Here is a 43,503-nt window from a genome sequence, read left to right on the forward strand (position 1 = left end):
CGCTCGCCCGAAGCCGTGGTGTCCATCCTTGCCGTGCTCAAAACCGGGGCGGCCTATGTGCCGATCGACCCCGCGCATCCGGATGCCCGGATCAAGTTCGTGCTCGCCGACGCCGCACCGGTGGCCGTCCTGACTACTCGCGCGCTGCGCTCACGACTGCCCGACCACGAGGGATTAGTGGTCGTCGATACTGACGATCCGGCCATCGATACCCAGGCGAGCACCGGATTCGCGCTGCCGTCCGTCGACGATATCGCGTATCTGATCTACACCTCGGGAACCACGGGAACACCGAAGGGTGTAGCCGTTGCACACCGCAACGTGGTTCAGCTGCTGGAGGCGCTGGAGGCCGATGTGCCAGCGGCTGGGGTGTGGACGCAGTGTCACTCGTTGGCCTTCGACTTCTCGGTATGGGAGATCTTTGGGGCCCTCCTGAGCGGGGGCCGTTTGGTGGTGGTGCCCGACGCTGTGGTGCGCTCGCCCGAAGAATTGCACGCGCTGCTGGTATCTGAGCAGGTCGGCGTGTTGAGTCAGACGCCGTCCGCGTTTTATGCCCTGCAAGCCGCGGACGGGCTGGCCCCGGAGTTGGGTGATCAGCTCAAACTCGAGACGGTGATCTTCGGTGGGGAGGCACTCGAGCCCGCCCGCCTCGGAGGCTGGCTGGGGCGTCATCCGGGATTGCCGCGATTGCTGAACATGTACGGCATCACCGAGACCACGGTGCATGCGTCGGTACGCCAGATCTCCGCCGCAGATGTTGAGAAGGTGGAATCCCCGATCGGGGTGCCGTTGGCGCATTTGAGCCTCTTCGTGCTCGATGGTTGGTTGCGTCCTGTTGCCCCCGGTGTGGTCGGAGAGCTGTATGTCGCCGGCGCCGGCGTAGCCGAGGGCTATGTCGGCCGGTCGGGGTTGACGTCGTCGCGGTTTGTCGCGTGCCCCTTCGGCGGACCCGGGCACCGGATGTATCGCACCGGGGATTTGGTGTGGTGGGGCCCGGATGGACATTTGCGGTACGTGGGTCGCGCCGATGAGCAGGTCAAGATCCGCGGCTACCGCATCGAGCTCGGTGAGGTCCAGGCGGCGTTGGCTTCACTCGAGGGGGTCGATCAAGCCGCGGTGATCGTCCGCGAGGACCGCCCCGGTGACAAACGGCTGGTGGGTTACGTCACCGGGACCGCTGATCCGGGCGGGATCCGCGCTGCACTCGGTGAGCGGTTGCCGGGGTACATGGTGCCGTCGGCGGTGGTCGCGCTGCAGGCGTTGCCGTTGACAGTCAACGGCAAGCTCGACAAGCGGGGATTGCCGGCCCCGGAGTACACCGATTCCGACCAATACCGGGCCCCAGCCAGTGCCGTCGAGGAGACTTTGGCCGGCATATTCGCGCAGGTGCTCGGGGTGGAGCGGGTCGGCGTCGACGACTCCTTCTTCGAGCTGGGCGGTGACAGCATCTTGTCGATGCAGGTGGTAGCCCGCGCACGGGCGGCCGGTGTGTTGTGTCGGCCGCGCGACATCTTCGTCGAGCAGACCGTGGCCCGGCTGGCACGGGTAGCCACCCTCTCGGACGGTGAGAACGACGTCGTCGATGACGGGACGGGGCCGGTAACGGCAACACCCATCATCAGCTGGTTGGCAAGCGTGGACGGCCCGACCGAACAGTTCAATCAGACGGTGTTGCTCCAGGCTCCGGCGGGGGTGAGCGAGGCTGACGTCCTGGCGCTGTTGCAGGCCCTGGTCGATCAGCACGGCATGTTGCGGCTGAGTGTTGACGACGCCGGTGACGGGTGGTCATTGCACGTGTCGGAACCCGGGACGGTTGGCGTTGGTGAGTATCTGCATACCGCCGATGCGCTGACGGACGAGGCGCTCATCACCGTGCGTTCGAGGTTGAATCCTGCGGTTGGGGCAATGCTGGGCGCGCTTTGGGTGGCAGCGACTGGGCAGCTCGCCTTGGTCATCCATCACTTGGCCGTAGACGGCGTCTCCTGGCGGATCCTGTTGGAGGATCTCAACATCGCCTGGCGGCAACGTCGCACCGGGCAGTCGATCGCTTTGCCGGCCGGGGGAACGTCGTTTGCCCGGTGGGCGTCACTGCTGGCGGAGCATGCGCAGGACCCAGATGTTGTCGCCAAGACCGACGCATGGCGACAGGTAACGGAGGTCCCCTCAGGCTTGCCGGCGGTGCAGACGACGGTAGACACTTTCGCTTCGGCCGGGCGATTGTCGGCGGAGCTGGACGTCGAGACGACCCGGATGCTGCTGGGGGAGGTCCCGACGGCATTCCACGCCGGGGTCCATGAAGTCTTACTGATCGGTTTCGGGTTGGCGGTCGCGGAGTTCTTGGGTACTGGCCACGAGCCGGTCGCCATTGATGTGGAAGGCCACGGCCGCGATGGGGATCTGGCCGACACTGTGGACTTGTCGCGCACGGTGGGCTGGTTCACCACCAAGTACCCGGTGGCCTTCAACGTCGGGCGACTGGACTGGTCGCAGGTGAGAGCTGGAGGGACCGCGCTGGGAACGCTGATCAAGGATGCCAAGGAGCAGCTCCGCGCCCTGCCGGATGGTCTGTCCTATGGTTTGCTGCGCTACTTGAACTCAGATGTCGACTTGACGGGTTCCGAACCGGCGATCGGCTTCAACTACCTCGGGCGCTTCGGTGCTGCGTCAGCCGGAAAGTCCAGTGACACTTGGCGAATCCGCGAGGATGGAATGTCGCTGACCGGTGCTGCTGCGGATATCCCCATGCCATTGATTCACACGGTGGAACTCAATGCGGCCACCGTCGATACCGACTCTGGCCCGCAGCTGCACGCCAACTGGACGTGGGCGCCCTCAGCGCTCACTGACGCGCAGGTCAATCGGTTGAGCCGCTTGTGGTTTGAGGCTCTCGACGGAATCTGCAAGCATGTACGGGGTGGTGGAGGCGGTTTGACCCCGTCTGATATCGCAGTCAATCTCAGCCAACAGCAAATTGAGGAGCTTCAGCGGCAATATGCAAATCGCTGACATTCTGCCGCTGACTCCCCTTCAACACGGCTTGCTCTTCCATGCTGGTACCGCGACGGATTCGAGCTCCGACGTATATGCGGTGCAATTCGATGTCACCATCACCGGCGTCCTCGACGAGCACCGACTCCGCGACGCGGCGAACAGGGTGGCGGCCCGGCACCCAAACGTGTTGGCCCGCTTCTCTGATCAGTTCGGTCAGCCGGTGCAGATCATCCCCGCCGACCCGGTGGTGCCGTGGCGCTCCGTCGACCTGTCCGCCAGCGACATAGAGCTGGACGAGGAAGTTCAGGCGATTTGCGCTGACGAACGCGCAGCAGTGTGCCAACTCGGCGACGAGCCGGTCTTTCGAGTCGCATTGATTCGAACCGCACCGGATCGCCACCGCTTCGTGCTCACCAACCACCACATCGTGCTCGACGGCTGGTCGATGCCGATTCTGTTGCAGGAGATATTCGCCAGCTATTACGGGCGGCGCCTCCCACCGGCTACGCCCTATCGCAGGTTCGTCAGCTGGCTGGCAGATCGGGATCGCGAGGCCGCCCAGGCCGCCTGGCGCGAGGTGATGGCCGGCTTTGCGAGCCCGACCTTGTTGGGCCCGCCGGACCGGTTGGAACTCGGGCGCCGAGGTGTTGCCGAACGCCGGTTGCCCCGGCCCCTCACCCAGGCCGTGAATGACTTGGCGCGCTCGCGCCACACGACTGTCAACGTGGTGCTCCAGGCCGCCTGGGCGTTGCTGTTGAGTTCGCTGGCTGGTCAGCGTGACGTTGCCTTCGGTACTGCCGTCTCCGGCCGCCCCGCCGAAGTGCTCGGCGCTGAATCGATGGTCGGGCTGCTGATCAACACGGTGCCGGTGCGGGCGAACATCACGTCGACAACCACCACGGCAGATCTGCTTGACCAGCTGCAGGACGCGTACAGCCGCACACTGGATCATCAGCACCTGGCGCTCAGCGAGATACATCGTGTGTCGGGTCACGACAAACTCTTCGACACCCTTTTCGTCTACGAGAACTACCCGATCGACCCGGCCGCGTTAGCCGGCGACCACGACCTCGCCATCACCGAGTTCAGCGCGCGCGAATACAACCACTACTCGCTTACTCTGCAGGCGGTTCCCGGCGAGGAACTCAATCTTCGGGCCGAATACGCGTCCGACGTGTTCGACGATGAAAGCATCGAAACCCTGATCGGTCGTTTCGAGAGGGTGTTGGGGGCAATGACCGCCGACCCCGGTCAGCGGTTGTCGACGATCGATCTGCTCGAGGTCGAAGAGCAGAGTCGTTTGGACGATCTCGGTCGCCGCGTGGTGCTGAACCAGGCCGCGACCCCACTGTCGATTCCGGCGTTGTTCTCCGCGCAGGTGGCTCGCACCCCCGAGGCGGTGGCACTGACGTACCAAGGCCGTTCGCTGTCTTACCGGCAGCTGGACGAGGCAGCGAACCGGCTGTCGCACCTGCTGGCCGCTAACGGCGCAGGACCGGGACAGAGCGTGGCGCTGCTGTTCAACCGGTCGGCTGAGGCGATCGTGGCCATTCTGGCTGTGCTGAAGGCAGGGGCGGCCTACCTGCCGATCGATCCAAAGCTGCCGGCGGCCCGTATCGGATTCATGATCCAGGACGCGGCGCCCATCGTCGGCGTCACAATCGGCGGTTTGGCCGACCTGCTGACCGCGCACGGTCTGCCCGTCGTCGATGTTGACGACCCCCGCATAGGCGACCACTCCAGCACCGCATTGCCGGCGCCGGCTGCCGACGATCTGGCCCACATCATCTACACCTCGGGCACCACGGGTCTCCCGAAGGGTGTGGCCGTCACCCATTCCAACGTCACCCGCCTGTTCGATGGGATGGATGTCGGGATCGATCTGTCGCCCAAGCAGGTGTGGACGCAGACGTCGTCGTTGGTCTTCGACTTTTCGGTGTGGGAGATCTGGGGCGCGCTGCTGCACGGTGGGCGACTGGTCGTGGTGCCCGAGGACGTCGCCCGATCACCCGAAGACCTCCATGCCTTGCTGATCACGGAGCGCGTCAGCGTACTGAGCCAAACCCCGTCCGCGGTGGCGGCGCTGTCACCTCAGGGTCTGGAGTCGGTGTCGTTGATGGCCGCCGGTGAGGCCTGTCCGGTTGGCGTCGTGGATCAATGGGCGCCCGGGCGGGTCATGATCAACGGCTACGGCCCGACCGAAACCACGGTGTACGCGACGATCAGTGCCCCGCTGACCGCCGGATCGGGTGTCGTGCCGATCGGGGCCCCGGTTCCGGGGGCGGCGTTGTTCGTCCTCGACAGCTGGCTTCGTCCGGTTCCGCCAGGTGTGGTGGGCGAGCTGTACGTGGCCGGTCACGGAGTGGCCTGTGGGTATGTTCGCCGGGTCGGGCTGACCGCATCGCGCTTCGTGGCCTGCCCATTCGGGTTGCCGGGGCAGCGAATGTATCGCACCGGAGACTTGGTGCGCTGGGGTGCTGACGGGCAGCTGCAGTACTTCGGCCGCGTCGACGAGCAGGTCAAGATCCGCGGATATCGCATCGAACTCGGTGAGATACAAGCTGCATTGGCTGGGCTCGACGGCGTGGGGCAGGCGGCGGTGATCGTCCGAGAAGATCGCCCGGGCGATAAGCGGTTGGTCGGCTATATGACCGGAACCACCGATCCGAACGCAGTGCGCGAAGCCCTGGCCCAGCGACTGCCGGCCTACATGGTCCCGACGGCGGTGGTGCCGCTGGAGGCACTGCCCCTGACCGTCAACGGCAAACTCGACAAACGCGCATTGCCGCCACCGGGATATCAAGCTGTCGAAACCTACCGTGCGCCCACCGACGCGGTAGAAGAGGTGTTGGCTGACATCTACGCCGAAGTCCTCGGTCTTGAGCGGGTCGGGATCGACGAGTCCTTCTTCGAACTGGGCGGAGACAGCATCTTGTCGATGCAGGTGGCCGCTCGCGCGCGCGCCGCCGGGTTGAAGTGTCGGCCGCGTGACATATTCGTTGAACAGACCGTGGCGCGACTGGCCCGAGTCGCCGGGACCACCGCCGGTGAGGCTGAAATCCTCGACGAGGGCTTGGGAACGGTGACGCCGACGCCCATCATTCGGTGGCTCGAAGATGTTGACGGCCCTGTTGACCAGTTCAATCAAGCGGTATTGCTCCAGGCGCCCTCAGGGGTGACCGAGGCCGACGTGGTGGCCTTGATCCAGGCGCTGCTTGATCGGCACGCCACCTTGCGACTTCGCGTCGACGACAATGGCGCCGGAGGCTGGTCGCTGACTGTGCCCGACGTCGGGGCTGTCGATGCGGCTGCGTGTGTACACACCGTCGACGTGCTGTCCGACGAGGCCCTGATCGGGGCCCGGTCTCGACTGAATCCGGCCCTCGGCGACATGCTCAGCGCGTTGTGGGTGCGCTCCACCGGTCAGCTGGTCATGATCATCCACCACCTGGCCGTCGACGGGGTGTCCTGGCGCATCCTGCTGGAGGACCTCAACACAGCGTGGGCGCAGCTCGATAGCCACCAGCCCGCGGAGTTGCCGCTCGGTGGAACGTCGTTCGCCCGCTGGGCATCGCTGCTCGCCGAGCATGCATGGGACCCCGCCGTGGTGCAGCATGCGCAGACATGGCGGCAAGTTGCTGCGGTGTCGGCATTGCTGCCCGCCGTACAACCGACCGCGGATACGTTCGCCACGGCCGGGCACTCGTCGTTCGCTCTGAACGTGCCGACCACCCGGATGTTGTTGGGGGAGGTCCCGTCGGCCTTCCATGCCGGCGTGAACGACATTCTGTTGGTCGCCTTCGCTTTGGCGCTGGCAGAGTTTTTGAAGACGGACGGTGGACCGATCACTATCGATGTGGAGGGCCACGGGCGCCACGAGGAATTGGCGGCCGACGTGGATCTGTCTCGCACGGTCGGATGGTTCACTACCAAATATCCGGTCGCATTGACCGTCGGAGCGCTGGACTGGTCGCACGTGCTCGCCGGTGGGGCTGCCCTCGGAACGGCGATCAAGGAAGCCAAAGAGCAGTTGCGTGCGCTCCCGGACGGGCTGACCTATGGCCTGCTGCGGTATCTGAACGCCGACGTCGAGCTGACCGAGCCCGACCCCACCATCGGCTTCAACTACCTGGGTCGTCTGGGCGGATCAGCGGGCGAGACGGCCGGCGAACTGTGGCGGATGAGCCAAGAAAGCTTGTCGTCGATCGCCGCAACCGCAGCCATCCCGATGCCGTTGATGCACAGCCTGGAGCTGAACGCCGCCACCGTCGATTCCGAGGCGGGTCCGCAACTGCAGGCGAACTGGACCTGGGCGCGCTCGGCGCTCGACGAGGAGCAAGTCAACCGACTGAGCCGGTTGTGGTTCGAAGCTTTGTCGGGAATCTGCAAGCACGTCAGCGCCGGTGGGGGCGGACTGACGCCCTCCGATATCGCGCCGGCCCGCCTGACTCAGCAACAGCTTGACGAACTCCAAAAGCAGTACTCGATCGCCGATGTCCTACCGCTGAGTCCCCTGCAGCACGGGCTCTTGTTCCACACGGACAGCGCGCAGATAACTGACGATGTCTATGCGGTGCAACTGGAGATCACCGTGAATGGGCCTCTCGATCCCCACCGACTGCACGAGGCCGTGCAAACGGCGGCCAACCGGCATCCGAACCTGGCAGCCAGGTTCTGTGCGCAGTTCGAAGAGCCGGTGCAGATCATTCCGGTCGATCCCGACGTGCCCTGGCGGTATCTCGATCTCGTTCCGGGCGACGTGGACATCGACGAGCAGCTGGAGACGCTGTGCGCTGCCGAACGCGCCGCCGTCTGCGATCTTGCCCACCAGTCGGCCTTCCAAGGGGCCCTGATTCGCACCGCCGAAGACCGTCACCGATTCGTACTCACCTTCCACCACATCGTCGTGGATGGCTGGTCGCTTCCCATCCTCCTGCAGGAAATCTTCGCCATCTATTACGGTCAGCCGTTACCTGCGGCGGCCCCGTATCGCAACTTCATCAACTGGCTTGTCAGTCGAGACCGCGAGGCCGCCAGGGTGGCCTGGGGCGAGGTAATGGCCGGTTTCGAGAACCCGACCATGGTGGGTCCACCTGATCGGTTGGGACGTGGCAAGAGAGAGGTCGCCTCGTATCGGGTGCCAGATCAGACCACCCGGGCCGTCGGCGACTTGGCGCGCGCTCACCACACCACCGTCAGCACGGTGCTGCAAGGCGCGTTCGCGCAGTTGTTGAGCTCGTTGACCGGTCAGCACGATGTCGCCTTCGGTACAGCCGTTTCGGGGCGCCCAGACGAAGTGGTCGGAGCGGACTCGATGGTGGGTCTGTTGATCAACACGGTGCCGGTGCGGGCGAACATGACGCCGGCAACCAACACCGCGGACCTGCTCGAACAGTTGCAGACCGCTCACAACCGCACCCTGGAACACGAGCACCTCGCGCTCAACGAGATACATCGGCTCACCGGGCATGACCAGTTGTTCGACACCCTGTTCGTCTACGAGAACTACCCGGTGGACACCGCCGCTTTGGAAGCGGACCACGAGCTGGCCATCCTCGAATTCGTGGGCCGCGAATACAACCACTATCCACTCACGGTTCAGGCCATCCCGGGTGACGAGTTGGGCCTTCGCGTCGAATACGACACCGATGTGTTCGACGCCCAAGACATCCAGATACTCGTCGACCGGCTAAAGCGGCTCTTGGTGACGATGGCGGCCGATCCACAACGGCCGCTCTCGTCGGTGGATTTCCTCGCGTCCGGTGAGCACGCCCGCCTCGATGAGATCGGTAACCGGGCGGTGTTGACGCAACCCGCAGTTCGGGGGTCGTCCATCCTCGACGTGTTTGCGGCGCGCGCGACGGAGACACCGAACGCGGTGGCGTTGGTATGTGGCGACCAATCATGGACCTACCGAGAACTCGAGCTGGCGGCTAACCGCCTGGCGCACCTGCTCGCCGGCCGGGGGGCGGGTCCGGGACAGTCCGTCGCGCTGTTTTTCAACCGGTCCGCTGAAGCGGTCGTGGCGATTCTCGCGGTGCTCAAGACGGGCGCGGCCTATCTGCCGATCGATCCGGCACTGCCGTCGGCTCGCGTCGAATTCATAGTCGGGGACGCAGCTCCGTTGGCCGTCGTTACCACCGCCGACTTGGCCGCTCGGCTAGCAGAGCACGACTTGCTGGTGGTGGACGTCAACGATCCCGCCGTCGCCGACCAGCCCAGCACTGCGCCATCTGCGCCGGAGCCTGACGATGTCGCGTACGTGATCTACACATCGGGCACCACCGGCAATCCCAAGGGCGTGGCGGTCACCCATCGCAACGTCACACAATTGCTGGCGTCTCCGAATGTGGATCTACCGCCCGCGGGGGTCTGGGCGCAATGCCACACCCTGGCCTTCGACGTCTCGGTGTGGGAGATCTTCGGTGCTCTCCTGCGCGGCGGGCGCGTGGTCGTGCTGCCCGAAGAGGTGACCCGCGCTCCGGAAAGCTTCCAAGGCGTGTTGACGAGCGAGAAAGTCGACGTGCTCACGGAGACTCCGTCCGCTGTCAGCGTGCTCTCGCCGGAGACTCTGGGATCAGTCGCGTTGGTGGCTGTCGGCGAAGCCTGCCCACCCGAGGTCGTGGATCGGTGGGCTGGTGACCGGCTGATGATCAACGCATACGGCCCGACCGAGAGCACGATGTGTGTGGCGATCAGTGCGCCTCTGACGCCAGGGACGGAAGCGGTGCCGATCGGCTCGCCGGTGGCCGGGGCAGCACTGTTCGTATTGGACAACTGGATGCGTCCGGTGCCGCAGGGTGTGGTCGGCGAGTTGTATGTGGCCGGCGGCGGTGTGGCTTGCGGCTATGTGCGACGCCTGGGTTTGACGGCATCGCGGTTTGTGGCGTGCCCATTTGGAGCGCCCGGGACGCGGATGTACCGGACCGGGGATTTGGTGTACTGGCGTGCGGATGGGCAACTGGTCTATCTGGGACGCGCGGACGAACAGGTCAAGATCCGCGGTTATCGCATCGAACTCGGTGAGGTGCAGGCGGCATTAGCCGCGCTCGAGGGCGTCGAGCAGGCTGCGGTGATCGCCCGCAAGGACCGCCCGGGCGACAAGCGCCTTGTGGGTTATGTGACCGGTACCGCCGACCCGGTCGCCATCCGCGCAGCGCTGACTGAGCGGTTGCCGGCCTATATGGTGCCCACCGCCGTGGTCGTGCTCGAGGCGCTGCCGCTGACGGTCAACGGCAAACTGGACACGCGCGCCTTACCGGCGCCGGAGTACAGCGACACCAACCGTTACCGCGCCCCAGCCACCCTCACCGAAGAGATCCTGACCGGCATCTATGCCCAAGTCCTCGGTGTCGAGCATCTGGGAGTCGACGACTCGTTTTTCGATCTCGGCGGCGATTCGCTGTCGGCGATGCGCTTGATCGGTGCTGTCAACGCCAGCCTGGGTGCCAGCCTATCGGTCCGCACGTTGTTCGAGGCTCCCACGATTGCTCAACTGGCGCCACGCATCGGCGTCGATGGAACAGGGCTCGAGCCGTTGGCGCCGGTGAAACGGCCTGCGGTCGTGCCGTTGTCTTTTGCCCAGAATCGGCTGTGGTTTCTCGATCAGTTGCAGGGTCCGTCACCGGTCTACAACATGGCGCGCGCATTGCGGTTACGCGGCAAGCTCGACGCTGAGGCATTGCGCTCGGCGCTGGCCGACGTAGTGGCTCGCCATGAAAGCCTGCGCACGATTTTCCCGGCGTCTGACGGAATTCCCGAGCAGCTGGTGGTGCCCGCCGAGGACGTCGACTTCGGCTGGCGAATCGTTGATGCGACCGGATGGTCGGCGGAGGAGCTGACCGAGGCCATCGGTGAAGCAGCGAACTACACGTTCGATCTGGCAACTGAGATTCCCTTACAGGCACGGCTTTTCCGCGTCAGCGAGGAAGAACACGTGCTCGTGGCTGCGGTGCACCACATTGCTGCCGACGGGGTATCCATCGGTCCGCTGGCGCGGGATTTCGAGATGGCCTACACGAGCAGGTGTGACGGAGTGGCCCCCGGCTGGCAGCCCTTGGTGGCACAGTACGCCGATTTCACGCTGTGGCAGCGCGCGCAATTAGGTGACATAAATGATCCGCAAAGCCGCATCGCGGCGCAGGTGGCGTATTGGGAGCATGTTCTCGCTGGTATGCCCGAACGGTTGACACTTCCCACCGACAGGCCCTATCCGCCGGTTGCTGATTACCGCGGGTCTCGAGTGCTGGTGGACTGGTCGGCCGAGCTGCAACAAGCCGTGGCAAGACTCGCCAGCAAGCACAACGCGACCAGCTTCATGGTGATCGAGGCTGCCCTGGTGGCGTTGCTATCGAAGGTCAGCGCCAGTTCTGATGTGGCGGTAGGGTTTTCGATCGCCGGCCGACGCGACCCTGCGCTCGATGAACTGGTTGGGTTCTTCGTGAACACCTTGGTGTTGAGGATCGATCTGAGTGGCGATCCCAGTATCACTGAGCTACTTACCCAGGTGCGAGAACGCAGCCTTGCCGCATACGAGCATCAAGACGTACCTTTTGAGCTCTTGGTCGACCGGCTGAAGCCCACTCGTAGCTTGGCTCATCACCCGCTGGTGCAGGTACTGTTCGCATGGCAGACCTTGACCGGGCAGCAAAACGGCGCCTTTGGGCTCGCACTTGGTGACCTGGAGGCCGCACCGCTGTCTCTGGACACTCATACCGCACGTACGGACCTGGCAGTTCACCTCGGAGAACGTTGGACCGAGACGGGTGAACCCGCCGGCATCGGCGGGGATGTGGAATTCCGCACTGACGTTTTCGACGCAGCAACCATTCAGACGCTCATCGACCGGTTCGAGCGGATGTTGGTAGCGATGACATCCGACCCGACAGGGCGGCTCTCATCGGTGGACCTGCTGGATGAGCCTGAGCACGCGCGCCTGGATGCGTGGGGCAACCGGGCAATGCTCACACAGCCTGCGATTGCGACGGGGTCGATTCCGGAGCTGTTTGCGGCGCAGGTGGCCCGTACACCGGACGCACTAGCGATCACCTGCGACGGCCGTTCGTTGACGTATTCGGAGGTTGAGAAGGCGTCGAATAGGTTGGCGCACTTGTTGACCGGGGTGGGGGCGGGACCCGGGCAACGGGTTGCGCTGATGTTGCCGCGCTCTGTCGAGGCGATCGTTGCGATCTTGGCGGTGCTCAAGACAAGGGCGGCATACGTGCCGGTCGATCCCGCGCATCCCGACGCGCGGATCGGCTTCGTGCTTGCTGACGCGGCACCCACCGCAGCGATCACCACGGCGGATCTGCGCCCGCGTCTCGACGGGCGCGACCTGTTGGTGATCGATGTCGATGACCCGGCCGTGAACGGCCAACCCGATACCGCATTGCCGACGCCGGCCACGGATGACATCGCTTACCTCATCTACACCTCGGGTACCACGGGAACCCCTAAGGGGGCGGCGGTCCCTCACGGGAATGTGACCCGCCTGCTGAAGTCGTTGGAAGCCGATATGCCCCCGTCGGGGGTGTGGTCGCAATGTCACTCCTTGGCGTTCGACTTCTCCGTGTGGGAGATGTTCGGTGCGCTGCTCAGCGGTGGCCGCATCGTAGTGGTGCCGGACGCGGTGGTTCGCTCACCAGAAGAGTTGTATGCGTTGCTCGTGGCGGAGCGGGTCAGCGTGTTGAGTCAGACACCCTCGGCGTTCTATGCATTGCAGACCGCTGATGCACAGCATGCGTGGCAATCCAGTGCCACCGCGTGGGAACGTCAGGTGACGAACTGGCTGGGCTTGGGCGCATCACAGCCGAGCGAGTCGAAAGACGAACTCGAACTCGAGGCCGTGGTCTTCGGCGGAGAGGCATTAGAGCCTCAGCGCCTCGAGACGTGGCTGGACAATCACCCCGGATCGCCGCGACTGATCAATATGTACGGCATCACCGAGACCACGGTGCACGCCTCGTTCCGGAGGATTGTCGCCAAGGATCTGAGGAGCGCGGTCAGCCCGATCGGGGTGCCACTGGCGCATCTCGCCTTTTTTGTGCTCGATGGTTGGTTGAAGCCCGTGCCTGTCGGGGTTGTCGGCGAGTTGTACGTGGCCGGCGCGGGTGTGGCCTATGGGTATGTGGGCCGACCGGCATTGACCGCGTCGCGATTTGTGGCTTGCCCATTCGGGGCACCCGGGGAGCGCCTATATCGCACCGGGGATCTGGTCGCCTGGAGTGCGACCGGGGAGCTCCAATACATAGGCCGCGCTGACGAGCAGGTCAAGATCCGCGGATATCGCATCGAACTCGGTGAAGTGCAGGCCGCCCTGGCCTCTTGCGATGCTGTAGACCAAGCTGCCGTGATCGCCCGCGAGGATCGCCCCGGCGACAAGCGACTGGTGGGCTATATCACCGGCTCAGCAAATCCAGACGAGGTACGCACCGCGCTGGGCGGACAACTGCCGTCCTACATGGTTCCGTCCGCAGTGGTAGTACTCGATGCGTTGCCGCTGACCGCGAATGGAAAACTCGACAAAAAGGCCCTCCCGGCACCGGAGTATCAGAAAACTGGTCATTTCCGCGCCCCAGCAAATCTCACTCAAGAGCTCTTGGCCGGAATTTTCGCGCAGGTGCTCGGGCTGGAGCGAGTCGGGATCGACGAGTCGTTCTTCGAGCTGGGCGGGGATTCGCTCTCGGCCATGCGCGTAATCGCCGCGGTCAACAAATCACTGGATGCCAGCGTTGCGGTCCGCGCCCTATTCGAAGCACCCACCGTTGAGCAGCTGGCTTCGTATGTAGCGTCAGGCTCGGATGTGCTTGAGCCCGTGGTGGCTGTAGAGCGGCCGGCGGTCATCCCGTTGTCGTTTGCGCAGAACCGGCTGTGGTTCATCGATCAGCTGCAGGGCCCATCACCCGTCTACAACATGGTGGTGGCCTTGCACCTGCAAGGCACCCTCGACCCAGAGGTGCTGCGAGCGGCGCTAAGCGATGTGGTGGGCCGCCACGAGTCGTTGCGTACGCTGTTTCCGGCTGTCGATGGGGTCCCAAGACAGTTGGTTGTACCGGCCCATCAAGCGACCATGGGCTGGCAGGTTTTCGAGGCAGCCGGATGGACTCCGGACCGTTTGACTGCGGCCGTCGAGGAGTCTGCTCGCTACACCTTCGACCTGTCCACCGAAATTCCGTTGCGCGCCACGCTTTTCCGGCTCGACGACGATGATCATGTGTTCGTGGGCGTGGTGCACCATATCGCCGCCGACGGCTCTTCCATCGGCCCACTGGTCGCTGATCTCGGTACGGCATATGCCGCCCGCTGCGCGGGGAAAGCGCCCAGCTGGACGGACTTACCGATTCAGTACGTCGACTACACGTTGTGGCAGCGCGCGCAGTTCGGAGATCTCGATTCCAGCGACAGCCCCATCGCCGCACAGCTCGCGTACTGGCAGGACACGTTGGCTGGAATGCCCGAGCGGTTGACGCTTCCCACTGATCGGCCGTATCCGCAGGTGGCTTCCAATCGTGGAGCGAGTGTGGTCGTCGGGTGGCCGGGAGAGCTCCACCAACGGGTCATTCAGCTGGCTAGCGAGCACAACGCGACCACCTTCATGGTGGTTCAAGCCGCCCTCTCCACACTGCTGTCGAAGGTCAGTTCGAGCGCCGATGTGGCCATCGGGTTCCCCATTGCCGGGCGGCGAGACCCGGCATTGGATGAGTTGATCGGATTTTTCGTCAACACCTTGGTGTTGCGGGTCGACTTGACAGCCGATCCCACAGTCGAAGACTTGTTGGCTCAGGTGAGAAGTCGAAGCCTGGAAGCCTTTGAACATCAAGACGTACCCTTTGAGGTGCTGGTCGAGCGTCTCAATCCGGCCCGGTCCCGAGCTCATGAGCCGTTGATACAGGTGTTGTTGGCCTGGCAGAACTTCGCCCGGCCGAATCACGACGATGGTGCGGGCCTCGCTCTGGGTGATCTGCAGGTCACGCAGTTGCCGGCCGATACTCACACCGCTCGAATGGACTTGACGTTCTCGCTGTTCGAACGTTGGACCGCCAACGGTGAGCCCGCCGGAATCGAAGGGGCGGTGGAGTTTCGCACCGACGTGTTCGACACGGCCAGCATCGAAACGCTGCTCGCGCGATTCGAGCGGGTCTTGGTGGCTATGACCGACGGGCCGACCCGTCGGTTGTCATCTGTCGATGTGCTTGATGCGGCTGAGCACGCTCATCTGGATGTGATCGGTCATCGGGCGGTGTTGACCGAGCCGGCGCCGCCGACAGCGTCGATCCCGGTGTTGTTCGGCGAGCAAGTGGCGCGTTGCCCGGAGGCGGTGGCGCTGACTTTCGAGGGCCGCTCCTGGACGTATCGGGAGCTCGATGAGGCCGCCAACCGGGTGGCAAATGCGTTGGCGGCCAATGGGGCCGGACCCGGTGAGCGGGTGGCGCTGTTGCTGAACCGGTCGGCTGAAGCGGTTGTGGCGGTACTGGCGGTGCTCAAGACGGGGGCGGCCTACGTGCCGATCGACCCGGCGCATCCGGATGCGCGCATCGCAGTCGTCCTCGCCGACGCAGCGCCGGTCACGGTTGTCACTATGACCAACCTGCGCGCGCGACTGGACGTGGGCGGTGTGCCCGTCGTAGAGATCGATGACCCTCGCATCGCCAGCTATCCCAGCACCGGCCTTCCGGCACCGGCCGTGGACGACTTCGCCTACATCATCTACACCTCGGGAACCACCGGCGTTCCCAAGGGCGTGGCGGTCACTCACCGCACCGTGACCCAGCTGTTCCAGTCGCTGGACATCGAATTGAAGCTGCCGGGTCAGGTGTGGTCGCAGTGGCACTCGTTGGCGTTCGATGTCTCTGTGTGGGAAATGTTCGGTGCCCTGCTGCATGGTGGACGCCTGGTGGTGGTGCCCGAGGAGGTAGCAGGCTCTCCGGATGAGTTCCGCGCCTTGCTGATTGCCGAACATGTCAGTGTCTTGAATCAGACTCCGTCGGCGGTGGCGACGCTGTCGCCCGACGGTCTGGAGTCGGTGGCTTTGGTGGTGGCCGGTGAGGCGTGTCCTCCCGAGGTGGTGGATCGCTGGGCGCCCGGTCGGTTGATGATCAACGGCTACGGGCCGACCGAGACGTGGTACACGTCTTTCAGCGCACCGTTACACGCCGGTTCGGGGGTTGTGCCTATTGGCATCCCAGTGCCCGGCGCTGCTTTCTTCGTCCTCGACGCGTGGTTGCGCCCAGTCCCGGTGGGTGTGGTCGGCGAGTTGTATGTGGCCGGTCGCGGTCTGGCGTGCGGCTACGTCGGCCGGGGCTCGTTGACGGGATCGCGGTTTGTCGCGTGTCCGTTCGCCGGCTCCGGGGAGCGGATGTATCGCACCGGAGATCTGGTGTCGTGGGCCCCGGATGGGCAGCTGCGGTATGTCGGCCGCGCCGACGAGCAGGTCAAGATTCGCGGCTATCGTATTGAGCTCGGCGACATTCAGGCTGCATTGGCCGGCTGCGATGGGGTCGATCAGGCGGCGGTCATCACCCGCGAGGACCGCCCTGGTGACAAACGGCTGGTTGGCTATGTCACGGGAACCGCCGACCCGACCCGGATACGCTCGGTGCTTGCCGAGCGTTTGCCGGACTATATGGTGCCTGCGGCGGTGGTGGTGCTTGATGCGCTGCCATTGACGGTCAACGGCAAACTCGACCGACGTGCCCTGCCGGCCCCTGATTACACCAACGTCGATCGGTATCGCGCCCCGGCCACGCCCACAGAGGAGATCCTGGCCGGCATCTACGCCCAAATTCTGGGGTTGGAGCGGGTCGGCGTCGATGATTCGTTCTTCGAGTTGGGCGGCGATTCGTTGTCGGCGATGCGAGTGATCGCCGCGGTCAACAAGGCTCTGCATGCGGGCCTTCCGGTACGTGCCTTGTTTGAAGCGCCCACTGTGGCCGGGTTGGCACCGCGCATCGGTGAGGGGGACGCGTTGGCGCCGTTGGTGCCGGTGGAGCGTCCTGCGGTGGTGCCGTTGTCGTTTGCGCAGAACCGGTTGTGGTTCTTGGATCAGTTGCAGGGCCCGTCTGCGGTCTACAACTTGGCGGTCGCGTTGCGGTTGGACGGGCGCTTGAACGCCGAAGCGTTGGGTGCCGCTCTGGTTGATGTGGTGGAGCGCCATGAGAGTTTGCGCACGCTGTTTCCCGCCCCGGGAGGCATTCCGCAACAGCTGGTACTGCCGGTAGAGCGCGCCGAAGTCGGCTGGGAAATCGTTGATGCCACCGGGTGGCCGGCGAGCCGGCTCGGGGAGGCCGTCGAGGCGGCGGCACGTCGCCCGTTCGATCTGGCCACTGAGATCCCGCTGCGGGCAACTCTTTTCAGGCTTGGCGAGGATGCGCACGTGTTGGTTCCGGTGGTGCATCACATCGCTGCTGATGGCTGGTCGATCGCTCCGTTGGTGGGCGATTTGAGTGCGGCTTACGCCGCCCGGCGCGCGGGTCAGGCCCCGGACTGGGTCGATTTGCCGGTCCAGTACGTCGATTACTCCTTATGGCAGCGCGCCCAACTCGGCGAGTTGACCGATCCTGACAGTCCGATCGGCACGCAGTTGGCGTATTGGCAGGACGCGTTGGCCGATATGCCCGAGCGGGTGCAGTTGCCTACTGATCGGCCGTATCCGCCGGTGGCCGATTATCGCGGGGCCAAGGTGGCGGTGCAGTGGCCGGCGCATGTGCAGCAGGGCGTTTCTCGGCTCGCTGGTGAGCACGGTGCGACCGGTTTCATGGTGATGCAGGCGGCTTTGGCGGTGTTGTTGGCCAAGTTGAGTGCGAGTTCTGATGTGGCGGTGGGGTTCCCGATCGCGGGGCGGCGTGACCGGGCGCTCGATGAGTTGGTGGGTTTTTTCGTCAATACGTTGGTGTTGCGGGTCGACCTGGCCGGCGATCCGACGGTAGGCGAGTTGCTGGGGCAGGTGCGTGCGCGCAGTCTGGCCGCCTTTGAGCATCAGGATGTGCCGTTCGAGGTGTTGGTGGAGCGGCTCAACCCCGTTCGTTCGCTCAACCATCACCCATTGGTGCAGGTGTCGTTGGCGTGGCAGAACAATGCCGAAGGTGATTTGAGGCTTGGTGATGTGCAGGTCACCCCGATGCCGGCGGACACCCACACCGCCCGCATGGATCTGACGTTCTCCTTGGGTGAGCAGTGGAGCGATGGCGGTGAGCCCGGTGGTATCAGCGGGCACGTCGAGTTCCGCACCGATGTGTTCGACGCTCCCACCATCGAAGCATTCGTTGAACGGTTGCAACGGATCCTGGTGGCCATGGCGGCCGACCCGGCGCAGCGGTTCTCGTCGATCGATGTGCTCGATGTGAATGAACATGCCCGGCTGCAGGTTTGGGGTAATCGGGAGGCGCTGACGGCGGCGGGACCGCCGGCGGTGTCGATTCCGGAGTTGTTCGCTGCTCAGGTCGCCCGTACGCCGGAGGCGGTCGCATTGACCTCTCAGGGTCGTTCATGGACGTATCGCGAACTAGATGAGGCATCGAATCGCTGGGCGCACCTGCTGAGCAGTCGCGGGCTGAGGCCGGGGCAGCGGGTGGCTTTGTTGGTGGAGCGCTCAGCTGAGGCGGCCGTGGCGATGCTGGGGATGCTCAAGTGTGGGGCGGCGTATGTGCCTATCGACCCCGCGCATCCGGACGCGCGAATCGAGTTCGTGCTCGACGACGCCGCCCCGTCCGCCGCCCTGACCACCGCCGGGCAGGCCCACCGATTGGCCGGCCATGAGCTGGTGGTGATCGACATCGACGACCCCGCCGTCGACACCCAGCCCAGTGCAATGACAGCGATGGGGCCGGCCCCGGATGATGTCGCGTATCTGATTTACACCTCGGGTACCACCGGTGTCCCGAAGGGTGTGGTCACCACGCACCACAACGTCACCCAGCTGCTGCAGCAACTGGGCCACTACTTGCCGGTGACCGGGGTGTGGACGCAGTGTCACTCCTATGGTTTCGACACGTCGGTGTGGGAGACCTGGGGTCCGCTGCTGAATGGCGGCAAGGTGGTGGTGGTGCCCGACACGGTGACCCGTTCGGCGGAGGACTTGCACTCAGTGCTGGTTGCCGAGCAGGTCAATGTGCTGACCCAGACCCCCTCAGCGGCCGGGATGCTCGCAGTTGAGGGGCTGGATTCCACGGCGTTGGTGGTCGCCGGTGAGGCGTGTCCGCCGGAGCTGGTGGATCGGTGGGCGCCAGGGCGGGTGATGATCAACGCATTCGGGCCGACCGAGACGACGATGGTCGTGATGCTCAGCGCGCCGTTGAAGGCCGGGTCCGGGTGGCCGCCGATCGGTGCGCCGGTACCGGGGGCGGCGCTGTTCGTACTCGATGGCTGGTTGCGGGAAGTGCCTGTCGGGGTCGTCGGTGAGTTGTATGTGGCCGGTGAGGGTCTGGCGAGTGGCTACCTGGGCCGGGCTGCGTTGACCGCATCGCGGTTCGTGGCCTGCCCGTACGGGAATCCGGGTGCACGGATGTATCGCACCGGGGACCTGGTGTCGTGGGGTCAAGATGGCCAGTTGCACTATGTGGGCCGTGCCGACGAGCAGGTCAAGATCCGCGGGTATCGCATCGAGCTCGGCGAAGTCCAAGCGGTGTTGGCCGGCTGTGCCGGAGTGGATCAGGCGGTGGTGATCGCCCGCGAGGATCGTCCCGGCGACAAGCGTCTGGTGGGCTACGTGACCGAGTCGACGGCCGGCGCCGTCGATTCGAATGGTGTCCGCGCGGCACTGGCTGAACAGTTGCCGCGTTACATGGTTCCTGCCGCCGTTGTCGTTCTCGATGCGTTGCCGTTGACGGTCAACGGCAAGCTCGACACCCGCGCGCTGCCAGCGCCCGAATACACCGACGCCGACCGGTACCGCGCGCCGGAGAGCGGTGTCGAAGAGGTCCTGGCCGACATCTACGCCCAGGTGTTGGGTTTGGAACGAGTCGGGGTCGATGACTCGTTCTTCGAGTTGGGCGGGGACAGCATCTTATCGATGCAGGTCGTGGCTCGGGCTCGGGCGTCGGGTCTGCTGTGTCGACCCCGGGATGTGTTCGCTGAACAGACGGTGGCCCGCCTGGCACGGGCGACCCGGGTCATCGAAGGTGAGACGGCAGGGGCCCTCGATGCGGGTGTCGGACCCGTGGTGGCGACCCCGATCATGCACTGGCTGCAGGGCATCGAAGGTCCGACTGACGAGTTCAACCAGACCGTGGTGGTGCAAGCCCCTGCTGGAGTCAGCGAGGCCGACGTGGCGGTGGTCCTGCAGGCGCTTCTTGATCGACACGCGATGTTGCGGCTGCGGGTCGACGACGACGGCGCCGGTGGTTGGGCGCTCACGGCTCCTGAGCCTGGGGCGTTGGATGCGCGGAACTGCCTGAGAACCGCGGACGGATTGTCCGAGGCGGCGTTGATCGAGGCACGGTCGCGGTTGAACCCGGCGGCCGGGCTGATGCTCAGTGCGCTGTGGGTTGCCCGTACTGGTCAGTTGGTGTTGATCATCCACCACCTGGCAGTTGATGGGGTGTCGTGGCGAATCCTGTTGGAAGACCTCAACATTGCTTGGGCCCAGCGCCGTGCGTGCCAACCGATCGAGCTCCCAGAGGGAGGGACATCGTTTGCTCGATGGTCGGCACTGCTGGCCGAGCTTGCCCGTGCTCCGGAGGTGGTGGCTCAAACCGACGCGTGGCGGCAGGTGACCACGACCCCGGCCGCACTTCCGACGGTGCAACCGGCGCTGGATACCTACGCCACCGCCGGACGTTTGTCGGCGTCGCTCGATGCCGAGACCACTCGGATGCTCCTGGGGGAGGTCCCGGCCGCGTTCAATGCCGGAATCCAGGACATTCTGCTGATCGCGTTCGGGTTGGCGATTGCGGAGTTCACCAATGACAGCGGTGCGCCGGTCATCATCGATGTTGAGGGTCACGGCCGTGCTGAGGAGCTCTCATCCGATGTCGACCTCTCGCGCACCGTGGGCTGGTTCACGGCCCTCTACCCCGTCGCGTTGGCGGTTGACGGCTTGGACTGGGACGACGTCATTGCTGGCGAGGCGGCGCTGGGTGCCCTGGTCAAAAACGCCAAAGAGCAGTTGCGTGCTCTACCAGACGGTGTGACCTACGGTCTACTCCGCTATTTGAACCCGGATGTGAACTTGGCCGGATCCCATCCGGTGCTCGGGTTCAATTATTTGGGCCGGTTGGGCGCGTCCGCGGGCGAGACCTCGGACGATGTGTGGCGGATCGATTCCGAGGCATTAGCGTTGACCGGCGCGGTTGGGGCGTTGCCAATGCCCTTGGCGCACACCGTGGAACTCAACGCCGCCACCGCCGACACCGACACCGGACCGCAGCTGCACGCGGACTGGACGTGGGCTCCCTCGGCGCTGGATGCCACGCAGGTCGGCAGATTGAGCCGGTTGTGGTTCGAGGCGCTGGCGGGTATTTGCGCGCATGTGCGCGCAGGTGGCGGCGGATTGACGCCGTCCGACATCGCGCCCGCTCGGCTGAACCAGTCCGAACTCGACGAGCTCTGCCAGCGATATGCGGTCGCTGACGTGTTGCCGCTGACCCCACTACAGCAGGGGCTGCTCTTCCACGCCAACGCTGCGCAGCGTGACGGCGACGATGTGTACGCGGTGCAATTGGACATCACCATCACCGGCCCGCTGGAGCCGCTGCGGCTGCGTGAGGCCGTGCAGACCGTGGCCGCCCGCCACCCGAACGTGGTAGCCCACTTCTGGTCCCGGCCCGACGCGCCGGTCCAGATCATCCCCGCCGACCCGGCGGTGCCGTGGCGCTACGTGGACCTGAACGGGAGTGCGGTTGAAATCGATGAGCAGATCGAGCGCCTGTGCGCTGCCGACCGCGCCGCCGTCTGCGACCTGGCGGACCAGCCGCCCTTCCGGGCGGCATTGATTCGCGTCGCCGCACAGAGCCATCGGCTGGTGCTGACCAATCACCACATAGTGCTCGACGGTTGGTCGATGCCAATCCTGCTGCAAGAGATCATTGCCCACTATTACGAGCAGCGGCTGACCGAGCCCACGCCGTATCGCAGGTTCATCACCTGGCTGGCAGAGCGAGACGTGCAGGAAGCTCGTGCGGCCTGGAGCGAGGAGTTGGCCGGTTTCGAGACCCCAACACTCGTGGCTCCGCCGGACCGGTTGGGGTTGGGGCCGCGCACAATCGCAGAGTTCCGGGTGCCGGAACAAACTACGCAAGCCCTCGGCGAGCTGGCCCGCTCACACCACACCACCCTCAGTACTGTGCTGCAGGCTGCCTGGGGACTGCTGTTGAGCTCCGTGACGGGTAACCAGGATGTTGCGTTGGGTGCCGTGGTTTCCGGGCGGCCCGCCGATTTGGCGGGCGCGGAGACGATGGCCGGACTTTTGATCAACACCGTGCCGGTGCGCGTGCGTCTCACGCAGGCAACCACTACCAGCGAACTGCTCGGGCAGCTGCAAAGGGCGCAAAGCAGAACCTTTGAGCACCAGCATCTCGGGCTGGCGGAAATCCATCGCCTCACAGGCCACGAGAAGTTGTTCGACACGGTCTTCGTGTACGAGAACTACCCCATGGACACCGCGGCGTTGTCGAGCGGCCATGACTTCGACATCACTGAGTTCAGGGCCCGCGACTACTACCACTACCCGGTCGCGGTGCAGGCACAACCAGGGCGAGAATTGGGGCTTCGCGTCCAATTCCGCACTGATATTTTCGACGTAGCCAGTATCGAGGGGCTTATCGAGCGGCTGCAGGGGATACTGCTGGCGATGATCGCCGATCCCGCACGGCGCCTCTCGTCGATTGACCTGTTCCGTACGGATGAGCGCCATCGCCATGGCCCCGTTCAGTCGATGTCTACCGGAAGGTCGACATCGGAATATTCCGACGTCCTAACAAACGATTCGGTGCCGACCGACCCGGTCGAGCGGCTTCTGGCCGATGCTTTCGCGGAGGTGCTGGGCGTGGAAAGTGTGGGCGTCGACGAGTCATTCTTCGACATGGGCGGAGATTCGCTTTCCGCGATGCGTCTGATCGCCGGAATCAATGCGGCCCTTGACATTCAATTGTCCGTTACCAACCTATTCAACGCTCCATCGGTCAGGAGCTTGGGCAAACAGCTTGCCGAGATGCCCGACACATCGAATTGAATAGTCAACGTGGGGCGCGGTGCACCTTTGCCGCACAGGTGTCCAATGCCATACAGAGCCACTCGATCCCCCGCACCGGCTGTTCAAATCACGCCCTCCCGCACGGTTGGGGCGTTCTCTAGTTTCTGATGCTGTGCAACAGGGCGGCCACTTCCCGCCCAGCCCCCATCACGGTGGGGGGGAAGAACCGCTGCACGCGAGACAGACGGCGTGCATCCGCCAGGACTGTCCGCATGTCGTTTTCGCACGCCTGATACGCCTCGAACACCCCGTCCATGGCGGTTTGGTTGACGGGCTCGTCGTGGGCGGCCGAGCACAACACCTCGTAGACGATGTGAATCCAGTCGGTGCCGAACACCCGCCACACCTCCTCACCGCCAGCCTGTCGAGGGCTAAGGAACTCATCCACCGAACTGTTGGTGTCCAGGTCGATCCCCAACTGGTGGGAAATACGCTTCACCTCGTGCTGCCAATCGTTTAGCAGGTTGCGGTAGTCCACGAACACCCTCGGTAGGCCGCGTGTGTTCCGCTCCGCCAACAGCATGTTCTTCAGCCACAGCGCCCCCGCCAACTCCGCGGACGGCTTGTTGTCCATCTTCTGAATCGACGCGATAACCGGCTGCGGGTGACGCACCGGAATAACCACAGACGGTTTGTCCCCAGCTTTTCTGGCCGCCTCCACCCACACTCGGGTCAGGGTGATGATCTGCGGATCTTTGATCACCACAACGGTTCTTGTCGGCAGCGACTTCAGATAGCGGTAAACAGTATTGACTGCCCAGCGGTGGGCCGGCATCTCTTTGGGGGCGGGATCGAGGAACGTGGTGTGATACCGGTGGAGGATGCGTTCGTTGATGTTCAGGACACGCCGCGATTCCCAGTATCCGGTCGGGTTGTGCTTGTCGGGGGCAACCAAACCTGGCGGCAATTCAGCCCCGCACAGCGACAACACCCTCGTCAACGCCGACGTACCTGACCGGGCCATACCCAACACGAAAATTAGATCACGCATGTCTTTGCCCACGCAAAGACACAGTAGCCGACTCACTGCCCGTCGTCCCGCCTGGAGGTACCGTCGGAATCCGAGCAGCTTGATGAAGCGGAAGGCCTTGTCGGCGAGGACGAACGATCAAGATGGGTGTAGATGAACAGCGGCTGGCGCTCATGGTGTCGGCTCGGCGTGTTCGGTTAGATCAATTAGGTGTCGGTCTGAGCAGCGCACCGTCGGAGACGATTGAGCCGAACGTCGAAAACTGCAAGCGGCGACAAGGTGATCGATCTGATCGTCGCGCCGCCGAGGACGCGGGCGCTGCTGATCACCTCAACCTATGCCGCTGGGGAGTCCAAGCGTGCGACCTGACTGGCGCCTCTCGAGTGCGTAACCGCGATTCATTCACACTGTGGGCGCCGTGGCGTCACCAGACACACGGCACCAGGCGATAGCGGACCCTTTGTGTGTAGTCGCTGTATCCGTCTAGCTCCTGCTGCAGCAGTTTCTCCTCGTCTCGGATCCGCAAAGCGAGGGATATTCCCGCTAGTACGACGGTAAGGAGTCCCCAATAAGAACCGAGTGCAAGGGGGATGCCAACCAACATGATCATGCTGCCGGTGTACATCGGGTGTCGCACAATCCCGTAGAGACCGGTGGAGACGATCTGTTGATCTCCCTCCACTTGTACGTTTGCTGCCGCATAGCTGTTTTGGATCGCGACTACGGTTACCAAAATCAGCCCGGCGGCTACGAGAACGTTGCCAACCAAACAGGTCGCGGTTGGTACATGCGACCAACCAAGGCGATGGTCAAAGCCGCTGACCAGCAACGCTGTTGGCACCGACAAGAGCCAGCCGACGATGAGGACTTTCTGCACTACTCGGGTCTCTGCGGTCGCCCCGCGCATACGACGCTCGAACGCATCGGGATTCGTCCGCAACAAGTAGATGCTCGGAATCCATCCCGATAGGTTGAATACCGCCAAGAAGACCCACGCTTGCCAGTAGTCGAACGTGCCCGCTGCCAGAAAAGGGAGCAGCCCGAGCGCGACGGATTCAGCAAACTTTACCGTCAACCTTTTGGAAGTGAGTTTCACGGGCCCTCCTCGACGTGGGCAGGATACCGTACGCTACAGGAACTCTCGAAGCCGACCGAGCAGCTACTTTCAAGTGTTGTCGGCGTGCCGGACCTGTTCTGCAGCTGACCGCTGCCCGGTCCTCGTAGGGATGTGTGAGTTACCATTGCCACTGCGGAGGCGCACCTTGTCGATCTGGTGACTGAACTTCATGGGGAGCCGTAGCGGCAACCTTGGCCCGGACCTCGGAGCGACCCTTGTCGGCCTTAGTATGCTTTTGGAAACGTTCCACTCATTATTTACTAGACAATATGGAGAACTTGTGAGCGTCAATCCCTTCGACGACGAGAACGGCACCTTCTTCGTCCTGGTCAACGACGAGGAGCAACACAGTCTTTGGCCGACTTTCGCCGACGTTCCGCAGGGTTGGCGTGTGGTTTTCGGCGAAGCGGACCGGGCCGCGTGTCTGGACTATATCGAGAATAACTGGCCTGATATTCGGCCGAAAAGTCTGCGCGACAGGCTGGCAGCGGACGGAGCATCTGATGACTGAGCCAGCCAGGACCCAAGCCGGGCGAGCCTGACAACTTCAGGCGTTTCCTCGGACGCGCCTGGAAAGAACGCCCTTGACGGGCCGGTTCACGATCTGGATTCACTGCGGTTCCGCGCACACGAGTTTGCGGATCGTAGAGGGCAACCCCCATGGCTTTCCGACCCGCTTGTGAAACTCGCGCTCCTCGAACACTTTCCGCGAATTCACACTGATCGCCTGCGGAGTCACGTCCTGGCTCCCTGCAAGTCATGGCCGCCTGCGTGCCGAATGACCGCGACTACAAACGTCGAACCGATCATCGGGCACGCAGGACGGTCCGCTGCCCAGTGCCGGCGTCGGCGTTATGCCGACACTTTGGCCTCTTTGGATTCCGCGGGTGTCAACTTCTCAGAGAGCATCGTCGCCAGATCACGAACTGTCGTCGTCATGTTGGTCGACGTGATACGCAGCCCCGTCTCGGTCTCGATGCGCGTGCGTAGTTCGAGTGCACCCAGCGAGTCCATGCCGTACTCGGCGAGCGGACGGTCCGGATCGACGTTGCGCCGCAGAATCAGGCTGACTTGATCGGAGATCAAGCGACGTAGCAGGGCGGGCCACTCTTCAACGGGAAGCTCGTCGAGCTCGGCACGGAACTTGCTTGAGCCCGCGCTGCCTTGTCCGGTGTTGCGGAACGCTTCGGCGAAGGGGCTGTGCTGCGCGAACGCGGTCAACCATGGGGTCCCCATGATCGGCGCGTAACCGGTGTAGGCGCGGTTGTGACGCAGCAGCGCTTCAAACGCATACGCGCCCTCGTCGGGTGTGATCGCAACGCCGGTGCCCTCCGCCAGTGCGGTGGCCGCACCGATCTCGCCCCAGGCGCCCCACGCGATCGCGCTGGCGGGAAGCCCTTGGACTCGCCGCCAGTGCGTGAACGCGTCCAGCCAGCTGTTGGCTGCGGCGTACGCGCCCTGACCGGGCGAGCCCACTAGCGCGGCCGCCGACGAGAACGAGCAGAACCAGTCCAGCGGTTGATCCGCGGTGGCCATGTGGAGATTCCACGCGCCATACACCTTTGGCGCCCAGTCCCGTTCGATCAGATCTTCGGTGATGTTCGTCAGCGTGGCATCCTCGATCACCGCAGCGGCATGAAGCACGCCGCGCACCGGCAGGCCGGTCGCAGTCGCTGTCGCCACCAAGCGGTCTGCCGTCTCGGGTTCGGTGATGTCTCCGCACTCGACCACCACGTCAGCACCGATCGAACGAATGAGCTCGATCGTTTCCAGCGTCTTTCGGTTCGGGTGTGAACGCGACGTGAGCACGATACGTCCGCAGCCTCCGGCGGCCATCTTCTCGGCCAGGAACAACCCGAGACCGCCCAAGCCGCCGGTGATGATGTAGGAGCCGTCACCGCGGAAGACTGGAGCTTGCTCCGGCGGCAACACCACGTTGCTGCTTCCGGCACGCGGAATGTCAAGAATGAGCTTGCCGGTGTGCTGCGCGGCACTCATCACCCGGATTGCGGTGGCGGCGTCGGCCAGCGGGTAGTGCGTGCTCTCCGGGATCGGAAGCACGCCGTCGACGGTGAGCTTGTACACCGTGTTCAACAGGTCCCGCAGCCGGTCAGGGTGGCTGAACGACAGCAGCGCAAGGTCAAGGGCGTGGAATGTGAGGTTGCGCCGGAATGGGAACAAGCCCAGCTTGGTGTCACCGTAGATGTCGCGCTTGCCGATCTCCACGAATCGTCCACCGAATGCCAGCAATTCGACGCCCGCACGTTGGGCGGCACCGATGACCGAATTGAGCACGATGTCGACCCCATAGCCCTCGGTGTCGCTGCGAATCTGGTCGGCGAACTCGGTGCTCCGGGAGTCGTAAACATGTTCAATACCCATGTCGCGCAACAGTTGACGCCGCTGCTCACTGCCTGCCGTGGCGAAGATCTCGGCACCGGCCGCGCGGGCGATCGCGATAGCGGCCTGACCCACCCCGCCAGTTGCGGAGTGGATCAGCACCTTGTCTCCCTTCTTGATGCGGGCCAGATCGTGCAGGCCGTACCAGGCGGTGGCGGTCGCCGTGGTCACCGCTGCGGCGTCAGCGTCGGTCAGCCCGGCGGGCAGAGTGACCGCAAGGTTGGCGTCGCAGGTGATGAATGTCGCCCAGCAACCGTTGGGGGAGAGGCCCGCGACGTGGTCACCAACCTTATGACTTGTGACGTCGGGCCCGACCGCGGTCACCACCCCGGCGAAATCTGTTCCCGGTTCCGGCAGTCGTCCCTCGAACGAGGGGTAACGGCCGAAGGCGACGAGCACGTCGGCGAAGTTGATGCTCGAAGCAGTGACTGCTACTTCGATCTCGCCCGGTCCTGGAGAAACCCGTTGATACGAAACCAATTCCGCCGATTCGAGATCGCCGGGTGTACGAATCTTCAGACGCATGCCGTCGTGTTCATGGTTGACGACGGTTGACTTCCGGTCTTCAGGGCGCAGAGGCGACTGGTGCAAGCGCGCGACGTACCACTGGCCGTTTCGCCATGCTGTTTCGTCCTCTTCGACCTCGGAGAGCAACTGTTGTGCCAGGTGCTCCGGCTCGATGTCGGCGTCCACATCGATTTGAGTGGCCCGCAAATGCGGGTGCTCTGTGCCGATCACCCGCACGAGGCCTCGGATCCCGCCTAGCTCGAGGTTGGGGCTGTCTCCCGCCTCCACGGTCTGGGCGTCACGCGTCACGACATACAGACGCGGTGGCTCGCCGGAAATCTCCGGCAGTTCGCGGGCGATACGGACGAGATGCTCAATATACTCACGACCCAATCGCGGATTTTGGGTCTCGCCGTCGCTGTTCTTAGGACCAGTGAAAATCACTACACCCGTGAATGATCCGGCACGTAGATGGTTCTTGAGCTCTTCGGCGTTCGATGTGTGGTCCGCATTTCGCGGCCAGCACATCGCGATGCACTGCGCGCCATGGCTTTTCAGGATGTCGGCCAACGTCGTGGCTACGTGGTCGGTGTTGGCTGTGCTGATCAGGAGCCAATTGCCGGCCTCCGCGTACTCGACCTCAGGCAAGGCCCGGGGCTGCCAATCGATGGTCAAGAGCCGGTCGGCCAGTACCCGAGACTTATTGGCCTTTTCGTCTGCTCCAGTGCCCAACTGCAGCCCTTCGACCGTGAGCATGATTGTGCCGCGCTCATCGAGTACATCGATGTCGGCCTCCACGCCGGAGATATCGACTTTTGTCACGCGCGTGAGGCAGTAGTGCGCGTCGCGCGCAGCGGTGTAGGAGCGCAGCCGACGAATCCCCAACGGGAGCCCGAGCATGCCTTCGCCCAGCGCTTGGACATCCGGGTGGGCCTCGACAGATTGGAAGCACGCATCGAGCAGCGCTGGGTGCACACCGTAAGCGCCTTGCTGCGATCGGATTTGGCGTGGCAGCGCCACCTCGGCGAGCATGGTTGCGGACTCGCCGGTGTGTACAGCGCCAAGACCGGCGAACGCCGGACCGTACTGGACGCCGCGCTGGTCCATCCGGGCGCGCACCGCGTCGCCATCTTCCCGATTCCTATGTGCCGCCAGAAGCACAGCCGGGTCGTGCGCGGGAGGCTGCTCAACCTCGGCCGCCTGAAGGGTTGCCGTGGCTTGTCTGGTCTGTTCGCCGCCCTGATTGGTCTCTACGGAGAAGTTCAGGACGCCCGGCGACGCCAATGACGCCGAGGCGCCCACGGTGGTCTGCTCGTCGAGAAGCAGTGCCTGTTCGAAGCGGATGTCGCGGACCTCAGACGCTTCGCCCAGAACGGTATGGGCGGCGGCCAACGCCATCTCGCAGTAGGCGGCCCCGGGAAGAACAGCCACGTTGCGGATCTGGTGATCGCCCATCCAGGAGTGGACAGCGGTGCCGACCTCGCCTTGCCAAACATGGCGTTCCGGTTCCTCCTGCAAGCGCACGTGGGCGCCCAACAGAGGGTGAACCGAAATCGTGCGTGCACCATGCGACGGGGAGGCTCCCTGACTGTTCTTGCTCAACCGCAGTTGACGGTGCGTCCATGTCGGCAGCGGCGCGTCCACCAGCCGCCCGTTCGGGTAGAGCACCGAGAAGTCGACCGCGGCACCCGCAGAATGCAGATCTGTCAAGAATCCGCGCAGACCGTGCGGCAGCTCCTGCTCGCGACGCATGCTCGCGAGAGCGGCCAGCGGTACGTCGAGGCTGCGGGCGTTCTGCTCCAGTGGGTGTGTGAGCAGAGGATGCGGCGCCAATTCGGCGAAGACCCGGTATCCGTCTTCCATCGCGGCCTGTACCGCCGCGGCGAACCGCACCGTGCGCCGCAGATTGTTCACCCAATAACGGGCATCACACATCGGGAGATCGCGCGGGTCGAACAGGCTCGTCGAGTAGAACGGGATTTCCGGTGTGTTGGGGGACAGCTGACTCAAAGCCTTGGACAGGTCATCGAGTATGGGCTCCACTTGGGGAGTGTGAGAGGCCAGATCGATGGCGACTTCGCGGGCCATCACGTCGCGCTGCTCCCACTCAGCGACCAGTTCGCGCACCGGCTGAGGCGCACCGCCGATCACCGTCGACTCCGGTGAGGCGACCACCGCGATCACAACGTCGTTGATTCCCCGCGCCGTCAGTTCGGAAAGCACCTGCTGCGCTGGCAGTACCACCGACGCCATCGCTCCGGAGCCCTCGATGCGGGCCATCAGCCGCGAGCGGCGGCAAATGACGCGGATCCCGTCCTCGAGCGACAGTGCACCGGCCACTACCGCCGCGGCAGTCTCCCCCAGTGAGTGCCCGATCACCGCACCCGGCCGCACGCCGTAGGACTTCATGGTTTCCGCGAATGCGACCTGCATCGCAAAGAGCGTCGGCTGCACCCGGTCGACGCCGGTCACCACCTCAGAGGCGCTCATCGCCTCGGTAACCGAAAAACCGGACTCCTGCGCGATCAGCGGCTCTGCAGCCGCGATGGTGGCGGCGAACACCGGCTCGTTGGCCAGCAGATCGGCACCCATTCCCGCCCACTGCGACCCGTGGCCTGAAAACACCCACACCGGACCGCGGTCGTCGCGACCGACGGCCGCCTCGTACGGCGTATCGCCGTCGGCGACTTCACGCAGAGCCTCGATCAACTCCGGCCGACTGCCCGCGATGACGCCGGTCCGTACCGGACGGTGCGCGCGTCGACGCGCCAAGGTGTAGCCGATGTCAGTCAAGGCCACATCTTCATGCGTCTGGACCCAGTCGGCCAGCCGCGCTGCGGACCGGCGCAGTTCGTCGGCTGAGGTCGAAGACAATGCAAACAGTTGGGGTTCTGTCGTCGCCGCGTCAGCGCTCCCATTGCGTAGAGCATCGGCCGCGGGAGTGCCGGGAGCCTGCTCCACGATGGCGTGGGCATTGGTTCCCGAGAACCCGTATGCCGAAACCGCTGCCCTCCGGGGCGCCTGGCCGTTCGTTGGCCAGGCGGTATTCTCCTTGGGCACAAAGAGGTTGCTGTCGACACGGCCTAGTTCTTCAGGTAACTGCGTGAAGTGCAGGTTCTGTGGTACCACACCGTGCTGGACGGCCAAGACGGCCTTTACCAGTCCCAAAGTTCCCGAGGCGGACTGCGTATGCCCGAAGTTCGTCTTCGACGCCGCGAGCGCACACGGTCCGTTGATCCCGTAAACCTCTGCGAGGCTGCCGAATTCGATTGGATCGCCGGTCGGGGTTCCAGTCCCGTGTGCCTCAACCATCCCGACGGTGTTCGGGTCCACGCCAGCAGCGGCCAACGCCGCCTGGTAGGCCTTGACCTGCAAGGGTTGCGACGGCGTGGTGATGTTCACCGTCCGGCCGTCGTTGTTCAGGGCGGTACCGCGCACGACAGCCAAAATTCGGTCACCATCGCGCAGCGCATCGGGCAATCGCTTGAGCAGCACCATGACAGCGCCCTCGCCCGATGCGAAACCGTCGGCCTTCACATCGAATGCGTGGCAATGGCCGGTCGGAGAGAGCATGCCGCCGGCCGATCCCGCGGATGACTTCCGCGGATCCAGCAAGAGCGTGGCACCACCGGCGAGCGCGACGTCACATTCGCCGTCGTGCAGGCTGCGACAAGCCATGTGCACGGTGACCAGGCCGGACGAACATGCGGTGTCCACTGTTATCGCCGGACCATGCAAATCCATTGCATAAGCGATCCGTCCGGACGCCATGCTGTAGTTGTTGCCCAGGAATCCGTAGGGTCCCTCCAGGGCGTGGGCGTCGGCCGCGAGCAGTATGTAGTCGCCATGTGTCAGACCCACGTACACTCCGGTCTGCGAGCCCGCCAACTGGGCGGGGCTGTAACCGGCGTGTTCCACTGCCTCCCAGGAGGTTTCCAGCAACAGGCGATGCTGCGGGTCGACCGCCGTGGCCTCCCGCTCGCTGATTCCGAAGAAGTCGGCGTCGAAGCCGCCGTAGTTGTCGAGGAACGCGCCCCACTTCGACACCGATCGACCGGGTACGCCCGGCTCGGGGTCGTAGTACTCCTCGGCGTCCCATCGATCAGGCGGAATCTCGATGATCAGGTCATCGCCCCGGAGCAACGCCTCCCAAAGCTGCTCCGGGGAATCGATTCCACCCGGCAGCCGGCACGCCATACCGATGACAGCGATCGGCGTGACAGGTGTGGTGCTCATTGTGGACGATGTCGCGGCTGTCTCTGAGCCCGACACCGGATCATCCACAGACTTGAATGACGTCATTTCCCCTCCGCTTAGCAATGGTTGCTGTGGCCTCGGCCCCCGCACGGCCCAAATCCGTGCACCTGTGAGGTCAGCAGGACACCGACGGCGGCGCCGTCTCGTGCTTCCTCGGTGGCATTGGTTTGCCTCGGCAGGCGGTCACGAACGTTAACGCTAGGTTCACACATGGTGTGTTGTCTCGAAATCGGAGCAATCAGTCCGCGGAAACGACACAAGCGGGCACCGGGGAACGATTAGGTCAGCTTCGTAACGGGTGTTCGGGCGTCGACCGGGATTCGGCCGTCTTCGACATTTGCGGGTCGTTGGTTGCTGCGATGGACTGGTTGGCCGCTCCGAAGATGAATTCACGGTCGAGTGCCGAGGGCGATTTTTCCGGCTCGCTATCATCTGTGCCGGTATTGAAGGCTCTCTGGTCGATCGGGGGGGAACATGACTGCACACGTCGAACAGTTGGAGTTCCAGGCAGAGGCGCGCCAACTGTTGGAGCTGCTGATCCACTCGGTGTACTCCAACAAGGACTCATTCCTGCGAGAGCTGATCTCGAACGCCTCGGATGCCTTGGACAAGATGCGGCTGGAGACCCTGCGCAACAAGGATCTCGATGTCGACGCGTCCGATTTGCACATCGAGATCGAGGCGGATAAGGACGCGCGCATCCTGACCGTTCGCGACAATGGCATCGGTATGACGCACGACGAGGTCGTCGACCTCATCGGCACGCTGGCCAAGTCCGGTACCGCCCAGCTACGTCAGCAGTTGAGAGAAGCGAAGAACGCCGCCGCCTCCGAGGAACTGATCGGCCAGTTCGGTATCGGCTTCTACTCGACGTTCATGGTGGCCGACAAGGTCGAGTTGCTCACCCGCAAGGCCGGCGAGAGCCAGGCAACCCGGTGGGTATCGACTGGCGAGGCCACCTACACAATCGAATCCGTCGATGATGCCCCGCAGGGCACCTCTGTGACGCTGCACCTCAAGCCCGAAGACGTCGAGGACCAGCTGCACGACTACACCTCCGAGTTCAAGATCAAGGAACTCGTCAAGAAGTACTCCGACTTCATCTCCTGGCCGATCCGGATGCAGGTCGAGCGGCGGACCCCCCCGACTGAGGAGGGGGGTGAGGAGACCGTCACCATCGAGACACAAACCCTCAACTCGATGAAGGCGCTGTGGGCCAAGACCAAGGACGAGGTCTCGGCCGAGGAGTACCAGGAGTTTTACAAACACATCGCTCATGCCTGGGACGATCCGCTCGAGGTGATCGTGATGAAGGCCGAGGGCACCTTCGAATATCAGGCACTGCTGTTCATTCCATCCCACGCCCCGTTCGACCTGTTCAGCCGCGATGCCAAAGTCGGGATACAGCTCTATGTCAGGCGCGTGTTCATCATGGGCGACTGCGATGAGCTCATGCCTCGGTACCTCCGCTTCGTCAAGGGTGTCGTCGATGCACAGGACATGTCGCTCAACGTTTCTCGGGAGATCCTGCAACAGGATCGGCAGGTCACCGCAATCCGGCGCCGGCTGACGAAGAAAGTCCTGTCGACCATCCAAGATCTGCAGTCAGAGCGTCCCGAGGATTACCGCACGTTCTGGACCCAGTTCGGCCCAGCCCTCAAGGAGGGCTTGATGTCCGACTTCGACAACCGAGACACGCTGCTGCGTGTTTCGTCGTTCGCCTCGACGCACAGCGAAGAAGAATCCACCACCCTCGCCGAATATGTCGAGCGCATGAAAGACGGCCAGGAGCAGATCTTCTATGCCACCGGTCAGTCGCGCGAGCAATTACTGAAGTCACCACATCTGGAGGCCTTCCGGGCCAAAGGGTACGAGGTGCTGCTGCTCACCGACCCAGTCGACGAGATTTGGGTGGGGTCGGTGCCCGAGTTCGACGGCAAACCACTGCAATCCGTGGCGAGAGGCGAGGTGGATCTCGACTCGGAGGAGGAAAGAAGCGAGGCCGAGCGCGAGGAGCAGGAAAAGGAATTCTCCGACCTGCTGAGCTGGTTGAAAGAGACTCTGAGTGATCATGTTGCCGAAGTGCGGTTGTCAAAGCGCTTGACCGAGTCACCGGCCTGCTTGATAACGCCCACCTTCGGCATCACACCCGCGCTGGCGCGAATGTACCGGGCATCTGGGCAGTCGATGCCCGTTACGAAACGGATCCTCGAACTCAACCCGCGACATCCGCTCGTCAACGGCTTACAGCAGGCGCACAAGAACAGCGCTGATGAGACCGCCTTAGCGGAGACAGCCGAATTGCTCTATGGCACAGCCCTTCTCGCGGAGGGTGACATTCCGGACGATCCGGCGAAGTTCGCAGCGCTGCTTGCGGAGCGACTGGCTCGCACTGTGTGAGTACGTCGCTGTAGCATCCCGCGACGCGATTTCGTTCGGCCGATCGGCCGAGCGGAAAGCAGTTTCGGCAAACCCGATCATCATCAGCTCCAGCGGCACCAACAAGTCCTGCCGGGGCAAAACGGCTGGTCGTCAGATTTGTCGACATCGCGCTGCTCGCGGTGATCTGCTCGTCGGCTACCGAATCTCTCACTTTCGGCTTGCGCTGGCGACGGCGACGGTAACCTCTGGCTGGTGACCGGGACCTCCCTATTGACTGTGCTGCGCGAGCGCGCCAGCTTGCAGCCAAACGACCGGGCGCTCACGTTCATCGACTACGAGCAGGACTGGGACGGTGTAGCCGAAACGCTGACGTGGTCGCAGTTTTACCGGCGGACGCTGAACGTGGCACGGGAACTCGCACGCCACGGGTCGGCCGGCGACCGCGCCGTGATATTGGCGCCTCAGGGCCTTGAATACATCGTCGCGTTCTACGGCGCATTGCAGGCGGGCCGGATCGCCGTCCCGCTCTCGGTTCCCCTGGGCGGCGTCAGCGATGAGCGCGTTGATTCGGTGTTGCGGGACGCGTCGCCGACGGTCGTTCTCACGTCATCCCGTGTCGCCGACCCCGTGGCCGAATACGTCGGGTCCCACTCAAAGGCGTCGGCGCCCGCAGTCGTCGCAGTTGATTCACTCCACCTCGACGCGCCGACTGGATCCGATGCCGGGTGCGAAGACGGGCCCGAGGTCGCCTACCTGCAATACACTTCCGGCTCGACCCGCACGCCTGCCGGCGTCATGATGTCGCATAGAAACGTTCTGGCCAATTTCGGACAGGTATCGGCCGACTATTTCGCCGACTTCGGCAATGTGCCCCCGGCCGACACCACTCTCGTCTCGTGGCTGCCCTTCTACCACGACATGGGTCTATACGTCGGGGTCTGCGGCCCGGTCCTGACGGGGCTTCACGCCGTGCTCATGAGTCCGGTCGCGTTCTTGCAACGGCCGGCCCGATGGATGCACATGCTCGCGAGCAACGCCAAGGCGTATTCGGCCGCGCCCAACTTCGCGTTCGAAATTGCCGCGAAGAAGACATCCGATGACGACATGGCCGGCTTCGATCTTTCTGACGTGCTCGTCATCGCGACCGGCAGCGAACGGGTACACCCGGCGACGCTTCAGCGGTTCACCACGCGGTTCGCCCGCTGCAACCTTTCTGCGGCGGTGATACGACCGTCGTATGGTCTTGCGGAAGCGACGGTGTATGTGGCGACCGACCGACCGGCAGCAGGGCCAAAGGTCGTTCGTTTCGACTCTGACAAGCTGACCGCCGGCAAGGCGGAGCAGTGCCAAAACGGGGGTGGCACACCATTGGTCAGCTATGGTGTGCCGCGCTCGCCGACGGTTCGGATCGTGGATCCCGACACGATGACCGAGTGTGCGGCAGGAGTGACGGGCGAGATCTGGGTGCACGGCGAGAACGTCGCGTTGGGCTATTGGCAGAAGCCTGACGAGACCGAGGCGACGTTTGGGGGACGGCTTGTCGATCCGTCGGCGGGTACGCCGGAGGGGCCGTGGCTTCGGACGGGCGATCAGGGCTTTCTGTTTGATGACGAGTTGTTCGTCATCGGCCGAATCAAGGATTTGTTGATCGTGTACGGGCGCAACCATTCGCCCGACGACATCGAGGCGACGGTCCAAGAGATCACGCGGGGGCGGTGTGCGGCGATCGCGGTGCCGGATCGTTCGGTTGAGAAGTTGGTCGTCATCGTGGAGGCCCGCAAGCGCGGCTCTGATCAAGAGGCGGCAGACACCCTTGCTGAGGTCAAGCGTGAAGTCACCTCGGCGATCTCTCACTCACACGGCCTCAGCGTCGCCGACTTCGTCCTGGTGTCTCCCGGTTCGATACCGATCACGACGAGCGGGAAGGTCAGGCGGGCCGCTTGTGTCGAGCAATACCGCCAGGGGCAGTTCGCCCGCATAGACGCATAGAAACTTAGTCAATTGAAGGGGAGGAAATGGAAACACTAAGCGAGCGTGGTGCATCACTCGAGTCGATTCAGCACCACTACGACGTCAGTAACAAGTTTTACTCGCTCTGGCTCGACGAGTCGATGACTTATTCCTGCGCATTGTGGGATGGCCAGGCCGATGATCTCGCAGAGGCGCAAAGACGGAAGATCGATTACCTCGTGTCGGAGGCCGGTGCGAAGGGACGCGCCCGCGTTTTGGACATCGGCTGCGGGTGGGGGTCGGTCATGCAGCGGATGGTTACCGAACACGGCGTTCGGTACGTCACGGGCCTGACGCTGAGCGAGGCGCAAGCGAACCATGTTGAGGGGCTGCACGACCCTCGGTTGCAAGTGCTTGTCCAAGACTGGGCAGATTTCGTGCCAGATGAGCGCTACGACGCCGCCGTTTCCATCGGCGCGATGGAGCATTTCGTCAAATTCGGCCGGAAACGGTCAGACAGAGTTGAGGCATATCGGCGATTCTTCGAGAAGTGTCACGAGTGCCTCAACCCCGGTGCGGGGCTCGCCCTGCAGACGATTGGCAAAGGCAACGTCGCAATGGACCAGCAGGGGCTGGAGGATTGCCTGTTCATAGCAGAGCACATATTTCCGGAGTCGGATCCGCCAAGGCTGTCCGAAATAGCACATGCCGCCGAGAAGCTCTTCGAGATCAGGTCGGTGCAGAACCATCGGGAACACTACGCACGGACCTGCGCATCATGGCTCGAAAGGCTGCGGAGCAATTGGACGGCTGCGGTGGAGATCGTCGGTCCGGAAAAGGTCTCGGTCTACGAGAGATATCTCGAGGCATCGATCAGGCAATTCCGGCTCGAACATGCAAATCTCTACCGAATTGCGCTCCGGAGGGTGTGAATCCGCTGTGAATGATTCTTCCCCCGCCGCCATGATCCGCGAGCGCGCCGGGTTTCAACCCAACGACAAAGCCTTCACGTTCATCGACTTTGACCGGGATTGGGATGGCGTTGCCGAGAGCTTGACGTGGTCCCAGCTGTATCGGCGAACGACGAACGTCGCCCGCGCTCTCACGAGTATCGGGTCTCCCGGTGACCGGGCAGTGATTTCGGCACCGCAGGGGCTTGACTACATCGTCGCGTTCTATGGGGCGCTGCAGGCTGGGCTCGTCGCGGTTCCGCTGTCCGTTCCGATGGGTGGCGTCACTGATGAACGCGTTGATTCGGTGCTCGGCGATTCGTCGCCGACCGTTGTCCTCACCACGTCTGCCGTAATCGACAACATCAGGGAGGCCGTGAAGAACAGCGAATCCGCTCCCGCCGTCATCGCTGTTGATTCGCTCGACCTCGACGCATCGACATCCGACCTCGGGTCGGAAGACACCTCGGGCATCGCGTTTCTGCAGTACACATCCGGCTCGACCCGTACGCCCGCGGGCGTCATGGTGTCGAACAGGAACCTGATGGTCAACTACCGGCAGCTGATGTCGGATTTGTTCGCCGACGACGGGAACGTGCCGCCGCCGGACACCACTATCGTGTCGTGGTTGCCCTTCTATCACGACATGGGCTTGATGGTCGGGATTTTCGTGCCAGTCATGGCAGGGCTTCACGCAGTGCTCATGAGTCCGGTGGCGTTCCTGCAGCGGCCGGCGAGGTGGATGCAACTGCTGGCGCGCAACAACCACGCGTTCTCGTCGGCGCCGAACTTCGCGTTCGAAATCGCCGCCAAGAAGACATCCGACGAGGACATGGCAGGGCTGGACCTCGGACAGGTGCGGGGAATAGGAAGCGGTAGCGAGCGCATCAATCCGGCCACCATCGAGCGCTTCGCCAAGCGGTTCGCCCGCTGCAACCTTTCCGAGACCGTGTTACGTCCCGGATATGGCTTGGCGGAAGCGACGGTGTATGTGGCGACCGGTCGGCCGAACCAGGTGCCGAAGATTGTCCGTTTCGACTCCGACAAGCTCACATCGGGCAAGGCTGAGCGATGCGAAAACAGAGGTGGCACACCGTTGGTCAGTTACGGTGTGCCGCAATCGCCAACGGTTCGCATCGTCGATCCCGACACGATGACAGAATGCCCTTCAGGGGTGACAGGGGAGATTTGGGTACACGGGGATAACGTTGCGCTGGGCTACTGGCAGAAGCCGGAGGAGACCGAAGCCACGTTCGGTGGACGGCTTGTCGACCCGTCGGCGGGTACGCCGGAGGGACCGTGGTTGCGAACCGGGGATCAGGGCTTCTTCTTCGACGACGAGTTGTTTGTCATCGGCCGCATCAAGGATCTGTTGATCGTCTACGGCCGTAACCATTCGCCCGATGACATCGAGGCCACGGTGCAGGAGATCACGCGAGGACGGTGCGCTGCGATCGCGGTGCCGGATCGGCAGACCGAGAAGCTCGTCGTGATCATCGAGGCCAAAAAGCGCGGCGAGTCCGAGCAGGAGGCTGCGGACACGCTCGCTGAGGTCAAGCGAGAAGTCACCTCGGCGATATCCAACGCACACGGCCTCAACGTCGCTGATCTCGTTCTGGTGTCACCGGGTTCGATACCGATCACCACAAGCGGCAAAGTCCGGCGCGCGACATGCGTCGACCAGTATCAGCAGCGTCAGTTCGCCCGCATAGACGCATAGGGGTTCATACCGCGCGCCCGGTCTCCGACGCGGGAAGCCATCGACCTCGTCTGTTGTTGAGGCTTCGGTGGGGCTTTGGTGGACGCGATCGCGAAACTGCATTCCAGCAGGTACTTACTCGACCGTTCGCTGTTGGAATACAGTTTCGCCGCTGCCGTTATCCGTTTGCCCAGCGTGGGAAGATGGGTTGAGTGGTTGACCCCTTAGCCCAGGACCCGCGCTCAGCGCCGGCCATCGCCCCGCCACCGCAACGCCGACGCGCGAGCTCGGACCTGTGGCGGATGCTGCCGTACCTGATGCCGTACCGGGCGCGCTGGATCGCGATGGTCACCGTCGCCATCGCCAGCCTCGCCGCCACCGTGTCGATCCCGCTGATGACCAAGGCCGTCATCGACGGTCCGGTGCGCCACCAGGACCAGCAGGGACTGTGGCTGCTCGGCACCGCCGCGATGGGCGTCGGCATCACCGAGGCGGTCCTGTGGTTCATCCGCCGTTGGCTGGCGGCGCGCGCCACCATGGGCGTCGAGGCCGACATTCGCAAGGATCTCTACGCCCGGCTGCAGGTGCTGCCGATGAGCTTCCACGGGCGCTGGCAGTCCGGCCAGCTGCTCTCGCGAATCATGAACGACCTCAGCACTATTCGTCGCTTCATGTCCTTCGGCCTGCTCTTCCTGCTGCTCAACGGACTGCAGATCACCGTCGTGACAGCCATCCTGCTGACGATGTACTGGCCGCTGGGCGTGGTCGTGCTGGTGTCGATCGTGCCGATCACACTGACCGTTCTGCACTTCCAACAGGAGTACACCCGGTTGTCGCGGCTGGCGCAGGATCAGGCGGGCCACGTCGCCACCCACGTCGAGGAGTCCGCGCTCGGGCTGCGGGTGGTGAAATCCTTCGGGCGCGAGGACTACGTCTACGACCGGTTCGACGAACAACTCACCGATCTCTATGACACGCAGATCAATCGGGTATCGGTTTCGGCGAAGTTCTGGACGCTGCTCGAAGTCATCCCGAACCTGACCTTGATCGTGGTGCTCGGTTTCGGCGCCTACGCCGCCGGCGAAGGTCACGTCACCCTGGGCACCCTGGTCGCGTTCATCACGATGATGCTGTCACTGGTCTGGCCGATCGCCTCCCTGGGCTTCCTGTTGTCGATGACGCAGGAGTCGTTCACCGCCGCGAACCGGATCACCGAGATCTTCGACACGCCAATCGATATCGTCGACGGTCCCGTGGATGAACCGCCGAGCGGCGGACGCCTGGAACTCGTCGACGTCGGATTCCGATTCCCCGACTCGGACGTTTTTGCGCTGCGCCATGTCACCGTCACCGTCGAGCCGGGGGAGACGCTCGCGCTCGTCGGGTCGACGGGCTCGGGGAAGTCGGTGCTGGCCGCACTGCTGTCCCGGTTGTACGACGTCACCGAGGGATCCATCCGCATCGACGGCCGCGACATCCGCGAGCTCACCCTGTCGGCGCTGCGTGAAACGGTGGCCACGGCCTTCGAGGACCCGACGCTGTTCTCCATGTCGGTCGCCGAGAACCTGAGGCTGGGCAGGCCGGGCGCCTCGGATGAGGATCTGGCCAAGGCGATTGACGTCGCGGCCGCGCACTTCGTCTACGAGCTGCCCTTCGGCCTGGAGACCCGCATCGGCGAACAGGGCATGAGCCTGTCCGGCGGGCAACGGCAGCGGCTGTCGCTGGCGCGCGCGATCCTGGCGGCGCCCAAGGTCCTCGTGCTCGACGACACGCTGTCCGCCCTCGACGTGCATACCGAAGCGGTGGTCGAGGAGGCGTTGCGCCGAGTGCTGCACAACGTCACCGGAATCGTTGTGGCGCACCGCGCGTCGACCGTGCTGCTGGCCGACAAGGTGGCCCTGCTGGAGGACGGCACCATCACCCACGTCGGCACCCATGCCGAACTGCTGGCGCGGGTGCCGCAGTACCGGTACCTGCTGGCCGCCGATGACGAACTCGACGACGGCACCGAGCGCGCGTGCGCGTGGGAGGACGATCGGGACCGCAGCCGCCTCGACCACGCCGTCGAGGAGCAAGAAGTGCTGCACCGCGACCCTGCGCAGCGACGCTTCGCCGCCTCGGAGGCCGAACGCCGATGACCGCCACCGACACCACTGACACCGCGACACCAGAATGGCGCGGCAAGTTCGAAGAACAACACGACGACCTCCCGATCGACGAGACCCTCGACCGCCGCCGCGAGGCCCGTTCACTTCTCGGCGACCTGCTGCGCCCCTACCGCTTCACCGTTGCGCTGCTCGCCCTCGTCGTGGTCGTGGAAAACGCGGCGCGCCTGTCGGTTCCGATCCTCGTGCAGCGCGGCATCGACCGGGGCATCCCGCCGATCGTCGACGGCGGTCCGGCCCACACGCTGCTGATGATCGTCGGCACCCTCGCCCTCGTCGTCGCGGTCCAGGCCACCAGCAGGATGTTCTTCCTGCGCCGCTCCGGACGCATCGGCCAGAAGGTGCTCCTGGCGTTGCGCCGCAGGGTGTTTCGGCACTTCCAGCGCCTCGATATCGCCTTCCATGACCGGTACACCTCGGGCAGGGTGGTCAGCCGATCCACCAACGACGTCGAAGCCATCCAGGACATGCTCGAGACCGGTTTCGACAGCCTGGTCACCGCGGTGCTCACGCTGTTCGGGACCGCGATCCTGCTCGTCGTGCTCGACTGGCGGCTCGGGTTGATGTGCCTGGGCGCCTTCCCGGTGCTGGTCGGGCTGGTGTGGTGGTTCCGCAACGAGTCGGCGAGAACATATCGCCGCGTGCGCGAAAGCGCCGCGCTGGTGATCGTGCAGTTCGTCGAAACCATGACTGGCATCAAGGCCGTGCAGGCCTACCGCCGGGAACCGCGCAACCAGCAGATCTTCGAAGACATCGCCGACCGCTACAAGGCCGACAACGAGCGCACCTTCCAACTGCTCGCGATTTTCATGCCCGGTGTCAAGCTCGTCGGCAACCTCACCACCGGTGTGGTGTTGCTCTACGGCGGCTACCGGGTCCTCAACGGTGAGATGACGATCGGCACGCTGACGGCCTTCCTGCTCTACCTGCGCATGTTCTTCGAGCCGATGCAGGAGATCTCGCAGTTCTTCAACACGTTCCAATCGGCGGCCTCGGCACTCGAGAAGCTGGCGGGCGTGCTCGCCCAGCGGCCGGGCATCAAGGACCCGAAGCGCCCCGTCGCGCTGACCGATGTGCGCGGCGAGATCGCCTTCCGCGACGTCCGATTCGAGTACGTCGCCGACCGCTCCGTCCTGCCGGGGTTGACGCTCGAGGTGCCGGCCGGCCAGACCGTCGCGCTGGTCGGCACCACCGGCGCGGGCAAGACCACGATCGCCAAGCTGATCGCGCGGTTCTACGACCCGGTATCCGGCTCGGTGACTCTCGACGGCGTTGACTTGCGCGACCTTTCGCAGAGCGACCTGCGCCGCCATGTCGTGATGGTCACCCAGGAGAACTTCATGTTCGACGGGACCATCGCCGACAACATCCGGTTCGGCCGACCCGATGCGACCGACGCCGAGGTCGCCGCGGCGGCCGGGGCCGTCGGCGCCGACCGTTTCATCGCGGCATTGCCCGACGGATACGACACCGACGTCGCCAAACGCGGCGGCCGGCTCTCGGCCGGGCAGCGGCAACTCGTCGCGTTCGCGCGGGCGTTCCTCGCCGACCCGGCAGTGCTGATCCTCGACGAGGCAACGTCATCGTTGGACATCCCCAGCGAGCGCATGGTGCAGCGCGCGCTGGAAACCGTGCTCGCCGACCGGACGGCCTTGGTCATCGCGCACCGGCTGTCGACCGTGCAGATCGCCGACCGGGTGCTGGTGCTCGAACACGGCCGGATCGTCGAGGACGGCTCACCGGCCGAACTGATCACCCGCTCGGACGGTCACTACGCCGCGCTTCACCGCGCGTGGGTGGACTCGCTGGCCTGATCACGCCGCCGAAACTGAAGATATGCGCGAGGTCGGCGCGGCGGTTTCAAGCGATCGATGCAATAGCGGGTGGTTTGGACGGATTCGAGAGTAGTTCGTCGAGCGCTTCTGCCGGG

10 protein-coding genes and 2 pseudogenes are annotated in these 43,503 nt (G+C 64.0%); 9 read left to right on the forward strand and 3 right to left on the reverse strand.

Features of this window, described 5'->3' with window-relative positions:
• Together AU198_RS17205 and AU198_RS27045 are read left to right on the forward strand one after the other, a co-directional pair.
• Positions 1–22,831 (forward strand): annotated as a pseudogene (locus AU198_RS17205) (non-ribosomal peptide synthase/polyketide synthase); the annotation flags it as partial.
• A gap of 96 nt (positions 22,832–22,927) precedes the next feature.
• Positions 22,928–23,155, forward strand: a pseudogene (locus AU198_RS27045) (phosphopantetheine-binding protein); the annotation flags it as partial.
• A 118-nt stretch (positions 23,156–23,273) separates the two neighbouring features.
• Here AU198_RS27045 and AU198_RS17210 read toward each other — a convergent pair.
• Both AU198_RS17210 and AU198_RS17215 read right to left on the reverse strand, forming a co-directional pair.
• The gene (locus AU198_RS17210) at positions 23,274–24,179 is read right to left on the reverse strand and encodes a sulfotransferase family protein (RefSeq protein WP_064349606.1); all 906 of its coding nucleotides are present in this window, start codon (positions 24,177–24,179) and stop codon (positions 23,274–23,276) included.
• A 391-nt stretch (positions 24,180–24,570) separates the two neighbouring features.
• Positions 24,571–25,242, reverse strand: a complete 672-nt coding sequence (locus tag AU198_RS17215) for a methyltransferase family protein (RefSeq protein WP_064349608.1) — start codon at positions 25,240–25,242, stop codon at positions 24,571–24,573.
• 301 nt (positions 25,243–25,543) lie between these two features.
• On the opposite strand from AU198_RS17215, the gene AU198_RS17220 reads away from it, so the two are divergent.
• On the forward strand, positions 25,544–25,774 hold the full coding sequence (locus tag AU198_RS17220) for an MbtH family protein (RefSeq protein WP_064349611.1): 231 nt from the start codon (positions 25,544–25,546) through the stop codon (positions 25,772–25,774).
• Positions 25,775–26,115: 341 nt separating this feature from the next.
• Here the strand turns inward: AU198_RS17220 and pks2 are convergent, their stop codons facing one another.
• Positions 26,116–32,406, reverse strand: a complete 6,291-nt coding sequence (gene pks2, locus AU198_RS17225; RefSeq protein WP_231744701.1) for a sulfolipid-1 biosynthesis phthioceranic/hydroxyphthioceranic acid synthase — start codon at positions 32,404–32,406, stop codon at positions 26,116–26,118.
• Between the two features lie 495 nt (positions 32,407–32,901).
• Here pks2 and htpG point away from each other — a divergent pair, with 495 nt between their 5' ends.
• From htpG to AU198_RS17255, 6 genes are all read left to right on the forward strand, one after another.
• Complete coding sequence (gene htpG / locus AU198_RS17230; RefSeq protein ID WP_064349614.1) at positions 32,902–34,827, forward strand: molecular chaperone HtpG; 1,926 nt, start codon at positions 32,902–32,904, stop codon at positions 34,825–34,827.
• Positions 34,828–35,061: 234 nt separating this feature from the next.
• Positions 35,062–36,798, forward strand: coding sequence for an AMP-binding protein (locus AU198_RS17235; RefSeq protein ID WP_064349616.1), 1,737 nt, complete (start codon positions 35,062–35,064; stop codon positions 36,796–36,798).
• 26 nt (positions 36,799–36,824) lie between these two features.
• Positions 36,825–37,691, forward strand: a complete 867-nt coding sequence (locus AU198_RS17240; protein WP_064349618.1) for an SAM-dependent methyltransferase — start codon at positions 36,825–36,827, stop codon at positions 37,689–37,691.
• Positions 37,654–39,429, forward strand: coding sequence for an AMP-binding protein (locus AU198_RS17245; RefSeq protein WP_156431646.1), 1,776 nt, complete (start codon positions 37,654–37,656; stop codon positions 39,427–39,429). Before AU198_RS17240 ends, AU198_RS17245 begins: the two co-directional genes overlap by 38 nt.
• Before the next feature lie 191 nt (positions 39,430–39,620).
• Positions 39,621–41,546, forward strand: coding sequence for an ABC transporter ATP-binding protein (locus tag AU198_RS17250; RefSeq protein WP_064349621.1), 1,926 nt, complete (start codon positions 39,621–39,623; stop codon positions 41,544–41,546).
• Complete coding sequence (locus tag AU198_RS17255; RefSeq protein WP_064349623.1) at positions 41,543–43,387, forward strand: ABC transporter ATP-binding protein; 1,845 nt, start codon at positions 41,543–41,545, stop codon at positions 43,385–43,387. Before AU198_RS17250 ends, AU198_RS17255 begins: the two co-directional genes overlap by 4 nt.
• Positions 43,388–43,503 lie beyond the last annotated feature (116 nt).

The organism is Mycobacterium sp. GA-1199 (genome assembly GCF_001500045.1).
Lineage (GTDB): Bacteria > Actinomycetota > Actinomycetes > Mycobacteriales > Mycobacteriaceae > Mycobacterium.

Coding starts and splice junctions, on each gene's coding strand:
- AU198_RS17255 (WP_064349623.1), top strand. CDS start 41,543: ATGACCGCCACCGACACCACTGACACCGCGACACCAGAATGGCGCGGC.
- pks2 (WP_231744701.1), bottom strand. CDS start 32,406: ATGAGCACCACACCTGTCACGCCGATCGCTGTCATCGGTATGGCGTGC.
- AU198_RS17240 (WP_064349618.1), top strand. CDS start 36,825: ATGGAAACACTAAGCGAGCGTGGTGCATCACTCGAGTCGATTCAGCAC.
- AU198_RS17245 (WP_156431646.1), top strand. CDS start 37,654: ATGCAAATCTCTACCGAATTGCGCTCCGGAGGGTGTGAATCCGCTGTG.
- htpG (WP_064349614.1), top strand. CDS start 32,902: ATGACTGCACACGTCGAACAGTTGGAGTTCCAGGCAGAGGCGCGCCAA.